The following is a 57,671-nucleotide window of genomic DNA, read 5'->3' as shown; positions in this document are numbered from 1 at the left end:
AACCGGATTTTAAGAAAAGTGATTTCACTGCATTTGAAAAAATGGTTTGCGCTATTGCGAAAAACCCAAACGTATTTTGCAAAGTTTCAGGCTTAGTCACAGAGGCGCATTGGCACAACTGGAAACCCGAAGATTTTAAAACCGCGCTGGATATTATTACCGAAAACTTCTCGATAAACCGTTTAATGTTTGGAAGCGATTGGCCCGTTTGCTTATTGTCTGCAACTTATCCTGAAGTAATTGCCTTAATGGAACACTATTTTTCGTCCTTTTCTGTTACGGATCAAGATGCTTTTTGGGGAAATAACGCCGTGAGTTTTTATAATTTAGAAGTATCGTTTTTTACTTAATATTTATTTTTTGAAGAATTAAAGACCGTCTGTAAAGGATGGTCTTTTTTTATATCGTGTCCTGTAGGGATACCTATTTTTAGAAAAACAATACATCTAAACCATTAATCAAACGTTCCTCCGGAACGTATAACCGCAATTCAAATCTCATTCTACCAATGAAACATTCCTAACGGAATGAATTATCGAAAAATCATTTAAACTAAAATATTCCGTAGGAATATCTCATCGGTAGAAAAAAAAGAATATTGTTGCGTGTTGTGTCCTGTAGGGACACTTGTTTCTACGGAAATAAACATCTGCGTCATCAATCAAACGTTCCTACGGAACGTATAAACGCAATTCAAATCTCATTCTACCGACGAGATATTCCTACGGAATATTTTTTATAAAAAAAGCCCTGATTATTCAGGGCTTTGTTCTTTTTGCATATTCAATAAATACGCCATATTGGCTATAACGTGATCATGTTTCTTCACAAAGGGATTTTCTTCGTTCCAGACATAACCGGCTAAAACCGAACATATTTTTTCTTTTACTTCCGGATTTTCCGGTTGGTGGAAGAATAACGTCTGAAGGTTTCCGGTGTACCATTCTTTCACGTAAGTGGTAAAAACAGCAATCCCTTTTTTCATGTATTCTGTAAATTCAACTTCCCAGTCTACTTCGATTCCCTGCGATTCTTTCAGGTATAATTTTGCGGCCAGCATTCCTGATTCTGTAGCGAACGCAACTCCTGATGAAAATACAGGATCCAGGAATTCAGAACTATTTCCTGTTAAGGCAAAACCATCTCCGTACATTCTTTTTACGGCTCTCGAATAATTTTCTAATTTTACCGGTTCGAATAAAAACTCCGTTCCTTTAAATCTTTTAATATAATAATCCGATTTTTGAATTGCATTGCGCAAAGCCTCGGCATTGTCTTTATTTTCAGATAATGAATTGATGAAATCCGTTGGCCCAACAACTCCTAGACTTGTATTTCCATTCGAGAAAGGAATTACCCACAGCCAAACTTCGGTTTCCAGAATATCAAATGAAATCTGAGTTCCCTCTTCTCCTTCTTCTCTATTAATATCTTTTACGTGTGTAAATATCGAAGAATGCGGATCTAATTGCGATGGCGTATCAAGATCTAAAAGTCTTGGCAGAACGCGTCCGTATCCGCTGGAATCGATAATAAAATTGGCATGAATTTCTTTTAGATTTCCATCCTTATCTTTTACGATGGTTTTAGATTTTTTTCCTTCAAAAGAAACTTCCAAAACTTCTGTTTCAAATTCCAGATCAATCCCTTTTCTAATCACTTCCTGCGCCATTGTATTGTCAAAATCAGCTCTTGGCACTTGCCAGGTCCAGTCCCAGCCTTCACCAAATTTTTTACTGAAATCAAAAACACAAATTTCTTCTCCTCTTATAAAACGGGCACCTAATTTTTTCTCAAAATTCATTGCATCGAGACTTTCAAAAAGTTCAGCCTCTGCAAAATGATCCATTACTCGCGGTATAAGGCTTTCGCCAACGACCAGTCTTGGAAACTTTGTTTTTTCAACAACTTTTATCTTAACATTGTTTTTATGAAGATAAGATGCTGACACACATCCAGAAGGTCCCGCACCAATCACCAAAACATCTACAAACTCCTTTATCATATTAAAAATATTATCAATTATTAGCCTACATTTGCCATCATCAAAATAACTACATTTATTTTGATAAATAAAATTAAATTAGCACAATCAAAACCAGTTTAATGAATACAATTAATGAATATTTAAGTTTAGCAGAATTCGAATCCATTATTTTTGGAAATAACAAAGTTTCGATAAGCGATGCTGTTTTAAACCGAGTAAACGAAAGCTTCAATTTCCTGAAAGAATTTTCAGGGAACAAAGTAATATATGGCGTAAATACTGGTTTTGGACCAATGGCCCAATACCGTATTAAAGAATCTGACCAAATTCAGTTACAATACAATTTAATCAGAAGCCACTCTTCAGGAACAGGAAAACCTTTGAGCCCTGTTTGTGCAAAAGCAGCAATTTTAGCCCGATTAAACACTTTATCATTAGGTAACTCCGGAGTTCATCCGTCAGTAATTCACTTAATGGCAGAATTGATCAACAGAGATATTACGCCGCTTATTTTTGAGCACGGTGGTGTTGGTGCGAGTGGAGATTTAGTACAATTATCACACTTGGCTTTAGTTTTAATAGGCGAAGGCGAAGTTTTTTATAAAGGAGACAGAAGACCAACTCCTGAAGTTTTCGAAATTGAAGGTTTAAAACCTATTCAGGTAGAAATTAGAGAAGGTCTTGCGTTAATCAACGGAACATCTGTAATGACCGGAATAGGAGTTGTCAATGTGCACCACGCCAATAAATTATTAGACTGGTCATTAAAAGCTTCTTGCGCCATCAACGAATTGGTTCAGGCTTATGATGATCATTTTTCTGAAGAATTAAACCAAACCAAACGTCATAAAGGACAACAGGAAGTGGCAGCAAGAATGAGACAAAATCTTTCTGACAGTACTTTGATCCGTAAAAGAGAAGACCATTTATATTCAGGCGAAAACACTGAGGAGATCTTCAAGGAAAAAGTTCAGGAATATTATTCATTACGTTGCGTACCTCAAATTCTTGGACCGGTTTTAGAAACGATAAACAATGTCGCTTCTATTCTGGAAGACGAATTTAACTCGGCAAACGACAATCCGATTATAGATGTAAAAAACAAACACGTTTATCACGGAGGAAATTTCCACGGCGATTATATTTCGCTTGAAATGGATAAACTTAAAATTGTTATTACCAAACTAACGATGTTGGCAGAACGTCAGTTGAATTATTTATTAAATTCAAAAATCAACGAAATTCTTCCTCCATTCGTAAACTTAGGAACATTAGGATTTAATTTTGGGATGCAGGGCGTTCAGTTTACTGCAACCTCAACAACTGCCGAAAGCCAAATGTTGTCTAACCCAATGTACGTACATAGTATCCCGAACAACAACGACAATCAGGATATTGTAAGTATGGGAACGAATGCTGCGGTTATTACCTCAAAAGTAATCGAAAATTCATTCGAAGTTTTAGCGATCGAATTAATCACAATCGTTCAGGCAATTGATTATTTAGTACAAAAAGATCAAATTTCATCGGTAACCAAAAAATGGTATGATGATATTCGAAATATAATTCCTACATTTAAAGAAGATCAGGTCATGTACCCTTTTGTTCAAAAAGTAAAAGATTACCTGATCAACAGTTAAAACTTTATTTTACAGTATTAATATTGAACCTTAAAAAATCATGAAAAAACCACTTATTTTTTTATTCGTATTATTTATTCAATTTGTTAATAGTCAGGAATTGGCTTTAGTTAAAAAGAACGGTAAAATTGGATACATTTCTAAAGATGGAAACTTTAAAATTGAGCCTCAATACAAATCGGCAAAAAGCTTTTCTGAAGGTTTAGCTGCTGTTGAAGATAACGGAAAATGGGGATTCATCGATACTAAAGGAACATGGGTAATTCCGGCTACTTTTAAAGATACTAAAGAATTTAACAGCGGAATTGCAGTAGTACAAAAAGATAAGGATTGGGTTTATATTAATACAAAAGGAGAAGTTCAGACCCCTCCGCCTACTGAAAAATTATTTGATTTTAATGACGGCGTTGCTTTTATAAGACAAGGCAAAAAAGTTGGATTAATCAATTCAAAAATGACCGTTGTTCTGGAACCAAAATACGACCAGATCAAATCTTTCGAAAATGGTTATGCAAGAGTAGAGAACAATAAAAAATGGGGAATTATTAATACGTCTGGTAAAGAAGTAGTAGAACCCCTTTATGATGAAGTAGGGAATTATTTTAAAAATACAACCTGGGCAAGAAAAGATAAAACTTTTGGACTTGTAAGTTCCGGAAACTTTATTGCCGTAGATGGCGCTGACAAAATCTGGGATTTTGAAATTCAGGATTTAACGTATGCACGAAAAGGCGGTAAAATTGGTTTTATAGACATAAAAGGAAACTGGACTATTTTGCCTATTTACGACAAAGCAAAAGCGTTCTCTAAAAATTTGGCTCCGGTTTGTATCGGTTCTAAATGGGGATACATCAACCCAAAAGCTGAATTCGTTATCCCGCCAACATACAGCGATGCAGAAGTTTTTAGCTCAAACGGACTGGCTCCGGTAAAAGAAAAAAACTGGGGATTTATTAATGAATCAGGAAAATTAGTAATCCCAACTCAATACGGTATTACAGCAAATGGCTTCGTTATTGCTTTGTTTGTACAACAAGACAAAGGATTTATTGATGGTATTGCAAGAGTAAAAAATGAAGGTAAATGGGGATTTCTTAGACCAGACGGAACTGTATTAAGCAACCAATGGTTTGAAAACGCTGAACTTTTTTCGAAATCAAAAGAAAGAAACAATGTAAGTGAAGTTGCTGGAGAAAAGCCTAAGGCAGAAACAAAACCAACAGCAAAGGCAGAAACGAAACCTGCTACAAAACCGGCAGCGAAACCTGCAGCCAAAAAGAAGAAATAATAGCTATTAATCTATAAAATACGAATAGGGTATCGCGGGTAAAAAAGCGATACCCTATTTTGACCAAAAAAATAAATTCTACATATGAAATGTGTATTAGTAACCGGCGGTTCAAGAGGAATTGGAAGTGCTATTTGTAAAAAATTAGCCGTTGAATCTAGTTATCATATCCTGATAAATTATCATTCGAACAAAACTGCTGCCGAAGAAACACTTCAGGAAATACAAAAATTAGGTGCAAGCGGAGAAATCTTAGGTTTTGACGTTTCTAATTATGAAGAAGTGCAAAAAACATTAACACAATGGCAGGAAGCAAATCCTGAAGCAATTGTAGAAGCAATTGTAAACAACGCCGGAATTACAAAAGATGGTCTTTTTATGTGGATGACTCCCGAAGACTGGAACGGAGTTATAAATACAAGCGTAAACGGATTTTTTAATGTAACGCAATTTTTTATTCAAAAAATGTTGCGCAATAAATATGGCCGAATTGTAAACATGGTTTCGGTTTCGGGCGTAAAAGGAACGGCCGGACAAACCAATTATTCGGCTGCAAAAGGTGCAATAGTTGCCGCTACAAAAGCGTTAGCGCAGGAAGTGGCCAAACGAAATATTACTGTAAATGCTGTAGCTCCGGGTTTTATAAGAACCGATATGACAAGCCAGTTAGACGAAAAAGAATTATTAAAGCTAATTCCGGTAAATCGTTTTGGCGAAGCCGAAGAAGTCGCAGATTTGGTAAGCTTTTTGATTTCAAAAAAATCAAGCTATATTACAGGAGAAATTATCAATATAAACGGAGGAATATATTCTTAAAAATATTTCTTCCGCGTTTGCGAGATTTTTTTAAACGTCAAAAATTGCTCGCAAAGACGCAGAGTCGCAAAGTTTTATTAAAAACTAAAAAAAAGAATAAGCTTTGCGGCTTCGTGTCTTTGCGAGATTAAAAAAATTACAAAACACTTTGAAAGACGATGAATAAGAGAGTAGTAATTACTGGAATGGGAATTTATTCTTGTATCGGAACTTCTTTAGATGAAGTAAAAGAATCTTTATACAACGGAAAATCTGGTATTCAGTTTGATGCTGAAAGAAAAGAATTTGGTTTTCAATCTGCCCTTACGGGAATGGTTCCAAAAGCTGATCTGAAAAACTTATTGACCCGAAGACAACGTATGAGTATTGGTGAAGAAACCGAGTATGCTTATATGGCCACAATCGAAGCATTGAAAAATGCCAATATTGATGATGATTTTTTTGACAATCGCGAAGTAGGTATTATGTACGGAAATGATAGCGTTTCAAAAGCTATTATTGAAGCTACAGATATTGTGAGAGAGAAAAAAGACACTGCTTTAATAGGTTCCGGAGCTATTTTTAAATCGATGAATTCTACAGTAACGATGAATTTATCTACGATTTTTAAACTCCGCGGAATCAATCTTACCATAAGTGCAGCTTGTGCAAGTGGATCACATTCTATTGGATTGGCTTATTTTTTAATAAAAAGCGGATTTCAGGATATTATTATTACCGGAGGAGCTCAGGAAATCAACAAATTTGCGATGAGCAGTTTTGATGGTTTAGGTGTTTTTTCGAACAGAGAAAATGAACCTGAAAAAGCTTCCCGCCCATTTGATGCTGATCGCGACGGATTAATTCCTAGTGGTGGCGGTGCAACTTTAATTCTCGAAAGTTACGATTCTGCAATAGCTCGTGGCGCTAATATTATCGCCGAAGTTGTGGGTTATGGTTTCTCCTCAAACGGCGGACACATCTCGACTCCCAATGTCGAAGGTCCATCTATAGCCATGCAACGAGCGCTTGACGACGCCCAACTGAAAGCAACCGACATTGATTATATAAATGCTCATGCGACCTCAACTCCGGTTGGAGACGGAAATGAAGCCAAGGCAATCTTTGAAGTTTTTGGTGAGAAAAATCCGTATGTAAGTTCTACAAAATCAATGACTGGTCACGAATGTTGGATGGCTGGAGCCAGCGAAGTAATTTATTCTATCTTAATGATGCAGAATGATTTCATCGCTCCAAACATCAATTTGGACAATCCTGACGAAGATGCATCAAAATTAAATTTAGTTAAAACTACGTTAAACAAAAAATTTGACATATTTTTGTCCAATTCCTTCGGGTTCGGAGGAACCAACTCTGCGTTGGTGGTTAAAAAGTTTAAATTAAACGATGAATAAAGAAGAGATTATAGCAAAAATAAATGGTTTTTTAGTTGAGGAGTTTGAAGTAGATAATGATGATATTGAACCAGATGCTAATTTAAAAGATACACTTGGGTTAGATAGTTTGGACTATGTTGATTTAGTCGTTTCAATCGAAGCTAACTTTGGTGTAAAACTGGTTGAAGTTGATTTTGTCGGGATTGATTCTTTCCAAAGTTTTTATGATCTTATCGAAAACAAATTAAAAGCCAAAACTGCTTAATGAGCAAATGGGATGGCAAATCAAAAGGAACTGTTTTAGGGTATCGAATATTCGTTTTTCTTATAAAAAAAGCGGGTGTTAAAGCTGCTTATGTTTTACTTTATTTTGTTGCTTCGTACTATTTTTTATTTCTAAAGAAAAGTAACAAAGCCATTTCTTATTATTTTAAAGAAAGGCTTGGGTATTCCTGGTTCAAATCTAAAAAAATGGTTTTCAAAAGTTATTACACTTTTGGGCAAACCATTATTGATAAAATCTCCATTTCGGCAGGAATGCGAAACAAATTTACCTATGAATTTGACGGAATTGAAATTCTGAAAAATCTTTTGGCAGAAAAAAAAGGAGGCGTTTTAATCAGTGCCCATATTGGAAATTTTGAAATTGCTGAACATTTTCTGGGCGATATAGACATCGATTTTCAAATTAATCTGGTTACGACAGATCTCGAACATTCTGCAATAAAGAATTATCTCGAAAGCGTTACCCAAAAACCTACCGTTAAGTTTATCATTATCAGAGAAGACCTCTCTCATATTTTTGAGATCAATGCGGCACTTTCAAAAAACGAATTGGTTTGTTTTACCGGCGATCGTTATTTTGAAGGCACCAAATCACTTTCTGAAAACATACTTGGCGAGGAAGCCAACTTTCCGGCTGGCCCATTTTTAATTGCTTCAAGATTAAAGGTGCCTGTAGTTTTTGTATACGTAATGAAAGAACCCAACCTGCATTATCACTTGTATGCACGTGAAGCTGTAGTCAAACACAGAGACGAAAAAGGATTATTGAAAGCATATATCGAAAGCGTAGAATCTATGCTCGCAAAATATCCTTTGCAATGGTTCAACTACTTTGATTTTTGGAATCAATTGAAAAACAATTAAGGGGGAATTTAACCGCAAAGTCCGCAAAGTTTTTTATATAATGTTATGTTTAGAAAATACAAAGTTCGCAAAGCTTTGTATTGATTTAGCTTTGCGAACTTTGTGTTTTTATAAAATCTGATGTGCATAAAAACTTTGCTCCCGATAGCTATCGGGATTGCGGTTAAAATCGAAGCCAATTTCAGATTTTATTAAATTAATCTGTGATTATCAGCTGAAATCTTTTTAAATCTGCGTGGAAAAATAATTCGTGAATTCGTGGCAAAAAGTAAAAATCATTTAATTAAATGTCGTTCTTTTATACTTTACAATTCTTAAAGTAAAGTATGCAGGAATTTGACACAATAATTATTGGTTCCGGAGTTGGCGGATTATCAACTGCGATATGTCTTGCAAGAGCCGGACAAAAAGTTCTGGTACTCGAACAACATTATGTTCCCGGAGGCTGGAGTCATAGTTTTACTTTAAAAGGTCAGCGTTTTAGTCCTGGCGTACATTATGTCGGCCAGCTTGAAGAAGGACAATCCACCAACGAATTATATCGAGGTTTGGGAATTGCCAACGACATGGTTTTCTTTAGAATGAACAAAAACGCTTACGAACATTGTTTGATTGGAAACGAAACTTTCGATTTGCCCGCAGGAGCCGAAAATCTCAAAAAAACACTTACTAATCATTTTCCGCACGAAGAAAAAAACATCAACGAATATCTTTCACTGGTTCAGAAAGTGAGTTACGAATTGCAACTGATTCCAACACTCAAAGGTTTTTGGCAAAATATCACCGTACCATTTCGAACCAAACATTTTGGCAAGTTTGCGCTTTTTCCTTTAAAAAAAGTAATTGGCTGGCATGTAAAAGATCCTAAACTAAAAGCAGTCCTGAATATTCAGTGTGGCGATCACGGGCTTCCGCCAAGTCGGGCTTGTTTTCCTGTGCATTGTTCTGTAATGAGTCATTATTTTGATGGCGGATTTTATCCCATGGGCGGCGGCGGCGGAATTGTAAAAGCCATGACAAACGGCGTAAAAAGACATAACGGAGAAATCCGCGTAAAACAAAACGTTCGCAAAATCATTATCGAAAATAAAAAAGCAATAGGCGTTCAGCTTGAAAATGGTGAAGAAATATTCGCCAAAAACATTGTTTCAAACGCAGATCCTTCTATAACTTATCTCAATTTAATTGATAAAGAACATCTCAGTAAATCTCTTCTTAAAAAATTAGATAAGACAAAATATTCGGTTACTTCCTTAATTTTATTCCTTACGCTTGACATTGATGTTACCTTATATAATATCGATTCGGGAAATTTCTGGATGATGAAAGACGAAAATGACGATGCTAATTTTGAAGATTTAATGAGCAGCAATATAGATTCAGGAGATTCATTTCCTTCTGTCTTTATCAGTTGTACAACGCTCAAAGATCCGGCAAGTTTTAACGGGCGTTATCATAATTTTGAAATTGTAACCTATGTTGATTACGATCACTTAAAAGATTTTAATGGTTTAGACGATTATCACAATGAAGAGTATAAAATTTTCAAAGAAAAAATCATCAATAAACTGATGAACAATCTAGAAAAAATAATCCCAAATGCGAAACAACATATTATTCAGGCCGAATTAGGAACTCCAAAAACCAATGAATTTTACATCAATTCGACAAAAGGAAATGTTTACGGAACCGAAAAAACATTAAATCAGGTGGGTCCTTTTTCGTATAAAAACAAAACCGAAATCGAAAATCTGTTTCTTTGTGGCGCTTGTACCCTATCTCATGGTGTTGCAGGTGCTACATATTCCGGTCTTGCCGCTGCGGCTGCAATTTTAGGATGTACTTCTGATGATTTATTAATTGAAGATGAAAATCAAAAAATAAGAATCTATGATGCCGAAGATTCTGCTACATGGCCAGATTGGGTTCATACCAAACGATCCGATAAAATAAGGAAATTCGTTTAAAAAAAATACTTATTTTTGCGGAACCACCAAAGCCATCCAACCAAATGAAAAATGTTCTTGTTATTTATTATTCACAATCTGGACAATTAGAAGAAATAGCACGAAACATTGCAAAGCCTTTTCTAAATTCAGAAGAAATAAATGTAACGTTTCACGAAATACAATTAGAAAAACCTTTTCCTTTTCCTTGGGATAAGGATTCTTTTTTTGATGCTTTCCCGGAATCTTTTCTTCAAATTCCAACTCAACTAAAACCAGTTTCTGAGGAAATTTTAAATACAAAATTCGATTTGGTTTTATTTCATTATCAGGTTTGGTATTTGTCGCCATCGATTCCGATCAATTCATTTTTGAAAAGTGACGATGCAAAAAAAATACTTAACAATACACCTGTTGTTACCATAAGCGGTTCCCGTAATATGTGGATTATGGCGCAGGAAAAAATCAAAACTTTACTAAAAGAAGCCAATGCAAAATTGGTAGGAAACGTAGCGTTGGTAGATCGCGTTGGAAATTTAATCAGTGTAATTACAATTGTAGAATGGATGTTCTCAGGAGTGAAGAAAAAACATTGGGGAATTTTACCTCTGCCGGGAGTTTCTGATAAGGATATTCAGGAGTCTGAGAAATTTGGAGAAATTATTGTTTCAGCATTAAACCAAAATAATTTTGAAGATTTACAACCAAAATTACTTGCAAACGGCGCTGTAAAAATCAGTCCGTATCTTGTTACTGTTGACAAAACCGCGAATAAAATTTTCGATAAATGGTCGAATCTAATTTATAAACATCAAAAAAACAGAAAACAGCTTCTTAAAGTATTTAATGTTTATTTATTCCTCGCAATATGGTTAATCTCACCAATAGTATATATCTTGCACCTTATTACCTACCCTTTTAAGTTAAAAACCATAAAAAAAGAAACTCGATATTATCAAGGAGTTTAGAAGACGAAATTAGATTATGTTTGAAGTATATATTACCAAGGCCGCAAAGTATTTGCCAAATGAAGCTGTTTCTAATGATGAAATGGAAGACTATTTAGGACTCATTAATGATGCCGCTTCTAAAGCAAGACGCATTATTTTGCGCAATAATAAAATTACAAGTCGTTATTACGCCATAGATAAAACAGGGAAAAGCACGCATAACAATGCCGAATTGACCCGAAATGCTGTTGTACAATTATTTGATGAAAATTTTACAGCTCAGGATCTTGAAGTACTTTCATGCGGAACCTCAACACCTGATGTTTTCCTGCCTTCGCATGCCGCAATGGTACACGGATTATTAAAAAATAAATCGGTAGAATTAAATTCATCAACTGGTGTTTGTTGCGCCGGAATGAATTCGTTAAAATTTGGTTTTCTTTCGATACGATCAGGAAATTCAAAAAATGCTATTTGTACAGGATCAGAAAAAGTATCATCATGGTTAAATGCCCAAATGTACAACCACGAAGCAGCAAACCTAAAAAGCCTTGAAGAACAACCTATTATCGCTTTCAAAAAAGATTTCCTACGTTGGATGCTATCTGACGGAGCCGGAGCTTTTTTATTAGAAAATAAACCAAGAGGGCCAATTTCTCTAAAAATCGAATGGATGGAAGCTTTTTCGTATGCATACGAATTAGAAACCTGCATGTATGCCGGTGGAGATAAATTAGAAAATGGCGAAATTAAATCATGGAGCGATTATCCTCCGGAACAATGGTTGAACGAATCGGTTTTTGCCATTAAACAAGATGTAAAATTATTGGATGAATTTATACTTTCTAAAGGAGCTGAAAGTATGAGCGATGCCATGTCTAAAAATAATATTGGTTCAGACCAGGTCGATTATTTTATTCCTCACGTTTCATCTAACTTTTTTGTCGAAGGTTTAAAGAAAGGATTAACGGAAAAAGGAATCGGAATGGCGGACGAAAAATGGTTCATGAATCTTTCAAGAGTTGGTAATGTAGGTTCTGCCTCTATTTATCTGGCTTTGGAAGAATTGATGAATTCAGGAAATTTAAAAACAGGAGATCGTATTCTTCTGTCTGTTCCTGAAAGTGGAAGATTCTCGTTTGCATATGCTTATTTAACCGTTTGCTAATGGAGACGACATTACTTTTAGAAAAAGAAGCTGTCGAAAATTTACTGCCGCAAAAGTTTCCTTTTGTGATGGTCGATAAAATGTATTCGTATACCGAAACCTCCTTAATTGCCGGTTTAGAAATTAAAAACGATAATATATTTTTTGACAACGATACTTTTCTTGAAGCAGGTTTAATCGAACATATGGCACAATCTGTGGCTTTGCATACAGGTTATCAATTTTTCTTGAAAAACGAAACAGCGCCAACAGGATATATTGGTTCTATTAAGGAAATTGAGATTAAAAAGTTGCCAAAAATTAATGATACGATTCAATCTACCATCACTATTTTGCAGGAATTTGCAGGAATTACTTTGGTAGATGTTGTAACGTATTTGAATAATGAAGAAATTGCTAACGGACAAATGAAAACTGTTTTAGCGAAATGATAGCAGCAATGAAAACCGGAGTTGATATACAAAATTACTTACCGCACCGAGCGCCAATGCTTATGGTGGATTTAATTTTGGATATAGATGCCAACTTTGTAGAAACCACATTCCTGATAAAAGAGGATAATGTTTTTATCGATAATAACGTTTTTATCGAAGCGGGCTTAATCGAAAACACCGCACAAACCTGTTCGTCTATTGTAGGCAAAAAGTATTTTTTTGACGAAGACGGCACGGAAAATGAAAACGTAAATGTATTGGGTTTTATCAGTGCGATAAAAAACCTTAAAATACATTTGCTCCCAAAAGTGGGCGATACGATTATTACCAAAGCAACTTTGGTTTCAAAATTCGAAGGCGACGATTATACATTATGTACAATGCGCTGCGCCAGTATATGGGGACATAAATTACTTTTAGAATGCGAAATTAATTTATTCATTCAGAAGATAGTTTCAGTGTAAATGAATACTAAGAAGATCATTCTACACCTATTAATCCGGATTGGGATTTTAGTTCTTATGGTTGGATCGGTTTTTTTACTTTGGTATCTTACCGTTGATCGTCATTCACATTGTCATGGAGATGACCACAAACATTTTGATACTGGTTTAGGATTCTTTATTATGGAATTTATGGCAGTCCTGTTTTTTTATTTTGGACTTGTAATAGAAATGATATATTTATTTGTGAAGAAAAAACAAAATTTAGCCTTTGCAAATCTGGGGTTTTTAATAATTAGTTTATGTATCGCATTAGCTTTATATATCTAATAAATTAATAATGAAATGGAAAAAGAAAAAGTACCACAAGATAAAAGCAACTTAACAAAAAACAACGTTAAAGAGCTTTTGTACGCAACCGATGAAAACGGAAATTACACGACAACTCTAAGTACCGGCTGGGAACCCAAAACCATCGCACTTTCAAATTCAATAGACGAAATAAACGAGCGAATTGCAGAAGCAAAAATGCAAGTCGAAATTGGCGAAGCAAGTCCAATCGTTTATTATATGGAAATTAATAAAATGGATCTTACTATTTTATCCAGTTATGTTGGAATGTGGAAATGGCGCGTAAAAAGACATTTTAAACCTACCGTTTTTGCCAAATTAAACGAATCGATCCTAAAAAAATATGCCGATGCTTTTGAGATTTCGGTAGCAGAATTAAAAAATATTAAAACAGACTAATGCAAATCAATTTTACACATCATCAATCTGCTCATTGTGAGAACGGAGTAGCTTCGAATTTGTTAAAAAACAACGGACTGAACATCAGCGAACCGATGGTTTTTGGTATTGGCTCTGGACTTTTTTTCGTGTATTTGCCTTTTATAAAAGTAAATCACGCGCCCGCAATTAGCTATAGAACTTTGCCCGGACAAATTTTTAATAAACTGGCCAATCGTTTAAATTTAAAAATAAAAAGACAAAAATTTTCTTCTCCCGCAAATGCAAATAAAGCCTTGGATGAAAATTTAAAAAATAACATTCCAACCGGATTACAAGTTGGCGTGTATCATTTGAGTTATTTTCCTGATGAATACCGCTTTCATTTCAACGCACACAATTTAGTCGTTTACGGAAAAACCGAAACCGATTATTTGGTCAGCGATCCTGTGATGGAAACCGTTACGACTTTAACGCATGACGAATTAGACAAAGTACGTTTTGCCAAAGGTGCTTTTGCTCCAAGAGGACAAATGTATTACCCGATTCAGATCCCGAAAGAAGTTGATTTAAAAAGTGCAATCATCAAAGGAATCAAAAATACCTGTCGCGATATGTTGGCACCAATGCCTATTATTGGTGTGCGCGGAATAAAATTCGTATCAAAGCAAATCCGTAAATGGCCTGTAAAACACGGCACCAAAAAAGCCAATCATTACCTGGCACAAATGGTTCGTATGCAGGAAGAAATAGGAACCGGCGGCGGAGGTTTTAGATTTATTTACGCTGCTTTTTTACAAGAAGCTTCGGTTATTTTAGCGAATGAAGAATTGAAAGTACTTTCGAAAGAAATGACCTTGATTGGAGATTCATGGCGTGATTTTGCTGTTGAAGCTTCCAGAATTTACAAAAACCGAAGTGCCAAAGAAGATGCTTACAACGCCATTGCCGATGAACTTTTGAGCATCGCCAACAGAGAAGAAATCTTTTTCAAAAAACTAAAAAAAGCCATTAGCTAATATATTTTGCAACCAATTATAAAAATAGAATCCCTTTCGAAAAAGTACAAAGATGCAGACCAGTATTCTTTGAACAACGTTTCGCTGGATATCAACGAAGGACAGATTTTTGGATTATTGGGCCCGAATGGCGCCGGAAAAACCACTTTAATCTCCATGCTTTGCGGATTGATCAAACCAACCTCAGGACATTTCACGATTGATGGGCTGAATTACACAAATCATTCTTCAAAAATCAAAAAAATTATTGGAGTTGTTCCGCAAGAATATGCTTTATACCCCACTTTGACCGCGAGAGAAAATCTACATTATTTTGGAAGTATGTACGGTTTAAAAGGCGCTTACTTAAAAGACAAAGTAGTTGAAACTTTGGATCTTTTGGGTTTACTAAAATTCGCCGACAAACGTATCGAAACTTTTTCGGGCGGAATGAAAAGAAGAGTCAATTTGATTGCCGGCATTCTGCACAATCCTAAAGTGTTGTTTCTGGACGAACCAACCGTTGGTGTTGATGTTCAGTCTAAAAATGCGATTATAGATTATTTGAAGGTTTTAAACCAAAACGGGACTACGATTATATATACGTCGCATCATTTGGCTGAAGCCGAAGATTTTTGTACCAATATTGCCATTCTGGACCGAGGCAGAATTTATGCGCAGGGAACGCCGTCAAGTTTAATTGATGCTACAACTGAAGCGCGAAATCTCGAAGAAGTTTTTATTTCATTAACCGGTAAAGATTTTAGAGATGGTCAATAAAATTTGGATGTCGGTCGTAAAAGAATTTTTGCTGCTTAAACGCGATTTAGGCGGATTGATTATTTTGTTTATCATGCCGTTGGTTTTGGTAATCACGGTAACTTTAATACAAGACAGTACTTTTAAAACCATTAGCGATAATAAAATTCCGATTTTATTGGTCGATAAAGACAATGGTTCTGTGTCTAAAACTGTTTTTGACAATCTTGAAAAAAGCAATTTGTTTAGCGTTGTCACGCAAATCGACAACAAACCCATTACTGAAGAAGTTGCTAAAGAAGCTGTTTACAAAGGAAAATTTCAGTTGGCAATCGTGATTCCGAAAGATTTAAGCGTTGATTTACAAGCCAAAATCGATCAGAATGTTCAGAACATCATCAGTAAAATGGGCTTAACAGAAACCGATAGTACCGCACAGACTGAAAAACCTAAAGTAATCAAGGAAAAAGAAGTGAAATTGTATTTTGATCCTGCGGTTCAGATGAGTTTCAAAAATGCCGTAATGAGTTCGATTGACAAGATGATTTCTCAAATCGAAAGCAAATCAATTTATACCACTTTCGAAAACCAATTAGGAGAAGGAACTACCGAATTTGAGCAAAAAAGTTTCATTACTTTCAAAGAAATAATTCCAAAAATAAACAACAAAGAAGTCCGTCCCAACTCGGTACAACACAATGTTCCGGCCTGGACACTTTTTGCGATATTTTTTATCGTGATTCCGTTGTCTATTAATATTGTAAAAGAAAAATCGCAAGGAACATTCGTTCGGTTATTGACCAATCCGGTTTCTAATTTAGTCGTGATTATTGGTAAAACCATTACTTATTCAGCCATTTGTATGATTCAGTTTTATATGATGGTTGCCGTGGCAGTGTTTTTATTTCCGCATATTGGTTTGCCTTCCTTAAACATCGAAGGGCATTTATTTTTAATGAGTGTCGTGGCTTTATTTTCCGGTTTTGCCGCCATAGGTTTCGGTATTTTATTAGGAACCGTAGCCAACACACAAGAACAATCGGCTCCTTTTGGCGCAACAAGTGTACTTATTCTCGCTGCAGTTGGTGGTGTTTGGGTGCCTGTTTTTGCCATGCCAACGATCATGCAATATATCGCAAAATCGTCACCCATGAACTGGGGATTAGAAGCTTTCTATGATGTATTATTGCGCAACGTTTCTTTCCTCGAAATCATCCCAAAAATAAGTTTGTTATTTTTGTTCTTTATTATCACAACATCCATTGCCTTATTTTATGACAAAAAGAAAAGAACAGTATAACGAAGCCACTGAACTAACCGTTGCTCACGAAATCAGAATTCGTTTTAACGAAACTGATCCGCTTGGAATCGTTTGGCACGGAAACTATATCACCTATTTTGAAGATGGACGAGAAGCGTTTGGCCGCCAACACGGGCTTACTTATTTAGACATTGGTAACACAGGTTATACAACCCCAATCGTAAAATCGAAATGCGAACACAAATTGTCGCTGCGTTATGGCGATGTCGTAACCATAGAAACAACGGTTGTTGATACACCAGCCGCCAAAATGATTTACCGTTTTAGAATAATCGATGCAAAAGGCGAAGTTGCCTGTACCGGAGAAACCGTTCAGGTTTTTCTAGATGGCGACGGAAATTTAATGTTGACGAATCCTCCTTTCTACGAAGAATGGAAACGAAAAGTGGGGTTATTAAAATAAAAGACAAACACGAATTACACTAATTTTCACGAATTAAAAAATTAATAAAATCCGCGTTAATCCGTTTAATCCGTACAATCTGTGGCTCATTTAGCAGCCAGAAAATAAGATAAAATGATAAGAGAAGTATATATCAACGAAACGAATTGTATCACGCCTTTAGGTTTTGATGTTGCATCAAACATCGAAGCGATTGTTCGCGGCGATTCCGGTATTCAATTGCATCAGGATATTGCTTTAATGCCAATTCCGTTTTATGCTTCGATTATTAGTAATGAAAAAATAAATAGTGCTTTTGAAAAAATCAGCACTGAAAATAAATATTCCCGATTAGAGAAAATGATGATTTTGGCTTTAGAACCAATTATCAAAAAATCAGGAATTGAATTAAATTCGAAAACTGCCTTTATACTTTCTACTACAAAAGGAAATGTTACAGCTTTAAAAAATGATTCGGAGGAAAGTTTCAATAGTGCACATTTAGATGTTTTAGCAAAAAAAGTTGCTGATTTCTTCGGATTCAAAACTCAGCCAATTGTCGTTTCTAATGCTTGCGTTTCCGGAATTTTAGCAGTTTCAGTTGCTAAAAGAATGATTCAGTCTAAGTTGTACGATAATGTTTTTGTTGTAGCCGGAGATGAAGTTTCAGAATTTGTTTTGTCCGGTTTTAATTCTTTTCAGGCGATGAGCGAATTACCTTGTAAACCGTATTCTAAAAACAGAACCGGCGTAAGTTTAGGCGAAGCAACGGCTGCTGTTTTAATTTCGGCGAATCCGGCAACCGCAAAAATAAAAGTGATTGGAGACAGTTCAATAAATGACGCCAACCATATTTCGGGTCCGTCAAGAACAGGTGAAGGTTTGTTCAGAAGTATTCAGAATGCTTTGAAAGAAGCCCAAATTGAAGTTGACAAAATCGACTATATTTCAGCTCACGGAACAGCAACTCCATTCAACGACGAAATGGAAGCCATTGCACTAAATCGTTTGGGTTTGCAAAACGTTCCTATAAATAGTTTAAAAGGATTTTACGGTCATACTTTAGGCGCTTCGGGATTATTAGAAACCGTAATTGGTATAGAATCAGTAAATCAAAATATGCTTTTTGAATCGAAAGGTTTTGATGAAATTGGGGTTAGTGAATCTATAAATGTTGTTGAGAAACATAAAGAAGCTACTATTGAGTATTTTTTGAAGACGGCTTCTGGATTTGGAGGTTGTAATACGGCTGTGATTTTAAAAAGATGAAATGAAATGGAAAATCAAACTAATTGGACACCGTTCCCAGACGATAATTTACTTGGCTTAACAGATAAAGATCAAATCAATGAGTTTGAAGCGTCCGGAATTGCAAAAGCCGAGCTTTACACTTTTGAATTAGAAACTGATGTTGAGATTTCAACATCTCTTGTATTGGAAATTCATAAAATTGCATTTGAACAACTTTACGATTGGGCTGGAAAATGGAGAATCACAGAAGTTTCTGTTGGACAACTAATCCCTCCAAAACCTGTAATGATTCTACAAGCAATGTACCAATTTTTGGATAATCTAAATTTTAAGATTTCAATTTCTAAAAGTATCGATGATCACATTGAGTGCTTAGTTTATGCTCATTATGAATTTATAAAAATTCATCCTTTTAATAATGGTAATGGTAGAACGGGAAGGATTTTAATGAATCTTATTGCTTTAAAATTTGGATATCAACCTTTAGAATTATACTATAGAGAAGGAGAAAGTAGGAAATTTTATATCAATGCAATGAAGGCCGCTGACAATGGAGATTATAAATTAATAACCCAATTAATTAGTGAAGAACTGGTTTCCTTTTAATTCTTTTTCTTTTAAAATGGCATCGACAATTTTAACAACTTTACTCTTCGAAACCTGTTGGTCTTCTAAAGACATTGTAGAAAATACAGTATCCGTAAGTACTTTTGACAAAAAGCTTTTCTGTTTTAACTGTGGATATTTTTCGTAGAATTTCATAACTTGACAAAGTTACAAAAAATAATGACTCAAAAAACTCACATACAATCCTACATCACCATCCAAAACAACGAAATTGTTTTGAACGGAACTTCTGTATTCAAAATTGAACCAACAGATTTTGGTGATTTTTCTAAACAAGCATACCGCAATTTTGACATTCAATATCCGAAGTTTTTTAAAATGGATGCTTTGAGCAAACTGGCTTTTTTAGGATCTGAATTGCTTTTGAGTCCGATCACTTCTACTGAACAAGAAAACAATATCGCTTTGGTTTTGGCCAATAAATCATCAAGTTTAGATACAGATGTTAAGTATCAGGAATCTATTTCGGATAAAGAAAACTACTTTCCGAGTCCGGCGGTTTTTGTTTATACGCTGCCCAATATTTGTTTAGGCGAAATAAGTATCCGTCATCAGCTTAAAAGTGAGAATTCTTTCTTTATATTTGATGCTTTCAATACTGAATTTCTGTTTAACTATTCAGGGATTCTGTTAAACACAAGTAAAGCTGATACAGTTCTGTGTGGCTGGGTAGAATTTTTTAATGACAGTTATAAAGCGTTTCTTTGCACGATTAGCAAAGAAGAAAACGAAAAATATAAAAACGAAAATATCAATACATTATATAATAAATAATCATGGAAGCATTAAAAGAAGAATTAAAAAATAAAATCATTACTACTCTTAACCTTGAGGATATCGCAATCGAAGATATTGCTGATAATGATCCTTTGTTTGGAGACGGTTTAGGTTTGGACTCGATTGATGCGCTTGAATTGATCGTGATTTTAGATAAAGATTACGGAATTAAATTAGTAGACCCAAAAGAAGGAAAAACCATTTTTCAGTCGATCGAAACTATGGCAGCTTATATTAGCGCGAACAGAACAAAATAATTTTAGATTTTAGACTTCAGATTTTAGATTCCAATAGGAAACCTAAAATCTAACATGTTTTAAAATCCGTCAACTTTGTCAAAGTTCTAAGAATCTAAAATCATAAATCTAAAATTAGATGAAAGGTGTTGCAATAACCGGAATGGGAATTATCTCTTCGATTGGAAATTCAGTCGGGGAAAATTATATTTCACTGATCGAAAATAAAATTGGCATTTCTGGTATCACAAATATTTCGACAGTTCATGCGGATGTTATTAAAGTGGGCGAAATCAAAAAAACCAATGAAGAGTTGATTGCTGAATTGGGATTAGACAGCGATAATAACTTTTCAAGAACGGCAATGATTGGTACTTTGGCAGCAAAACAAGCTGTTGAAAATGCCGGAATTACTTCGATAAACGAATTTAGAACCGGACTTATTTCGGCTACAAGTGTGGGCGGAATGGACATGACTGAAAGACATTATTACGATTATTTCAAACATCCTGAACTAGTTAAATACATTGCTTGTCATGATGGCGGCGATGTTGCAGAGAAAATTGCCGAAGAACTAGGTTTAAAAGGCATCGTTACCACTATTAGTACCGCCTGTTCGTCTGCTGCAAACGCAATTATGTTAGGCGCAAGATTGATAAAAACCGGAAAATTAGATCGCGTAATTGTAGGCGGAGCCGATGGTTTGGCAAAATTTACTATTAACGGATTTAAGACTTTGATGATTTTATCAGACGATTTCAACAAACCTTTCGACAACGAACGAAAAGGATTAAACCTTGGTGAAGCAGCTGCTTATTTGGTTTTAGAATCAGATGAAGTTGTAGCGAAACAAAACAAAAAAGTTCTGGCAAGAGTTTCAGGCTACGGAAATGCAAACGACGCTTTTCATCAAACTGCTTCTTCAGAAAATGGAGATGGTGCTTATTTGGCGATGAAAAAAGCTTTTGAAGTTTCAGGTTTAAAACCTTCTGAAATTGATTATATCAACGTACACGGAACAGCAACTCCCAACAACGATTTGTCTGAAGGAAGAGCTATAAAGAGAATTTATCAGGACGAAAAAGTTCCGGATTTTAGTTCTACAAAACCTTTTACCGGACATACTTTGGCGGCAGCCGCTGCGATTGAAGCGGTTTACAGTGTTTTGGCGATTCAGAATAATGTGGTGTATCCAAATTTGAATTTCGAAAATCAGATGGAAGAATTTGATTTAACGCCACAGACTACTTTAAAAAATAAAACTATCGAACACGTTTTATCCAACTCTTTTGGGTTTGGAGGAAATTGTTCCACTCTTATATTTTCAAAAAGCTAATGAAAAAAACATATATAAATGGAGTAGGCTGTATTTCGACTCAAAAAACATTTGATACTGTTTTTTTAGAAGAAGCTATTGTCAATCATGACGAAAATGTACTGGCAATCGTTCCGCCGGCGTACAAAGAATACATTTCGCCTGCCGCCAGCAGACGAATGGCAAAAGGTGTGAAAAACGGAATCGTAGCTTCGGCCCTGGCGATGAAAGATGCCAATGTCGAAAAAGTTGATGCCATCATTACCGGAACCGGTTTAGGATGCATCGAAGATTCTGAGAAATTCCTGAAAAGTATTCTGGATAATAACGAAGAATTTTTAACACCAACTTCTTTTATTCAATCGACTCATAATACTGTTGGTGCGCAAATCGCTTTGTTGCAGCAATGTAAAGGTTATAATTTTACATATGTAAATGGCGCTGTTTCTTTTGAGTCGGCACTTTTAGATGCTAAAATGCAAATTGAAGAAGAGGAAGCACAATCTATTTTAGTGGGCGGAGTCGATGAAAATGGCGAATATACAACCGCACTTTTTAAGTTATCAGGACGTATAAAACCAGACAATCAACAACCTTATAATCTTTTAGATTCTGATACCAGCGGAGCAGTTTATGGCGAAGGTGCCAGTTTTTTTGTTTTAGAAAATGAAAGAAAAGAAACTACCTATGCTGAAGTTCTGGATATTGCAATTGTAAATACGCTGGAAGAAAACGAAATTGAAGCCGAAATTAAATCTTTCCTGAAATCAAATAATTTAGAGATTTCAGACATTGATGCTTTAGTTTTAGGTTTTGACGGAAATGTAGATTTCGAAAATTATTATAGAAATCTTACCGAAAATGCTTTCGCAGAAACGCCTGTTTTATATTACAAACATTTGTGCGGTGAATACGACACAGCTTCGGCTTTTGCTTTTTGGATGGCAGCAAAAATTATTAAAACGCAGGAAATTCCTGAAATCATAAAAGTAAATTCGGTTGAAAAACCAGTTTACAATACCATTTTATTGTACAATCAATTAAACGGAAAAAACCACAGTTTTACGTTAATCACAAAATGATAACGCACAAAAACATATCACTATTTTTTGTCTTTTTATTGCTTTTATTATTTCTTCTGAATTTTTATACGGCAATAAATATATGGTGGTTTGTTGTGGTTATTTTAATTTGGCTGGGAATAAATGCTATTGGTTCTGCCCGAATTTCATCTAATTATCACGTAAAAGCGTTCTGCAATAATCCTTTAGAAACAGAGAAAAAAATCGCCATTACGTTTGATGACGGACCAGGTATTTTTACTTTACAAGTCTTAGAACTTTTGAAAAAATACGATGCAAAAGCGACTTTCTTTTGCATCGGAAAAAATATCGAAGCACATCCTGAAATTCTCAAACAAATTATTGCTGACGGACATTTGGTTGGGAATCATTCCTACTCTCATTCTAAATTTTTTGATTTTTATAATGCCGCAACAATAACAGAAGAAATCCAAAAAACAGATCAACTTCTGGAACAATTTACTTCCAAAAAAATAAACTTCTTTCGTCCGCCTTACGGAGTTACAACGCCTTCGATTAGAAGGGCTTTGCAACAAACCGGACATAAAGTAATTGGCTGGAACATTCGTTCGCTTGACGGCGGAACAAAAAATAAGGAATTGATTTTCAATCGCATTATAAAACGTGTTTCTCCCGGCGGAATTGTACTTTTGCACGACACGGCATCACACTCGGTTTTAGTATTGGAACAGTTTTTGCAATTTTTAAAGCAAAACAATTATAAAGTGATTTCGACTGAAGAACTTTTGAATCTTAAAGCTTATAATATGGAACGCGGATAAGGCAGATTCGCTAAAGCGAAAACGCTGATGAAAACGGATTTTATTCAATTTAATAATAATCAGTGTTAATCATTTATCCCGATAGCTATCGGGAGTGGCAAAAAATTTTAAGCACAATTTTTACAAAATATGAAAACTAAAATAGCACTACTAATTCTATTTATTTCAGGCAATTTGTTTGCTCAGGAACAAAAAATGAGCGACGCTGAAATCGCCACTTTTAAGCAGGATGTAAATGTAGTTTCGAAAAAAATAAAAACGTTAAGTACTGATTTCGTGCAATACAAACATTTGGATTTTTTATCGAAAGACATTGAAACTTCGGGTAAAATGATTTTTAAAGAACCTAGTCTTTTGCAATGGCAATACAAAAAGCCGTACAATTACAGTATTGTTTTTAAAAACGGAAAAATCCTAATCAACGACGAAGGAAAGAAAAGTGCAGTTGATATTGGCAACAGCAAAATCTTTGGCCGCATCAATAAATTAATCGTGGGCAGCGTAAGCGGAAATATGTTTGACGATAAAGAATTTATGATTTCGTACTTTAAATTAAAAGGTCAGAATCTGGCGAAATTTGTTCCGAAAGATGCTACGCTGAAAAAATACATCAAACAAATCGAACTGACTTTTGATAAAGAAGAAGCAACCGTAGTTCAGGTAAAATTATTAGAATCATCTGAAGATTATACCCGAATTGTACTTAAAAATAAAGTGATAAATGCAAAAATCGACGATTCAGTTTTTACTAATTAATTGCTTTCTGGCCATTGTTTTAGTTTCGTGTGGCTCGGTCACCAAAAATTATACGCCTAAAAAATTAGACAAAACGTCTTACGAAGTTCCCTATTTTTCAGATTCAAAAACCGATTATGTTTATAAAACAAATATCACGGTTTACGGAAATGAGATCAGCGGAATTTTCATCGCCAAGAAAATAAATGACACGGTTCATCGTATCGTTTTCACAACCGAATTTGGTAACAAATTATTAGATTTCGAAATCTCTGATAACAGTTTCAAAGTCAACTCGATTGTTTCAGAATTAGATCGAAAAATTCTCATTAATACTTTAAAAGAAGATTTTAGATTATTGCTAAAAAAAGAATATCTGATTCAGGAACAATTTGAAAATGAATCGGATGATATTTATAAATCGAAAGATGGAAAACGCGACAATTATCTTTTTATATCAAAAAAAAATCATCGATTAGAGAAAGTCGTTCATTCGTCTCAAACAAAAGAAAAATTTACGCTGACATTTACTTCAGAAAACAATATTTTTGCCGAAAAGATTCAGATTATTCATCAGAATATTAAATTGAAAATTGAACTGAATTATTTTAAATCAGAATAAAAATTTAAACTATTCATAAACTTTAAATCAAATCAAAATGAAAAAATTAGCCGTAATTGCTTTTATTTTATTTATCGGAATTCAATCTCCTCAAGCACAAGTAAAAGTTAGTCCGGGACTTAGAGGCGGTTTAAATTTATCAACATTAACTAATATTGATGATAATAGCTCTAAAGCAGACTTTTATGTTGGTGGGTTACTGAACATTAAATTTAATAAATATTTTTCGTTACAGCCTGAGATAACGTATTCAAGACAAGGCGATGAAGGAAGAGAATATTTTGGAAACGGTTATAATTATCGTTCTGTAAATTACGAATTAAACTACTTAACACTTGGTGCGGTTGCAAAATTTAACATTGGCGGTAAAGGTTTTCACATTTTAGGAGGTCCGTCTTTAGATTTAAAAATTTCTGATAATTATATCAACAGCAATCCCGAAGGTTTTGACTTTGCCATTGTTGGAGGTGTTGGATATACATTGCCAAACGGATTAACATTTGAAGCAAGATTAAAACAAGGTTTAGTTGATATTTATGGCTACGACGGAGTTGAGTATGACGATAATGGTTATCGCTATAATGATCTTATCCTGAATCAGGTTTTTCAGATTGGTATTAGTTATACTTTTAAAGTAAAATAAATGTACACAAAGAAATTAGCGCTTGTCGTATTCTTTTTTTGGGCAGTCATAAACACACAAGCTCAGGTAACTTTTAAGCCTGGTTTAAGAGCTGGATTGTCTCTTTCTACCATATCAGAAATGCATGCTAACTACAGACCTGATTTTTATGTTGGCGGTTTTGGAGAAATAAATTTCACGAAACGTTATGCATTACAGCCGGAAATAAATTACATCAGACAAGGTTCTAATAATGTTGCCCGTAATTTTATTGATCAGGATACGCAAACAGAAAGAACTGTTTATCAGGATTTACAAATGAGTTATTTGTCGATTGGCCTGCTTAACAAATTAAAATTTAATCAGTTTGAGATACAATTTGGACCTGCCTTAGATGTTCTTTTAAGCGACAATTTAGCTTTTAGAAAAACATATAATGATCTTTCGTTTGTTACAGGTGTAGCTTATAAGATGCCATCTGGTCTTGGTTTTGAATTTCGATTTAAAAAAGGTCTTTTGGATGTTTTAGACAGCGATTACTATCATAACAATTCTAATAGCCATTATTTATTTGGTGATTATAATACTAATGTCAATTTTCAAATAGGGATTTCTTACTCTTTTGAAACGAAATAAAAAAATACAAATATGGTTTTAAAAGACTTTTATAAAGTGCTTTCGGAGGAAAAAACAGGAGATGCTAAATTTAATATTCGTATATTAGTTAATGCCAATCATGAGGTTTTTAAAGGTCATTTTCCAGGAAACCCAATTATGCCGGGCGTTTGCATGATTCAGATAATTAAAGAACTTACAGAATCGATTACCAAAAGTACTTTGATGATTCAGACGCTTACGAATGTAAAATTTATGGCATTGATCAATCCGGAAACGAATCCGGAATTGCGTTTAGAACTTGATATAACTACCACAGAGGATGATTTGGTAAAGGTGAAAAACACCACATATTTTAATGATACAGTTGCTTTAAAATTAAGCAATGCGTATAAAAAACTATAATTATGAAATTACTATTGTCAATACTCTTATGGATAAATTTTGCAGGAAATCCAGATTTAGCATCGATTCGAAAGGTATATCCTGATGTTGCAAAATCAGAAGCAAACGCTAAGGAATTTACAGAAAAACTTTCCGGAATTTCGAACAGCGATGAGAAAATTTTAGTGGCTTACAAAGCGGCTTCAATTTTGGTAGATTCTAAATTTGAAAACTTAATAGGAAGCAAAATTTCCCGTTTTAAAGAAGGTGCAAAACTTCTTGAAGCTACTTTAAAAAGTGATCCCAACAACATCGAAATCAGAATGATTCGATTGAGTATTCAGGAAGATGTTCCTGGAATTACAGGTTATAAAAAGAACATCAAAGAAGATAAAAAGTTCATTACTGATCATTATGCAGAGCAAACAGGCGCTTTGAAAGAATACCTAAAAAACTTTGTTTTGCAATCGAAAAGTTTCTCTGAAAAAGAGAAGCAATTTGTAAAGTAGGTCAAGAAAAAAATCCCAAATGCAACCAACTTTTTCTCAGCAGGAATTACTTAATTCGACCAATTTTTGTGTTATTGTGCCCACGTACAATAATCATAAAACGTTGAAAAAAGTGCTGGATTCTATTTTAGATTTTACTTCGAATATTATCATCGTCAATGACGGTTCTACAGATACAACAAACGAAATTTTAAAACAATATTCGGAGCTTACTCAAATTCATCATCCTCGAAATATAGGAAAAGGAAGAGCGCTCCGAAATGGTTTTAGAAAAGCAATCGAAATGCATTTCGAATATGCCATCACGATCGATTCTGATGGACAGCATTTTGCATCAGATATTCCCAATTTTATTGCAGCCATTCAAAAAGAACCCAATGCTCTTTTGATTGGAAGCCGCAATATGACACAGGAAAATGTGCCAAAGAAAAGTAGTTTTGGTAATAAATTTTCGAATTTCTGGTTCAAGTTCGAAACCGGAATTGCTCTTGAAGACACACAATCCGGATTTAGATTATATCCCTTAAAGCTCATTCCGAAACAATTTTATACCAATAAATTTGAGTTCGAAATTGAAGTCATTGTTCGATCTGCCTGGAAAGGAATCGTGGTAAAAAACATCCCGATTCAGATTTTATATGATCCTGCAGAACGTGTTTCGCATTTTCGACCTTTCAAAGATTTTACCCGAATTAGTATCCTGAATACCGTTTTGGTTCTCAACGCGTTGTTGTACATCAAACCGAGAGATTTTTTTAGAAGAGCAAAAAAAAAAGGTTTTAAAAAATTCTTTCTCGAAGATATCTTAGAAAGTTCTGATTCTAATTTCAAAAAATCAGCGGCAATTGCTTTGGGTATTTTTATTGGAATTTCTCCTTTTTGGGGATTTCAAACCGTTTTGCTTTTTACTTTCGCGGCTTTGTTCAGGCTCAATAAAGTCATAGCTTATCTGGCCTCGAATGTAAGTTTTCCGCCGTTTATTCCTTTTGTTATTTACGGTTCTCTAAAAATGGGAAGTTACTTTGTTTCTAATGATGCGCCTCTAATTTTAGACAGTTCGGTTACGCTCGATGATATTCAAAAAAATGCTACCCAATATATCGTGGGAAGTCTTATTTTAGCATCCGTTTTGGCACTGACTTTTGGCTTAATAAGTTATTTACTTTTAACCGCTTTTAGTTCTAACAATAATAAAAAAATTACGTAAAAGTTTGCCACAGATTAAAAGATTAAACTGATTTTAAATCCCGAGTCAGTTCGCCACGAATTTCACAAATTTTCACGAATTAATTTGTGCTAATTTGTGAAATTTGTGGCTAAAAAAAAATCATTTTAATCCTTTATCCCGATAGCTATCGGGAGTGGCAACAAAAATTAAAAAATAACCATGCATCAATACTTCTACGCCATTCACTTATTTGTAAACCGACGAAAAAAATTATCGGTGGTATTGGCTATTTTGATGCTTTTGGCATTTGGATTTTTTGCTTCCCGAATTAAATTTGAAGAAGACATTACCAAACTGATCCCAACAAACGATAAGGCAGATGTTACGGCAAAAGTGTTGAAACAACTCAACTTTGCTGACAAAATAACCGTTATTTTCAAATTGGATAAAAACGGAACGGAAGAAGATTTAAAAGAAATGGCTACTATTTTTTCAGACAGTGTTGCCAAATCCTGTAAACCTTACGTTACCGGAATTCAGGGAAAAATTGACGAAGAAAACATTCAGGAAACTATAGATTTTGTCCACAATAATCTGCCGCTTTTTCTGGAGAATAAAGATTATGTGGCGATTCAGAACAAACTTCAAAAAGACAGCATTGCGGCGACTGTTCAGGGAAATTACAAATCGATAATTTCTCCATCCGGATTTGTGACCAAAGATTTTATTCTGCAAGATCCGTTGGGCATTTCGTTTATCGCACTAAAAAAATTACAGCAATTAAATATTGGTGACGATTTTACACTCAACAATGGTTTTGTGATGACCAAAGACAAAAAGAAATTGTTGCTTTTTATTACCTCAAATCTTCCGTCGAGCGAAACGGAAAAGAATACGATTTTTGCGAATAAACTAAAATCGATTCAGGATAATTTAAATACAAAATTCAAAGGCAAAACCTCGATAAGTTATTTTGGTTCGGCTTTGATTGCGGTTGCCAATGCCAATCAAATCAAAAGCGATATCATCTTAACAACAACAATCGCGATGATTACGCTGATGTTGATCTTGATTTTGTTTTATCGAAAAGTGTTGATTCCATTGATCATTTTTCTTCCAACCGTTTTTGGTGCTTTGTTTGCCGTTGCCTTTTTATATTTTGTGAAAGAGCAAATCTCCGCCATTTCTCTCGGAATTGGATCTATTTTATTAGGAATCACAATCGATTATTCGATACATATTCTAACGCATTACAAACATAACAGCGATGTAAAAACGTTATACAAAGACATTACAATGCCCGTAATTATGAGCAGCTCTACAACTGCTGTTGCATTTTTATGTTTGCTTTTTGTAAAGTCAGATGCGCTGAATGACCTCGGAATTTTCGCCGCCGTAATTGTTATGGTAACGGGTATTTTCTCTCTTTTGATTGTTCCGCATTTATATAAACCGAAAGAAAACAATTTCGAACATAAGAAAAATGTCATCGATAAACTCGCACATTTCTCTTTTCATAACAATAAATATCTGATTGGATTTTGTGTTCTAATTACCATTATTTGCTGTTTTACTTATAATAATGTGGGCTTCAATAACGATTTATCACAATTGAATTTTGTTCCGAAGGAAATCAAAGCAGCCGAAAAAGATCTGGAAGAAAGCACGAGCTTAACCTCCAAAACCATTTATGTGGCTTCGTACGGAAAAAGTATGGAGGAAGTTTTACAAAACAACTCTCAGCTTTTTGCTGATCTATCAAAAGAAAAGCAAACCAACAAAATATTAAATTTCAGTTCCGTTGGCGGCATTATGCTTTCGCAAAAGGAGCAGCAACAGAAAATCGAAAAATGGAATTCGTTTTGGGATACCAACAAAAAACAACTTTTAGAATCTGAATTGATTGCCGAAGGTTCAAAACTAGGTTTTAAACCAACCACTTATTCTGCTTTTTTTGATCATTTAGATTTTAATTTCAAACCTATTTCAGCTTCAGAATATCTGAAAATTCAGGCTTTGCAATTGAAAGAATTTGTAACCGAAAAAAATGGATTTTTCACGATTTCTACTTTGGTAAAAGTAACGCCGGAACAACGAGATGCTTTTGTAAAATCGGCTTCCGCCAAAAATAATCTGATTGCAATTGATCGTCAGCAAATGAACGAAACGTTTTTCAGTACCTTAAAAACCGACTTTAATTCGTTGGTTAATTATTCGTTTGTTGCTGTAATACTGATTTTGTTTTTCTTTTTCCGCAGAGTCGAATTGGTAATCGTAAGCTGTATTCCAATTGCTTTAACAGGAATTGTAACGGCCGGAATTATGGGCATCTTTGGCATCCAAATGAACATCTTTAGTATGATTGTTTGTACGCTGATTTTTGGGCACGGTGTCGATTTTAGTATTTTCATGACAAGCGCACTTCAAAAAGAATATACCAACGGAAAAAATGAAATTGCGATTTACAGAACTTCAATAATCCTGGCGGTTATCACGACTATTTTAGGAATTGGCGCCATGATTTTTGCACGTCATCCGGCGTTGCGCTCTATCTCATCGGTTTCTTTAATTGGGGTTTTTGCCGCACTGATTATTACGTTCATCTTCTACCCGATTCTTTTTAAACTCTTTATATCCAATCGTGCGAAAAAAGGAAATCCTCCTTTTGTATTACGCACTTTTATACACGGTATTATTTCGTTTACCTACTACGGACTTGGCGGTATTTTGATGTCTCTTTTCAGCATCACCATTATGCCAATTCTTCCGATTAAGGAAAAAACGAAGATGAAAGCATTTCGTTATTGCATTTCAAGATTCATGAATTCTGTTTTGTATTCAAATCCGTTTTTGCATAAAAAAGTCATTAATAAGTTTAATGAAAACTTCGAAAAACCAGCAATAATTATTGCCAATCACTCGTCGTTTATCGATATTCTGGCAATGGGAATGTTGAGTCCAAAAATTATATTTCTGGTAAACGACTGGGTTTACAATTCTCCTATTTTTGGCGGAACAGTTAGAAAAGCAGGTTTTTATCCGGTTTCTGAAGGTCTTGAAGGCGGCGTTGAACATTTGCGCCAAAAAGTAAACGAAGGATATTCGCTTATGATTTTCCCGGAAGGAACACGTTCTATAAGCAATCAGATCAACCGTTTTCATAAAGGTGCTTTTTATTTGGCAGAAGAATTTAATCTGGACATTATTCCGGTTTTAATTCATGGTGCTTCAGAAGCGATTCCAAAAGGCGATTTTGTCATTCATCATAGTCATGTTACGCTATCCATTTTAGAAAGAATTTCGCCTGATAATCTCTCTTTTGGGAAAAATTATGCCGAAAGAACGAAACTATTAAGTGCTTATTTTAAAGAACAATTTCATAAAGTGCGCCAGGAATTAGAAGGTCCTGATTATTTCAAAAAAATGGTCATTCACAGTTATGATTACAAAGAAATTGAAATCACCAACAGTGTCAAAAGCGATTTAAAACATAATTTAGAAACCTATTATCGTCTCAACAAGCACCTTTCGGCGAAAGCCAAAATATTGCACTTAGCCAATGATTACGGACAATTAGACGTTTTATTGACCTTGCAGGAACCACAGCGAAAGGTAATTTCTTTTATTGCTGATGAAGAAAAATTAGCGGTTGCCAAAACAAATTATTTCCTTAAAAAGAGAAAAATCTCTTATTTGGATCATCTCGAATTGTCTTTAGAAAATGAATTTGAAGCCGTTTTAATTTCTGATGAAAATTATAAAGAGGATCTGGAGAAAATCATTTCTACCACTTCTTGTGTTATTTTAATCAATAGTTCCCGTTTAAAAAACACTTTAATTAACTTTGGTTTTGAATCTGTTGCAGAAGAAAATTCTATAATCGTATTAAAGAAAAATTAGCATGAAAGAGCAATACGATGTAGTAATTGTAGGCAGCGGTTTAGGCGGATTGGTCTCGGCAATTATTTTGGCAAAAGAAGGATACAGCGTTTGTGTGCTTGAAAAAAACAATCAATACGGCGGAAATCTGCAAACTTTTGTGCGCGATAAAACTATTTTTGATACCGGAATTCATTACATAGGAGGTCTTGAAGAAGGACAAAATCTATACAAATATTTTAAGTATTTGGGAATCATGGATCATCTTAATCTGAAAAAATTAGATGAAAATGGTTTTGATATTATCTCTTTTGAAGACGATGAAAACGAATATCCGCATGCGCAGGGTTATGATAATTTTGCCAATCAGTTAGTGAAATTTTTCCCTGATGAAAAAACCAATATCGAAGAATATTGCAAAAAAATAAAAGCTATTTGTGAATGTTTTCCGCTCTATAATTTAGAATGGGAAGGCAAATACGACAACGAAATTTTAGGGCTTAACGCCAAAGAAACAATTGAGGGATGTACACAAAATGAAAAGCTAAAAGCCGTTTTATCGGGTTCTAATTTTTTGTATGCGGGTATTGCTGACAAATCTCCTTTTTACGTTCATGCGCTTTCTGTAAACTCCTATATTCAAAGTTCATGGCGATGTATCAATGGCGGAAGTCAAATCACGAAGCAACTTTTGAAACAACTTAAAAAATACGGTGGCGAATTTTATAAATACAAAGAAGTTACGAAATTTAATGTTGAAAACAACAAAGTTATTTTCGTAGAAATGAAAGACGGAACTCAGGTTTCAGGCTCTTATTTTATTTCGAACATTGAACCCAAAACTACTTTGAAACTAGCTGGCGAAGAAAACTTTAGAAAATCATTTTACAGCAGGGTTCAAAGTCTTGAAGGCGTTATTTCGGCTTTCAGTTTATACATTGTTTTTAAACCGGAAACCTTTAAATACATCAATCACAATCATTATCATTTTAAGAAAAGCAGTGAAGTCTGGACGGCTCATGATTATGATGAAAACTCCTGGCCAAAAGCTTTTATGGCTTCTATGAATGCCTCAAAAAAACAGGAAGAATGGGCCGAAGGAATGACGTTTATCACCTACATGAAATACGATGATGTCGCGCCCTGGATCGAAACTTTTAATACAACGGTTGATGAAAATGATCGCGGAGAAAGTTATGAAGAATTTAAATCCAGAAAAGCAGCTAAATTTTTGGAGGAAATCGAGATAAAATTCCCCGGTATCAGAGATTGTATTCGATCTGTTCACACTTCTACTCCACTTTCGTATCGGGATTATATAGGTGGTGACAACGGAAATATGTACGGATATGTTAAAGATTCGAATAATCCGATGAAAACCCTGATTCCGTCAAAAACCAAGCTGGATAATTTATATCTTACGGGTCAAAGTATTAATATGCATGGAGTTCTTGGCGTGACAATTGGCGCGGTTGTAACCTGCTCAGAAATTCTTGGAAAAGAATATTTAGTAACTAAAATTAATGAAGCATCTGAATAAAATGTAGGGATATGAAAGGCCGGATTAATTTATTTTTTTTCGTTGTTTTTTTGTTGATGTTGGCGTCTTGCGGAACATCAAAATCTATGCATCATCTTCCTGAAACTTCTCAATACAATGCTGCAAAACCAGTTGTAACCAAACAATCTGACAGTGTTTTTACATCAGGGAAAAATTCACTTTTAAAAAATAAACAAGGTCTTTGGGAATTATACGTTGAAGGCGATCCTCTCGAAATTGGTCTTAATACCGGAGCTTTATCTGATTCTCTTTTAAAAAATCAGGAACATATTTTTTTCTCTAAAATAAAGGATATTGTTCCTTCAAAATTTCAGCAGCGACTTCTTCGAAATTTTCTAAAATGGTACAACAGGAAATTATATACGAACGTTCCTGAAGAATATCAAACGGAGATTTTTGGCGTTTCGCAATATACCTCGCATGATTTTGACAACATTGCACCACAATATCAGCGCAGTTTGTATTTGCATGCCGCGCACGATATTGGTCACGCTTTGCAGGATTTAGCTTTGGTGGGCTGCTCCTCTTTTGCTGCCTGGGGCGAAAAATCTGAGGACGGAAATTTAATCCTTGGGCGTAATTTTGATTTTTATGTGAATGACGCTTTCGCGGAAAATAAAATCGTCGCGTTTATAAATCCGAAGGAAGGCAACAAATTTATGATGGTTACCTGGCCCGGAATGGTTGGTGCCGTTTCCGGAATGAATATCGAAGGTTTGACGGTTACAATAAATGCTTCGAAATCTAAAATTCCGTTGATTGCCAAAACGCCGATTTCGATCCTGACACGTGAAATTTTACAACACGCCAAAAACATTGACGAAGCGATTGCGATTGCCAAAAAAAGGGAAGTATTTGTTTCAGAATCTATTATGGTGGGAAGCTCAAATGACAACAAAGCGATTTTGATTGAAGTTTCACCCAAAAAAATGGACGTTTACGAAGTTCCAAATAGTGATCAGTTATTTTGCGCGAATCATTTTCAGGGAGAAGATTTAAAAAACGAAAAGCGAAATCAGTTGCAAATTGCCAACAGTCATTCTGAATATCGTTTTGAAAGAATTCAGGAACTTTTTGCGGAAAACCCAAAAATCAATCCTAAAATTGCTGCTGAAATTCTACGAAATAAAGATGGCTTAAAAAATATTCCTTTGGGTTATGGCAACGAAAAAGCGCTGAATCAACTGATGGCGCATCATGGTGTTATTTTCAAACCGAAAGAAAAACTGGTTTGGGTGTCGGCTAATCCGTATCAATTGGGAGAATTTGTTTGTTATAATCTGGATTCTGTTTTTAAAGAAAAAAAAATGAATTTGATCGTTTCTTCTTTTCAACAAAAAAACTTAGACATTCCAAAAGATCCATTTCTGGAAACCATTCAATATAAAAACTATCAGAAATTTAGAATTGAAGACGATAAAATAGATTTATATCTCAAAAATAAAGAAGTTATTAGTCCTGAATTTATTCAACAATATCAATCCCTAAACCCTGATTATTGGGTTGTGTATTACAAAGCAGGGTTGTACTTTTATCAAAAAAAAGAATACAAGCTTTCTCAGGCTCATTTTGAAAAAGCATTAACCAAAGAAATTACTACAGTTCCTGATAAAACAGCAATTGAAAAATATTTAAAAAAAATCAAAAGAAAATTACAATGATTCCATTAATAGAAAAAGATTCTTTAGAAGAAATTAAAAATTTTCAAGAGCAGAAATTAGCCGAGCTTTTACAATATATCAGTCAAAATTCTCCTTTTTACAAACGTCTTTTTGCAGGACAAAACATTGATATTTCGAAAATTAAAACACTGGAAGATTTACAATATTTGCCTGTTACAACAAAAGAAAATTTACAGGAATACAACGATGATTTTTTATGTGTTCCTCAAAATAAAATCATTGATTATGCATCGACTTCAGGGACTTTAGGAGATCCGGTAACTTTTGGTTTAACCGATTCTGATCTGGACCGATTGGCTTATAATGAAGCTATTTCGTTTGCCTGCGCCGGAATTGCAGAGGGCGATGTGGTACAATTAATGACTACAATCGACAGAAAATTCATGGCCGGACTGGCTTATTTTCTGGGATTAAGAAAACTAAAAGTAGGCGTTATTCGTGTTGGCGCGGGAATTCCGGAATTGCAATGGGATTCTATTTTAAAATATAAACCTTCTTATTTAATTACCGTTCCTTCGTTTTTATTAAAGTTAATTGAATATGCCGAAGCGCACGGAATTGACTATAATAATTCGAGCATAAAAGGGGCAATTTGCATTGGAGAATCGCTAAGAAATCAGGATTTTTCGATGAACATTTTATCCAATAAAATCACCGAAAAGTGGAATATTAAGTTATTCTCAACTTATGCTTCGACAGAAATGAGCACTGCTTTTACAGAATGTGAACATGGCGTTGGCGGTCATCATCATCCGGAATTGATTATCGTTGAAGTTCTCGACGAAAATAATATTCCTGTAAAAGACGGAGAAATTGGCGAATTGACTTTTACCACTTTAGGGATTGAAGCTATGCCTTTATTGCGTTTTAAAACCGGAGATATTGTGCAGTTACACAACAGTCCTTGCGCTTGTGGCAGAAATACGTTGCGTGTTGGACCTGTGGTTGGTCGTAAAAAACAAATGATCAAATACAAAGGCACAACGCTTTATCCGCCAGCGATGAACGATGTTTTGAGTGGTTTTGATAATATCGAAAATCATATTATCGAGATCTCGACCAACGATTTAGGAACAGATGAAATCCTGATAAAAATCGCTGCAAAAAATCAATCTGCTGAATTTTTACAGGAAATAAAAGATCACTTCAGAGCCAAACTGAGAGTAACCCCAAAAATAGAATTTGCCTCAAAAGAAACTTTAAATCCTTTGGTTTTTAACCCAATGAGTCGAAAACCAATTCGATTTTTTGATTACAGGAAAACTACCATATAATTTTTTTTCACCATATAAGTTATATAAGTACATATTAAAATTTGTGGTAATTATACGTTTTATTAAATGAACATATAAGTTCATATTGTGGCTATGTATTATATGATTTTATTAAACAAACTTATATGACTTATTTTTCATCATCATAAAGCTTTTATTAATCTCATTTTATTTAAATGAACTTATATAACTTATATGGTTTAATTTCAACCCTTTGAACCTCACTATGAATGTTTTGCTGTGAATTAAACTAAATGTTGTAATTTTGCACAAAATATTGAAGATGGTCAAGATTGGCAACATAGAATTACCCGAATTTCCTTTATTACTCGCACCGATGGAAGATGTTAGTGATCCGCCGTTTCGCAGATTATGCAAAACGCATGGCGCGGACATGATGTATTCTGAATTTATTTCGTCTGAAGGATTGATTCGTGATGCTATCAAAAGCAGAATGAAGCTGGATATTTTTGATTACGAACGTCCGGTTGGAATTCAGATTTTTGGTGGTGATGAAGAAGCAATGGCACTTTCGTCTAAAATTGTTTCTACGGTAAAACCTGATTTAGTGGATATTAATTTTGGATGTCCGGTAAAAAAAGTAGTTTGTAAAGGTGCAGGAGCCGGAGTTCTAAAAGATGTAGATTTGATGGTTCGTTTGACAAAAGCGGTTATCAGAAGTACTGATTTACCTGTAACGGTAAAAACACGTTTGGGCTGGGATGATAACTCGATCAACATTGATGAAGTTGCTGAAAGACTTCAGGATATTGGTGTTCAGGCTTTGACGATTCACGCCAGAACCCGCGCACAAATGTATAAAGGCCACGCCGATTGGTCACATATTGCACGTGTAAAAAATAACCCTAGAATTACAATGCCTATTTTTGGAAATGGCGATATCGACAGTCCTGAAAAAGCATTAAAATATAAAAACGAATACGGCATTGACGGGATCATGATTGGTCGTGCGGCAATTGGTTATCCGTGGATTTTTAACGAAATCAAGCATTACTTTAAAACGGGTGAGCACTTGCCTGCTCCAACTGTTGCGGATCGTGTAGAAGCCGCCAGAAACCATCTTATGTGGTCAATGGAATGGAAAGGTGAACGTTTAGGAATTGTTGAAATGCGTCGTCATTATACCAATTATTTTAAAGGAATTCATTCGTTTAAAGAATACAAACAAAAACTGGTTACAACTGATGAACCTGAAAATCTTTTTGCAATTATGAAAGAAATTGAACAGGTTTATGCGGGATATGAATTTGTTTAAAAACATATATAATATTTGTCAAATTTTAAAACTTTGGCAAAGATCTAAAATGCAAAAGACCTTCAAAAATTTGAAGGTCTTTTGCATTTATTTATCATCATAATGAAATCGACATTGCAGGATGATACATTTTTGATCAATGCCTTTTGTTCCTGAAACTTTATAAACTAATCGATGTTCGCCGTTAATTCGTCTTGACCAAAAACTTTTTAAATCATGACGTAAAGGTTCTGGCTTTCCAATACCTTTAAATGGATTTTCCCGTATTGACTTTATTAATTCTTTTATTTTTATCGCTGTGTCAGTGTCGTTTTCAATCCAATATTCAAATTCTTCCCAACCATTTTTAGTAAAACAAATATCCATACTACCAGTTACAATTCGTCTATATTATATGATATAAGTTTTCCTTTTTCTAATTGTTCAATAGATTCACTAAGCCTATTTCTATTTGCTTTAGTTGATAATAAATGTTGTGTTTCTAATATTGAATTGTATTCTTTCATAGAAATTATTACAACTGCATCTTCCTCTGTATTTCTTGGAACAACAATTATTTCTGATGATTCAGATACTTCATCAAAATAATTTTTTATATTTTTTCTTAATGTAGATATTGTTATTGCTTTCATTCTATTGGATTTATAGCGTACTTTATTTTGTACATTCAAAGGTACAAAAAATATTCTACAAAAAAGACCTTCAAAAATTTGAAGGTCTTTCGTTTTTATATAAGTTTTTTTTACTTTACAGCTTCTAAGATTTTTGAAGCAATTTCATTTTGCCCCTTTGCGCTAGTTATATAATCTCTGTTTTTTTCGTTTGTTAAATATCCTAATTCAAGTAATACAGATGGGCACTCTGAATTTTTCATGATATAAAAAGGAGCTTCTTTAACTTTCCCTTTTGTCAAACTTTCATTTGAAATATTACTTAATAATTTTTCTGCAGATTCTATTGACTCTTGTTTAAATTTTTCATTTTTACTCGAAACATAAGCATCCATTTGATCCCTTTTCCCATCATTTAAAGTAGAACTAACATGCAAAGAAATAACTAAATTCGGTTTTAGATTATTAATGATAGAAACTCTTTCGCTCAATTCCATAAAATGGTCACCTTCACGAAGCAAAACAATTTCTATATTCTCATTTTTATTTGACTCTTTAATTTTTTTGCTAATCGCTTCTACAATTGTCTTTTCGTCAAAATCATATATTTTTGCTCCTAAATCATGCCCTCCGTGGCCAGCATCAATTACGACAGTCTTCTTCGCTTCTACTGGTTTAAATGCAAAACATCCTATTAAAAAAACTGCGGCTCCTAAAAGCATCAAAACTTTAAACTTGGTTTTCATATTAAATTTGTTTTTGGGTTACAGATTTAAAACGAATAAATTTAAGAAATATTGCACAAAATCCTAAACCTCAATACGTTTCCACTTCCCTCTTTTGTAAAAGAAAATACTCGCTAATGTTATAGCAGTTTCTGCAACCGGAATCGCGATGAAAACACCTGTTGGCCCCATATTAAAATGTTTTGCCAATACATATGCTAACGGAATCTGGAACAACCAAAACCCAAAGAAATTAATCCCGGTTGGTGTCCAGGTATCTCCTGCTCCATTAAAAGTATTAATCAAAACCATTCCTATTCCGTAAAAGATAAATCCGATGCTCATGATTTGTAAGGCTTCGACGGCTATTGTTTTTACCAATTCGTCATTGGTGAAAAACGAAATAATATACTTTCCGAAACATAATGTAATCACCATGATTGTTGCCATAAAAATAACATTGTATCTGGCCGTTGTATAAACTGATTTTTCGGCACGATCGATTTGTTTGGCGCCTAAATTTTGTCCCACCAAAGTTGCAGCGGCATTACTTAATCCCCAAGCCGGAAGAATAAAAAACATCATAATTCTAAGTGCTGTCTGATATCCTGCTGATCCGTGATCGCCTCCGGTTGTGGCTACCAATTGCGCCAGAAAAATCCAGCTGCAAGAAGCGATAACAAACTGCAAAACTCCGGGAGCAGCAATTTTTACCAATGCTTTTATCTGATCAAAATCTGGAATGAAGTATGAAATTTTAATTTTCAAAGCACCATTTCCAAAAAACAAATGATAGCCCTGATATAGTACTCCAATGCTTCTTCCTAAAGTAGTCGCGATTGCGGCACCCGTTAATCCAAAAGCGGGAACCGGACCAAAACCGTTAATTAATATTGGACATAAAATAATATTGCAAATATTAGCCAGCCAAAGACTTTTCATAGCAATTGCTGCATTTCCGGCTCCACGAAATATTCCGTTAATCAGGAATAAAAGCATGATACATAAGCTTCCGCCAATCATAATTTGCGTAAAAATGTATCCATGTTCTGCTGCATCTTCTGATGCCCCCATGAGGATCAAAATTTCTTTGGCATAAATAACGCCCAGAATACTAATTATGGTGTTAATTACAAATGCCACTATAATCGCCTGCATTCCTGCCTTTGCTGCAGCAATAGGATCCTTTTCGCCAATACGTCGTGCTACAACTGCTGTTGCAGCCATACTCATTCCTATTGCGACTGAATATATAATAGCAAGTACCGATTCTGTTAAACCAACGGTTTGAATCGCAAAACTGCTATGCTCTAAGTGTCCTACGAAATAGAGATCGACCAAGGCAAAAACAGATTCCATCATCATTTCTAAAACCATCGGGATGGCCAATAGAATAACGGCTTTTTTGATGCTGCCTACGGTATAATCAAAAGATTCATCTCCTTTGATTGCTTGTTTTAATGTGGTGAAAACTTTAGAAAATAAACTTTTCTGTATTGTTGTTTCTGTCATGATATGTTAGGATAAATGATAATATTAGTCCGGATGCAATGATCTGAACTGAAGAAAAATAAACGTAAGTATCCTAATTATTCAAGAAAATAAAATAGGATTAGGCAGAAACAATCATAAACGGTAGTTTTTTAAGAGGATAAATATAAGTAATATTTTTTAGTAGGAAATACTAATCCAATAACTTTTTGCTTACACGGCTGCTGGCAATTAAAGAAGCCACAAAACCAAGTGATACAATTGTTGCCATCACTATAAGTACGTTTTCAAGATTGAAAACTACGGGATATGCGAGGGTTGGCGTGATCATAATGAGTTCGTATCGTTGTTGCAACAGTACTAAAATGATACCGAGAACGAGACCAATTATACCTCCAAAAACACTTAGCAAGGTTCCCTGAAGCAGGAATATTTTTCGTAAACTATTGATTTCTGTTCCCAGATTAAAAAGGGTTTTAAGGTTTCCTTTCTTTTCTAAAATCATCATAATCAATGCTCCAACTAAATTAAAAAGTGCCACAATAATTACCAGAGTAAAAATCAGGTAAACTACTATATTTTCTGTATTTAGCATTTTATACAAAGACTCATTAAGTTGTGCTCTGTTTTTTATGGTAATTTTATTATTGAAAATGGTATTCAGTTTAGTACTAATAACACTTTCATTTGCACCTTCTTTCAGATTAAATTCGATTCCTGAAATTTGATTCGGCTTGTACATTAATAATTCCTGTGCCAAACCCAAATCTGCAAAAACATATTTTGAATCTAAATCTTCACTAATCGAATAAATCCCAACTGGTAAAACATCTGTTTTATTAAAAGCTTCTTCGGGATTTTCGATTGCTCCTTTTCCGGGTTTTGGAGCAAATATTTGCAGAGGATTTTCGAAATCAAGAATTCCCATCGAAAAATCCTGAGCAATTCCGTAACCAATAACAACCTGATAAGTTTCCGGTTTTAACCAATCTCCGTTAAAGAGTTTTTTTTTGATATCGTTAACAACAGGATAGTTTCGATCGACACCTTTTAAGTAAGTAACCTGCTGTTTGTCTTTAAACAAAAATAAAACACGTTCTTCGATAATTTTGGTATACAAAACAACTCCGTCAATCTTTTTAATTTGGCTTTCCTTTTCCGGCGTAATCAAAAACGATTTTCCGTAAGTACTCGTAATTTTAAGATCGGGATCTATCTCGTTTGTAAACGAAAGGCTAAAAACCTTTAAACCGCTAAAAACAGATAAAACCACAAACAAAGCCATTGTGCCAACAATAATTCCCATGCTGGCAATGCGATTAATAATATTGATAGCATTGTTTTTACTTCTGCTAAAAATATAACGTTTGGCTATGTAAAGGGGGAAATTCAATTTATGATTTTCTTCTTTTTTCTAAAAGATCACGATTTTCAATTGGGTTTTCTCTGTTTGATAAAGCATTATCGATTTTTTCGATATAATCAAGAGAGTCATCGATAAAGAATACCAAGTTTGGTACACGACGCAATTGCAAACGAACACGTTGTGATAAATCGTGCTTAATTAGAGTTGAATTTGATTTTATACCTTCTAAAGTTTCTTTGGCTTTGTCCTGAGGAAAAATGCTTAAATACACTGTTGCCACAGATAAATCTGAAGTAACACTAACTTTGGATACCGAAATTACCAAATTACTAATTCCGTTTTTTCTCACTTCACCTTGCAAAATATCAACCAAATCTTTCTGGATGACACCGCCTATTTTTTTCTGTCTATTTGTTTCCATAGTGCAAAAATACTATTTTAAATTTCAATCGATACAATTTCAAATGAACAATAGAATGATTTTTATCTTCTAATGTGTTTTATCCTTTATAAAATTACAATTTCGATTGTCATTTTCAATAAAAACATAAAAAATGCGGTCTTTAAAATTCAACTTAACTATATCTCAAAGGTGACAAAAATCATATTATTTATGAGAAAAATGAGACATATTTGATATAACCTTAAAACATATCAATTATGAAAAAAAGAGAACCAATCAGTCATATAATGACTAAGAGTGTCGTTACCGTAAATGAAAATGACGACCTTAAAAAAGTAGTTGAAAAGTTAAAAAAACACGCCATTCGTCATATTCCAATTGTTCGTGGCAAGGAAGTAGTAGGTATTATTAGTAGAACTGATATTAACCGATTGACTTTTGGAGCTTTGTTTGAAGGACAAGAAGGTGCCGATGAAGCAATCCTGGATATGCTGACTATTGCCCAGGTAATGACATCGAAACCAAAAACAATATCATCTAACACAATCATTAGAGATTCGGCAGAAATTTTTGTGAAAGAAGAATTTCACGCTCTTCCGGTAGTTGATAATGGGGAACTTAAAGGTATCGTTACTACAACTGATATTTTAAAGTATTTTTTAGAACAGTATGATTAACCAAAAAAAACGACCCAAGAAAAAGGGAGCTAATTTAGCTCCCTTTTTTATTATCTGTTTTGCAGCCATCCCTCAGGATTGTTGTTTGATGTATTTTGAATAATCAAAAACTTAATAATTGTTTTTCCTGTGTCTCCACTTGTTCTTACTTTTCCAAGAACTTGTTTCACTTTTACTTTATCACCTTGCTCAACAGATACCGAACTTAGGTTTTGATATACTGTAAAATAATCTCCATGCTGAATAAAAACAGCTCTGTTTACAGGCGACAAGGCGATAACTTTTGATACTACTCCTTCAAATACAGCACGGGCGCTTGCTCCTTGTTCTGTGGTAATCTCTACTCCTGAATTATGAACTGTAAGTGTTGGATATAACGGATGTGGCTGATCTCCGTAACCAAGAGATATAAATCCTTTTTCTACCGGCCAAGGCAGTTTTCCTCTGTTTGCTTTAAAATCTGCAGCTAAAATTTTACCCTCTGGCGTTAAAGTAATTCTATCTGATGAATAAGTTTTAGGTGATGATGCTTCTGCTTTCTCTGCTTCGCTGGCTTTACCTTCTGCAATTCTTTTACGTCTTTCTTCTTCGGCTCTTTTATTGGCTAATCTAATTTGTTCACGAATAAGGTCCTTAATTTTAGCATCGATTCTTCTCGATTCCTGTTGTTTCGATTTTGTATCGGCAATAATTTTACTTTTATCTTTTTTGATTGAGTTAACTAGTTTTTGCTGTTCTTGTTTCTCAACTTCCAGGCTTTGTTTTTCTTTCTGATTTTCGGCAATAATTTTCTTCTTAACCTGTCTTTGTCCATCCAACTTAGCATTGTAATCAACTAATTGTGCTGTTTTTGATTGAATTTCTAAACCTTGATTTTTTCTAAAATTGGTATATTGTTTTAAATATTGGGCTCTTTTGTAAGCTTGCAAAAAACTTTCTGAAGATAAGATAAACATGGCTCGGCTTTGCTCAGATCTGCTTTTGTATGATTTCAGAATCATTTTTGCATAATCTGCTTTTAATACCTCCAGTTCTTTTTTTAATTTATTAACCTTAACCTGGTTAATATACATATCATTACTTAAAAGTTTTTCTTGTTTTGCCGTAGTATTTATCAGTTTCTCTTTAAGTTTAATCTTATTCGCCTGAATCAAAAAAACATTTACTGCTGATTTTTCTTTTTTCTTTACAGACTGCAACATTTTTTCGTTGTCTCTAATTTCCTGTTGAATCTGAGCTTTACGCTGTTCAAGTTTTTCTTGTTGCGAATCATCTTGCGCCCACATAAAAGTAGTGGCACATATAAAAATTAGGCTTAGGAGAAATTTTGGCATGTTTATGTTTTCTTTTTGCAAATTTACTTAATTATAACTTTTTTATAACCACTTGGTACGCTATAAGGGAAAGAAAGTTCTTCATTAAATGAAATATTATTGTAATTCAAATTAATATTGGTTTTCCCTTTCGGCTGAATTGCATTAATTTCAATACTCGTTGGAAGTGTCCCCTGATTAAAAACTTTGCTGTCACCATACGAAATTTGTAACATTCTGTTTTCTGCAGGCTGCGAAATCTCTTCTTTTTGAACCAAATATTTCTCTGCATCCAGATAGAAAGCTTTCTTTATATTTGTTTCTTTTAGATCTTCTAACTTAAAAAGATTGTCTACAATTGTTTGGGTATACTTTCCTTTTCTTAAATCGTCAAGTGCTTCTCCTACTAATAAATTTTGAACTTTGCTATAATCTAATTCAGTTCCCAACCATTTGCTTAAACTGGTAAAATCACCTTCGTAATAGCTGCTGTTTATTTTTTCGTAATAACTTACCGTTGTTGGCGTTATCAAAGCTTTTGCCATTGTAATTCCTAAAAAACGAACACTTACCAGGATCTGTTTGTCTTTTTCGATTCTAATATCGGCTGTAACATTTTGACTTTGCTTTTCGTCAGCATATCTCGCGCTGGCTTTTATGTATAAAGTCGAAAAATCTAACTTATTATCGTAATGTTTCTCAACTGCTTTTTTGTCTTCTTTTGTAATAACTTCAGCATTGCCGTTATTATTTTGTACTGCAACTGCCTTTGATTTACAAGAAACCATAAAAGCGGTCAACAATACTAGTGCTATATATTTTTTCATCTGAATTTAGTCTTTTACTTTTTTTTCTTTAATAATTCATTTGCCTTCAAAAAGTATTCCTCTTTTTTCTTAGCATCTCCCAGACCATTATATGCTTCTCCCAATTGAATATTAAAATTTGCTTCGAGCGTTTTATCATCAACCACATAATCGAGTCCCATTTCTAAAACGGTTTTTGCATTTTTAAATTGTTTTAACTGATTGTTTCCTAAACCTGCATAATAATAAAATTGAGGCTGACTAGGATAAACATCAATCATATTCATCGCTCTTTTTGTCATGGGTTCAAATTGCTTTGCCTGTGCATAAGCTTCAAGCAATAACAAATTGGTTTCACGATCTGTATCTGAATTTGATTTTAAATCTTTTTCATAATACTTAATCGCATTCTCAAACTGACCTTTGCTGTGATAAAATTTCCCTACCTCTTTTGCAACATCAATTTCTTTATCGTTATCAAAATAAGCAATTGCTTTTTCTAACTCCGGAGCATATTGCGGATTTTTGTTTACATAAATCAAAAACTCATTTAAAGTACGATGTTTAATTTTTGAATCAATTTTTGAACTTGATAAAATGACATTCATCGATTTAATGGCTTTCTCAGACTGATTGTCGTCTAAATATACTTTAAACATACTTACCTGAGCCCATTCAGAATCCGGAACTGCCTTTGCTAATTGTTTTGCAACATCAAGCGCTTTGTCTGTTTCTTCTGCTTTAGAATATAGAAAAATCAGATTTACATAATTCGATTCTTCTTTCGGATTCTTTTTTATCTGATCAATCAAATTGGAAATTTCAGCATTTTGATATTTTCCCTGAGATAAAATCTGCAATTTGTATCTGTCTCGATCTTCTGATTTTCCGAATTTATCATTCATTTCATTGATCGTTACAAGAGCCTTATCAAATTGATTGGTAATCATGTATAACGAAATCAAATCATCTTTATATTCTTCGTCAAAAGAAATTATTTTATGAATGGTTTCAATCGCCAAAGGATAGTTCTTGGTTTCGTAGCTTACATCATAAATTCCTAACCAATACCATTTGTTTTTTGGATCTAATTGAGTCGCTTTTTCAAACGAATCCTGTGCGTTTCGATAATCTTTTAATGATAGATAATTTTTGCCTAATTCAAAATAAGCTACAGCATCATTGGGTTTTAGCTTTACACATTTATCTAGTGATGCTATTGCTTTATCATAATTTTCAATTCCTTTTTGTTTTAATGATTCATAAAAAGCATCCTGATATTCATCAGTTGCCATAGCAATATCCTCCGGTTCTGTTTGTGCCATAACCGAAACTGGATTGCCAAGCAAAACGAAAAATAAAATGACTATAACTCCTTTTTGTATCATCTCTATAATTTAATCTTTAAACAAAAACGAATCTTTTTGAGCCTAATGAATACAAATACTATAAATTAAGCTTCAACACGAATTTCACTAATTTGCACAAATTTTAATGGCTTAATTTAGTTTGTGAAATTAATTTCACAAACTAAATTAGTGTCAATTAGTGAAATTCGTGTTGATTTTGTAATTGTATCAAATCGTACCTCTTTAAACTTATATTTATTCTAAAACCGAATAATCACCAATACTAATACTGGTAAACTTACCATCATAAACAACGTGATTTCCTATCATAGCATTGTCTAAGTTAGCGTTTTTTATTTGAGAATAAGTTTGAACCAGACTATTTTTGATCGAACTATCGATAACGTGACATCCTTTTCCTATTGAAACATTTGGTCCAACGGTTGCGTTTTTCAACACTACATTTTCGCCAATATAACAAGGAGGAATAATGGTTGAGTTTTCTAACTGTACATCATAATCTACAAGATGTTCTCCGTCATTGTGCAAAAATCCTAACATTCTTGAATTGGTTTCAACCGTAACATCTTTGTTTCCGCAATCCATCCATTCGTCAACGCTTCCGGTTTTAAAAACTTTACCATTAGCCATCATTGCCTTAATCCCATCGTTGATTTGGTATTCTCCACCATTCTGGATATTGTTATCCAAAACTCCCTGAAGTTCTTTTTTTAAATCTCCAACTTCTTTAAAATAATAGATTCCGATAACGGCTAAATCACTTACGAATTCTTTTGGTTTTTCGACCAATTCTATAATTTCATTATTCTGATTCAGTTTTACAACACCAAATGCTTCCGGCTGATCTACTTGTTTTACCCAAATTACAGCATCTGCAGCAGGATCTAGTTCGAAATCTGCTCTGATTAAGGTATCCGCGTAAGCGATAACTGCAGGCCCGGACAAAGATTCTTTTGCACACATAATAGCATGACCGGTTCCTAATGGTAAATCCTGACGATAGATAGAAGCTTTTGCTCCTAAACTCCCGGCCAATTCTTCTAAACTTGCAACAAGATCATCTCCAAAAAAAGCAGGATCTCCTAAAATAAAAGCCACTTCTTCGATAGGTTCTTTTAATATTTTAGCAATGTCTTCAACTAAACGATGAACAATAGATTTACCCGCAACAGGAATTAATGGTTTTGGAACAGTTAAAGTATGTGGCCTAAGTCTTGATCCTCGACCTGCCATTGGAACGATTATTTTCATTTTGTCTTTTTATTTTATTCGAAGATTTAAAAAAATCCTCTTAGTTTGGTTCTTAATTTTAACCGCAAAGGTTATTTATTTTGTTTTTGTTTAAAGTACAGAAACTGATATTACTACAACTCCAACTGAAAACTATTTAACCGCAAAGTTCGCAATCCCGATAGCTATCGGGATTCGCAAAGATCGCAAGATGATTCATTTCATTTTAAGGTCGCAAAGTACAGAAACTGATTACTATGACTGTGACTGAAAACTGCAACTTAAAACTACTTCACTCCCGTACTTCCAAAACCGCCTTCGCCTCTTGATGTTTCAGAAAGTTCTGCAACTTCTATCCATTCGGCTCTTTCGTGTTTGGCAATGATTAATTGTGCGATTCGTTCTCCATTTTCGATTACGAATGCTTCATTAGATAAATTTACTAAAATTACACCTATTTCACCTCTATAATCTGCATCGACTGTTCCAGGAGAATTTAAAACCGTAACTCCTTTTTTGGCTGCTAATCCGCTTCTTGGTCGAACCTGTGCTTCGTAACCTATTGGTAGTTCAATAAAAAGACCTGTTTTTACAATGGTTCTTTCTAATGGTTTTAATGTGATTGACTCTGTTAAATTGGCACGTAAATCCATTCCTGCCGAAGCAATTGTTTCGTAGTTTGGTAAAGCGTGCTGTGATTTATTGATAATTTGTATTTTCATTTTTTATTTTAAAAATATTAAAAAACGAATTGAATGTATTAAAACTCAATTCTACTTTCTATTCATTATTCCTTTGATGGTGTCTTTTTCGTTATGATAAACAAAATACATGAATGCTAATAATAACGGAACTCCAATAAAATAATTTTCTCTAAAACCGTAAAAAGAAATAGCCGAAAATACAATTGAAATTCCCAGATACGCTCCAATTTTGTTCATATCATAAGGTATAGGATAATATTTGTTTCCTAATACATAAGAAATCAACATCATACTTCCGTAAGCCGAAATCGTGGCAATTGCAGAACCGTAGTAACTATATTTTGGAATTAAAAAATAATTTAAAACCAATGTTACAATCGCTCCAACAATCGAGATGTATGCTCCAATTTTTGTTTTATCAGTCAGTTTATACCAAACCGATAAGTTGTTGTAAATTCCTAAGAAGAAGTTCGCCAGGATAATTAAAGGAACGACTTTCATTGCTTCCCAATAGGACTTATTGTCTAGTAAAAGATATTTTAAAACATCGGCAAAAACAATTACTCCTAATAAAATTAACGAACCCAGAATAACAAAATATTTTGTGATTACGGCATAAGTTTGAGGTGCATTGGCATTTTTAGCGTGACTAAAAAAGAAAGGTTCTATCCCTAATCTAAAAGCGGTTGCAAACAAGACCATAAATAAACCTAATTTGTAACAAGCTGAATAGGCTCCAACTTCTGATTTCGCTAAATTTTCAGGTAATAAATATCCTAAAAGAATTTTATCGAAATGTTCGTTAACAGCAAATGCAAGTCCGGCAACCAAAATTGGCAAACCGTATTTCATCATTTTTTTCCAAAGTACCGGATCGAATTTTCTTCCCAATGAAAGATAATTTGGTGACAATACAATGAATGTGGCTAAACTTGCCAGTAGATTTGCAATGAAAATATAGGCAATCTGGAAATTCTCAACATATAAATTGTCCCAAACTGAGTTAGGATTTGCTGCAGCAAGTTTAGGCAAGTATATTAAAAAGAAGATATTCAGTAATAAATTGATGACTACGTTTCCTATTTTAATCGCAGCATAAACCATTGGTCTCTGATTGGCTCTAAGTTTAGAAAACGGTATTAAAACCAAAGCATCCAGAACTAAAATCCAAACGGTATAGGTAATATATTGTACATCGACTTCGGCAAGACTTGCTAATGTATTTCTAAAAATTAAAGCCGCAAATAAGAAAAGAATCGAGGACCAAAATATTGATATTGTAGAAGTTGCGATTACATTTTTCTTATCATCCTCGGCACTATAGAATCTAAAAAATGCAGTTTCCATTCCGTAAGAAAGAACCACATTAAAGAAAACCATCCATGACAAAACGATCGAAACCTCGCCATATTCTGCAGTTGGTAAAATACCAGTGTACAATCTTACCAATAAAAAACTTAGCATTCTTGGTAATACAGTCGCTAGTCCGTAAATAGCAGTTTGTTTGAACAGATTTTTATATAATCCCAAAATAATTTTATAATAAAGTTTGTAAAACAAAAATAACCAATTCTTTGGTTTATTATTGCTTTTGTAGGTTCAATAAAAAAAATGGTGTGTAATTTTATTGTGTTAGTTTTTTTTCGTCTAATATTTTAACAAAATGAAAACCTTTTGGTCCGTAACCCTGATTGTAGTAAAAGCGATGAGCGGCGAAATTTCCGGTAAAAGCATCTAAAACTATAGAACTACAATCCAGCTCTAAAGCCTTTTTTTCGATATAATCTGTTAATAATTTTCCTATTCCTTTAGAACGATGATCCGGATTTACAACAAAATTATCTATTTCGAGATATTTACCTGTCCATAATTTAGTAGCAGACCAGCAACCTGTAATTCCAACACAAATATCTTTTTCAAAAACACCAATCTGAATATAATTATGAGGTACCATTTCAGATAGGTAATCCTGATATTTTTCAATCGATAAATTAGGATAAAGAAATCGCATGGTTTCTATTTGGTCAACCATTGCCTGTATGGTAGTAAGCTCTTTTACTTGTAATTTCATTGTAATAAAAATAGACATCAAAAATACTCAATTTTATATTGCCTGTTATAAGACTTTATAACTGTATGTGTGAAATTTATAATAAAGTTAAAAAATTGTATAAATAATTCGAAGTACTTCTATATTAACTTTGTATGAAAGGAATGAGCAAAGCTAAAATACAACCTTTCAAAAAAAAGCAAAGCATTGGGACTAATAAAGCTAGTTTGTTCCCACAAAAGACAAAGCAAAGGGATTGATTCTGCTGAAATGTAACCCTCAAAAAAACAGAGCATTGGGACTGATAAAGCTAGTTTGTTCCCATAAAAGACAAAGCAAAGGGATTGATTCTGCTGAAATGTAACCCTCAAAAAAACAGAGCATTGGGACTAATAAAGCTAGTTTGTTCCCATAAAAGACAAAGCAAAAAGGGAGTGATTCTGCTGATATGTAACCCTCAAAAAAACAGAGCATTGGGACTGATAAAGCTAGTTTGTTCCCATGAAAGACAAAGCACTACAGAGGTGATAAATCTGTCAATAATTTTATAAAATGGTAACTGATTCTCGGTTTTGATTGAATTGAGAATCACCATTTTATAAGTTTAAAAATTAGAAAAACTAAAACTACTATATATATAAAAAGAGCCGACAATTACTTGTCGGCTCTTTTTTATATGTCTTGAATAAATTATCCGTTCAAAGCTTCTGCTCCACCAACGATCTCAAGGATTTCGTTTGTAATAGATGCCTGACGTGCTTTATTGTAAGTCAATTTCAATTGGTTTCTTAATTCAGTTGCGTTGTCAGTTGCTTTGTGCATTGCTGTCATACGCGCTCCGTGTTCTGAAGCAAATGAATCACGAATACCTTTGTATAATTGTGTTTTTAATGATTTAGGAATCAATGTTAACACAATTTCTTCTTTTGAAGGTTCAAAAATATAATCTCCTGTAGAAACCGGTACATCAGATTTAATTGGTGCCAACGGTAAAAATTGTTCTGTTTGAACGATTTGTGTCGCAGCATTTTTAAACTGATTGTAAATCAATTCGATTCTGTCGTATTCTCCAGATAAAAATTTCTGAGTTAAGTTATCAGCAATTCCGGCAACATTTTCAAAAGTTAAATGATCGAAAATTGCATTATGGTGACCGTGAACTTTATGAGATTTACTTAATACATCATTTCCTTTTTTACCAATAGGAAAAACATCAACTTGTTTTCCGGCATAAAAAGCAGAACGATTTTTAACCTCTTTAATAATATTTGAATTGAATGCACCACATAAACCTCTGTTTGAAGTTATAGCTACAAGCAATACTTTTTTTACTTCACGTTGTGTTGTATAATCTCCTCCAACTTCACCATCAAGTGTAGCAGAAAGGTTTTGCAACAACTCCGTTAATTTCTCGGCATAAGGGCGCATTGCAGTGATTGCATCTTGTGCTTTCTTAAGCTTTGCAGCAGAAACCATTTTCATTGCCGATGTAATTTGCATCGTCGATGAAACGGAAGTAATTCTATTACGGATTTCCTTTAAATTTGCCATCTATTAATTAGAAAATGTGACAATTTGAAAATTAGATAATTAGAAGAATGTTGAAACACTTTCTAATTATCTAACTGACCAATTATCTTATTAGTTATATTTTGCTGAAATTTCTTTTGCTGCTTTTTCGATAACATCAGTAATGTTGTCATCTAATTTACCAGCTTTCAAAGCGTTAAGCGTATCTTTATGTTTACTGTTTAAGTAAGCTAAGAAATCAGCTTCAAACTCTTTTACTTTATTTACAGGAACGTTTCTTAATAAGTTTTTAGAACCTGCATAAATAATAGCTACTTGATTTTCTACAGTATAAGGATCATTTAAACCTTGTTTCAAGATCTCAACGTTTCTTTTACCTTTTTCAATTACGTTTAAAGTAACTGAATCCAAGTCAGAACCAAATTTAGCGAAAGCTTCTAATTCACGGAATTGAGCCTGGTCTAATTTTAAAGTTCCTGAAACTTTTTTCATTGATTTAATCTGAGCATTACCTCCAACACGAGATACTGAAATACCTACGTTAATAGCAGGACGAACTCCAGAGTTGAACAAATCTCCATCAAGGAAAATCTGACCATCTGTAATCGAAATTACGTTTGTTGGGATATATGCAGAAACGTCACCAGCCTGAGTTTCGATAATTGGTAAAGCAGTTAATGAACCACCACCTTTTACGATAGACTTGATAGAATCTGGTAAATCGTTCATGTTTTTAGCAATTCCGTCATCAGCGATTACTTTACAAGCACGCTCTAATAAACGAGAGTGTAAGTAGAAAACGTCTCCAGGATAAGCCTCACGTCCCGGTGGTCTTCTTAATAAAAGAGAAACCTCACGGTAAGCAACAGCTTGTTTAGATAAATCATCATACACAATAAGTGCTGGACGACCTGAATCTCTAAAGTACTCTCCAATTGCAGCACCTGCGAAAGGAGCATAAACTTGCATTGGAGCTGGGTCAGAAGCATTAGCTGCAACAATAACTGTGTAAGCCATTGCACCTTTTTCTTCTAACATTTTAGCGATTCCTGCTACAGTTGAAGCTTTTTGTCCAATTGCAACATATATACAGAATACAGGTTTTCCTGCATCGTAAAATTCTTTTTGATTTAAGATCGTATCGATACAAACAGTTGATTTACCTGTTTGACGGTCACCAATAACAAGCTCACGTTGTCCACGACCAACCGGGATCATAGCATCTACTGCTTTTACTCCTGTTTGTAATGGCTCAGTAACTGGCTGACGGAAGATAACTCCAGGAGCTTTTCTTTCTAGAGGCATTTCGTATAAGTCTCCACCAATTGGTCCTTTTCCATCAATTGGAAAACCAAGAGTGTTTACTACACGTCCTACCATTTGCTCACCTACTTTAAGAGAAGCGATACGTTGTGTTCTTTTTGCTGTTGATCCTTCTTTGATTCCAGTTGATGGTCCTAAAAGTACCACACCAACATTGTCTTCTTCAAGGTTCAATACAATAGCTTCAAGTCCGTTGTCAAATTCAACTAACTCACCATATTGTACATTCGATAGCCCGTAAATACGAGCAATACCGTCTCCAACTTGAAGTACTGTTCCTACTTCTTCTAGCGTAGCACCAGATTCAAAACCTTCTACTTGCTTTCTTAATATTGCTGAAATTTCAGCAGGTTTGATTTCCGCCATCTTAATTTATAATTTAGACACTTTTATGTGTAATAAAACTAATTACTTAACTCTCTTTTTAATACCTGCAATCTGTTTGCAACAGAAGCATTGTATTGTTGATCACCTATTCTTAAAATAAATCCTCCAATGATTGATGGATCTACTGTATTTTCTATTGTTATTTTCTTATCTGATAATGTAGCAACTTTTTCCAGAACTTTAGCTTCTAAAGCTGCATCCATAGGAATCGCTGTTGTAACTTTTGCTACTTCAACTCCATTACCTTCATCAAATAATTTTTTATATTCTAAAGCAATTGCTTCCAAAATTTCAAATCTTTTGTTTTCAAACAATAAATGAAACAAACCTTTGGTTACTCCATTTACATCTGCAAAAACTTCTAAAAGAGCACTTTCTTTAACTTCAACTTTTGTAGTTGGGTTTTGGATAAATGTACTCAATTCCAGATTTGTATCAATTGCTGTTGCAATCGACTTCATATCGTTATTGACAGCTTCGGCAACACCTTTAGAGTTTGCTAAGTCTAGAATTGCTTTTGCATAACGAATTGCTGCTCTTGTACTTGCCATAATCTTAGTTTAACTTTACGTCACCTAACATTTTCTCAACTAATTTAGTTTGAGATTCTTTGTTAGATAGTTCTTCTTTCAATATTTTTTCAGCAATGCTTAATGATAAAGTAGAAACTTGTAATTTCAATTCAGCCATAGCAGCATTTTTTTCACTTTCGATAGCCGCTTTCGCCTGAGCGATCATTTTTTGACCTGCTTCTTGTGCTTCGTTTTTAGAATCAGCAATCATTTTCTCTTTCATCTCACGAGCTTCTTTTAGCATCGCGTCACGTTCTGCACGAGCTTCATTCAAAATTCTTTGATTGTCAGCTTGCAAATTTTCCATTTCTCTCTTTGCATTTTCAGCAGAAAGTAATGCATTTTTAATACCTTCTTCTCTTGCGGTAATAGATTCCATAATTGGTTTCCAGGCAAATTTTACTAAAAGTAAAATTAAAACCAACAAGATTAAAGCTTGCCAAAAGAATAAACCGAATGAAAAATCGTTAATTAACTTATCCATTTTATAACTATATTAAATATTTAATTTCTTTTTTTAAAAGTAACAACACCTTTAACCAACCGTTAAAGATGTTGTTATTTCTTTCTTTATTATTTTCCTAAGATTAAAGCAGCAAATGCTAAACCTTCTAATAAAGCCGCGATAATAATCATCGCAGTTTGAATTTTACCAGCAGCTTCTGGCTGACGAGCAATAGCGTCCATAGCAGATCCACCGATTTTACCTAAACCTAAACCTGCTCCGATTACTACTAATCCAGCACCTACTAAAGTTGGAATTGTTCCCATAACTATTTATATATATAAAATTAAACTTCTAAATTAAATGATTGCAGTTTCATCTTCGTGATGATGTGCATGATCATGATCCTGAACAGCCATACCAATAAACAATGATGATAACATGGTGAAAATGAATGCCTGTAAAAATGCAACTAAAATTTCGATAACAGAAATAAATAATGTTAATCCCATAGAGATTGGCAAATCTGCAGCTAAATTTTTACCTACAAAGATCATTGCGATCAAACTCATAATTACTACGTGACCTGCAGTAATATTTGCATACAAACGAATTAATAATGCAAATGGTTTTGTTAATGTTCCTAAGATTTCAATTGGAGCTAAAATAATTTTCATTGGTACAGGAACTCCCGGCATCCAGAAAATGTGTCCCCAATAATCTTTGTTTGCACTAAATTGAGTAATAATGAAAGTAAATGCAGCCAAACAAACTGTGATGGCAATATTTCCGGTAACGTTAATTCCTAGTGGAGTCATACCTAATAAGTTTAACACCCACACAAAGAAAAATACGGTTAAAAGGTAACCCATATATTTTCTGTATTTTTTCTCTCCGATATTAGGAATCGCAATTTCGTCTCTAATGAAAATGATAAGCGGTTCTAATACTCTGCCAAATCCAGTTGGGATTGGTCCTTTTTTATATGATTTTGCTAAACCAGTAAACATTATAAATAATAGTACTGCAACAAAAAGCATTGAAACTACATTTTTTGTAATAGAAAAATCTAATGGCTTTTCGTTTTCAGGATGTCCGTGCTCATTAAAAGTAATGGTACCGGCAGCATCTGTTTTGTAGATTTTACCGTGAACTAGTTTATAGAAGTTTCCATCAACTTCTGCAACTTCTTCACCGTGGTGTAATTTTGAAGAAGAGAAAATTTTCAATCCTCCGTCAATAAGAATAACTGGTAATGAGAAACCATAATGTTTATTTTCTTTTTCATCTGAAAAGAAAACAAAATCATGAGAATCTTGTAAGTGATGATCAATAAAAGCGTCTACTTTAGCTTTTGGATCCAGAGCTTCATGCTCACCTTCTACAGGAGCGTTATGCGAAATTACTTTCTCTTCATGAGCAGTTTCAGTCTGTACATGCGTTGAGTCATTCTCTGAATTTGCAAAACTCATTACTGGAGAACAAGCTACTAAAGCTGCAAGAATAAATTTGAGCGGTTTGTTTGAAATCACCATATCTGTTAAAAATCTTATTTTTTACGTTTCTAAAATTTGGTGCAAAGGTACATTTTTTATTAATATTCAAAAGGATATGAAAAATTATTTTTGAACCCTTTTTTACAGAATCCCCATTTTAACGCTTTTCATTTAATAATCGGGCAGTTAAAAGCGTCTCAAATAACAAAAACAAAATAAATGTTATAAAAAAACTGATTTTTTCAACCATAACCTCTGCACTATGGTTTTCTAAAATTGGTCTTAAAATTAAATATCCTATTAACATTTGAGTAAAAGTTCCGAATAGGAAAGCCATCCCGACAATCTCAAAATTCTTCTTTTTTACTATTAATAATATAAGGTATAATAATGCTGATAATCCGAAAAAAATCAAATACAAAAATTCTATACTATAATAAAAGGTTTGCGTATTTAAATCTAATATTAAAAAAGCTGCTCTATGCAAAACATAAGCCGCCAAAGCAAAAAAGAATAAATGTAAAATAGATTTGTAATTTTTTGAAAGCATTTGAAAAATAATTTTATGCAAAGATGCACTTTTTTATCAAATGCTTTCAATGACAAAAATCACTTTGTCTTATTAATGTCGTTAACCTGGCGAATCACATTATATAAGGCTAGCCCAACACCCAGCATTACAAAGATTGTATTGTAATACACTTTTGGACTTGGATGATTTTCATCTAACCATGTTCCGAAGTAAGAGAACACGAAAATAATAAGTCCCATTTGAACGGGAATATTAATAAGCGGCATCCATTTATTCCTTCTGTTTTTGTTCGGTTCCTTTTCCATCTTTTAGCGTTACTTCTTTTGGATTATTTGTTAGCATCGTACAAGTAGCCGTAAAATCTGCTCCTGGTTCGATAGACAGTTTTCCTACAGCAACTTCGCCATGAATTTGTGCAGATGCTTTTATATTAAGGATTTCTAAAACTTTAATTTTTCCCTGAAATTCACCTTCGATATCAGCGTTATTGCAAACAATTTCTCCTCTTACAACGCCTGAAGCGCCTATAACTAATTTTCCTTGCGAAGTAAAGTTTCCTATCAATTCGCCGTCTAATCTAAAATCGGCTTTAGAAACAATATCACCTATTATAGAGGTGCCTTCTACAATTCTATTTGTTTTACCTAAGAGTTCTGTTCCGTTTTTTTTAACTTTATCAAACATGATTATGGGGATTATGGGGTTTTGGGGGCTAAGTAGGCTTCGAGATTTTTTTTAATTTGAATCAGCTTATAATTATCACTCGAGATAATAATGGGCTGATTTGATATCAGATATTTTTTATCATCCCTAAAAACTCCCGAAACATCTTTGGCATAAGCCTCAGATTTTAAACC

At 34.0% G+C, this 57,671-nt stretch carries 61 protein-coding genes (2 of these 61 running past the window's edge); 37 read left to right on the top strand and 24 right to left on the bottom strand.

Features of this window, described 5'->3' with window-relative positions:
* On the top strand, positions 1-350 hold the final stretch of the coding sequence (locus LNP81_RS06045; protein ID WP_230034217.1) for an amidohydrolase family protein. Its footprint begins 496 nt before the window's first position; 350 of the gene's 846 nt are visible here — the last part of the coding sequence; its start codon lies off the left edge, out of view; its stop codon occupies positions 348-350.
* A gap of 404 nt (positions 351-754) precedes the next feature.
* Here LNP81_RS06045 and LNP81_RS06040 read toward each other — a convergent pair whose 3' ends face one another.
* Entirely contained in the window at positions 755-2,005 is a 1,251-nt protein-coding gene (locus tag LNP81_RS06040) for an NAD(P)/FAD-dependent oxidoreductase (protein ID WP_230034215.1), read from the bottom strand.
* Between the two features lie 101 nt (positions 2,006-2,106).
* On the opposite strand from LNP81_RS06040, the gene flxA reads away from it, so the two are divergent.
* The 35 genes from flxA to dusB all read left to right on the top strand — a co-directional run bounded on the left by flxA (position 2,107) and on the right by dusB (position 37,783).
* Positions 2,107-3,627, top strand: coding sequence for a flexirubin biosynthesis tyrosine ammonia-lyase FlxA (flxA, locus tag LNP81_RS06035; RefSeq protein ID WP_065451712.1), 1,521 nt, complete (start codon positions 2,107-2,109; stop codon positions 3,625-3,627).
* A 40-nt stretch (positions 3,628-3,667) separates the two neighbouring features.
* On the top strand, positions 3,668-4,915 hold the full coding sequence (locus LNP81_RS06030) for a WG repeat-containing protein (protein ID WP_230034213.1): 1,248 nt from the start codon (positions 3,668-3,670) through the stop codon (positions 4,913-4,915).
* Between the two features lie 84 nt (positions 4,916-4,999).
* Complete coding sequence (gene flxB / locus LNP81_RS06025) at positions 5,000-5,731, top strand: flexirubin biosynthesis SDR family reductase FlxB (RefSeq protein WP_230034211.1); 732 nt, start codon at positions 5,000-5,002, stop codon at positions 5,729-5,731.
* A 158-nt stretch (positions 5,732-5,889) separates the two neighbouring features.
* The gene (locus LNP81_RS06020) at positions 5,890-7,125 is read left to right on the top strand and encodes a beta-ketoacyl-[acyl-carrier-protein] synthase family protein (RefSeq protein ID WP_230034209.1); all 1,236 of its coding nucleotides are present in this window, start codon (positions 5,890-5,892) and stop codon (positions 7,123-7,125) included.
* Positions 7,118-7,372: an acyl carrier protein gene (locus tag LNP81_RS06015; RefSeq protein WP_065451716.1), complete on the top strand. Its 255-nt coding sequence runs from the start codon at positions 7,118-7,120 to the stop codon at positions 7,370-7,372. Before LNP81_RS06020 ends, LNP81_RS06015 begins: the two co-directional genes overlap by 8 nt.
* The gene (locus LNP81_RS06010; RefSeq protein ID WP_230034207.1) at positions 7,372-8,256 is read left to right on the top strand and encodes a lysophospholipid acyltransferase family protein; all 885 of its coding nucleotides are present in this window, start codon (positions 7,372-7,374) and stop codon (positions 8,254-8,256) included. Before LNP81_RS06015 ends, LNP81_RS06010 begins: the two co-directional genes overlap by 1 nt.
* Before the next feature lie 326 nt (positions 8,257-8,582).
* Positions 8,583-10,223 (top strand): phytoene desaturase family protein, encoded by a 1,641-nt coding sequence (locus tag LNP81_RS06005; protein ID WP_230034205.1) that lies wholly within the window; start codon positions 8,583-8,585, stop codon positions 10,221-10,223.
* A gap of 44 nt (positions 10,224-10,267) precedes the next feature.
* Positions 10,268-11,170, top strand: a complete 903-nt coding sequence (locus tag LNP81_RS06000) for an NADPH-dependent FMN reductase family protein (protein ID WP_230034203.1) — start codon at positions 10,268-10,270, stop codon at positions 11,168-11,170.
* A gap of 16 nt (positions 11,171-11,186) precedes the next feature.
* Positions 11,187-12,320, top strand: a complete 1,134-nt coding sequence (darB, locus tag LNP81_RS05995; protein ID WP_230034201.1) for a dialkylresorcinol biosynthesis protein DarB — start codon at positions 11,187-11,189, stop codon at positions 12,318-12,320.
* Positions 12,320-12,751 (top strand): hotdog family protein, encoded by a 432-nt coding sequence (locus LNP81_RS05990; protein ID WP_230034200.1) that lies wholly within the window; start codon positions 12,320-12,322, stop codon positions 12,749-12,751. Before darB ends, LNP81_RS05990 begins: the two co-directional genes overlap by 1 nt.
* Before the next feature lie 8 nt (positions 12,752-12,759).
* Positions 12,760-13,218: a hotdog family protein gene (locus tag LNP81_RS05985; protein ID WP_065452011.1), complete on the top strand. Its 459-nt coding sequence runs from the start codon at positions 12,760-12,762 to the stop codon at positions 13,216-13,218.
* Positions 13,219-13,542: 324 nt separating this feature from the next.
* Positions 13,543-13,947, top strand: coding sequence for a flexirubin biosynthesis protein DarG (DarG, locus tag LNP81_RS05980; RefSeq protein ID WP_230034198.1), 405 nt, complete (start codon positions 13,543-13,545; stop codon positions 13,945-13,947).
* Complete coding sequence (gene darH / locus LNP81_RS05975) at positions 13,947-14,945, top strand: BtrH-related acyltransferase DarH (protein ID WP_230034196.1); 999 nt, start codon at positions 13,947-13,949, stop codon at positions 14,943-14,945. Before DarG ends, darH begins: the two co-directional genes overlap by 1 nt.
* A gap of 6 nt (positions 14,946-14,951) precedes the next feature.
* A complete protein-coding gene (locus LNP81_RS05970; protein WP_230034194.1) occupies positions 14,952-15,704 on the top strand; it encodes an ABC transporter ATP-binding protein in 753 nt (250 codons plus the stop codon).
* A complete protein-coding gene (locus LNP81_RS05965; RefSeq protein ID WP_230034192.1) occupies positions 15,694-16,983 on the top strand; it encodes an ABC transporter permease in 1,290 nt (429 codons plus the stop codon). The genes LNP81_RS05970 and LNP81_RS05965 overlap by 11 nt, the downstream gene beginning before the upstream one ends.
* Positions 16,958-17,407 carry an acyl-CoA thioesterase gene (locus tag LNP81_RS05960; protein ID WP_230034190.1) on the top strand — a complete coding sequence of 150 codons (450 nt, stop codon included), beginning with the start codon at positions 16,958-16,960 and terminating at the stop codon, positions 17,405-17,407. Before LNP81_RS05965 ends, LNP81_RS05960 begins: the two co-directional genes overlap by 26 nt.
* 114 nt (positions 17,408-17,521) lie before the next feature.
* A complete protein-coding gene (locus tag LNP81_RS05955; RefSeq protein ID WP_230034188.1) occupies positions 17,522-18,655 on the top strand; it encodes a beta-ketoacyl synthase N-terminal-like domain-containing protein in 1,134 nt (377 codons plus the stop codon).
* A gap of 6 nt (positions 18,656-18,661) precedes the next feature.
* A complete protein-coding gene (locus LNP81_RS05950; protein ID WP_230034186.1) occupies positions 18,662-19,243 on the top strand; it encodes a Fic/DOC family protein in 582 nt (193 codons plus the stop codon).
* A gap of 180 nt (positions 19,244-19,423) precedes the next feature.
* Complete coding sequence (locus tag LNP81_RS05945; RefSeq protein WP_230034184.1) at positions 19,424-20,038, top strand: 3-oxoacyl-ACP synthase; 615 nt, start codon at positions 19,424-19,426, stop codon at positions 20,036-20,038.
* Positions 20,039-20,040: 2 nt separating this feature from the next.
* Entirely contained in the window at positions 20,041-20,298 is a 258-nt protein-coding gene (locus LNP81_RS05940) for a phosphopantetheine-binding protein (protein ID WP_017496902.1), read from the top strand.
* 118 nt (positions 20,299-20,416) lie between these two features.
* Positions 20,417-21,613, top strand: a complete 1,197-nt coding sequence (locus LNP81_RS05935) for a beta-ketoacyl-[acyl-carrier-protein] synthase family protein (protein WP_230034182.1) — start codon at positions 20,417-20,419, stop codon at positions 21,611-21,613.
* Positions 21,613-22,674: a beta-ketoacyl synthase N-terminal-like domain-containing protein gene (locus LNP81_RS05930; protein WP_230034180.1), complete on the top strand. Its 1,062-nt coding sequence runs from the start codon at positions 21,613-21,615 to the stop codon at positions 22,672-22,674. Before LNP81_RS05935 ends, LNP81_RS05930 begins: the two co-directional genes overlap by 1 nt.
* Complete coding sequence (locus tag LNP81_RS05925; protein WP_230034178.1) at positions 22,671-23,456, top strand: polysaccharide deacetylase family protein; 786 nt, start codon at positions 22,671-22,673, stop codon at positions 23,454-23,456. The genes LNP81_RS05930 and LNP81_RS05925 overlap by 4 nt, the downstream gene beginning before the upstream one ends.
* 129 nt (positions 23,457-23,585) lie before the next feature.
* Positions 23,586-24,212: a flexirubin biosynthesis/transport protein LolA2 gene (gene lolA2 / locus LNP81_RS05920; protein WP_230034176.1), complete on the top strand. Its 627-nt coding sequence runs from the start codon at positions 23,586-23,588 to the stop codon at positions 24,210-24,212.
* Positions 24,178-24,813, top strand: a complete 636-nt coding sequence (gene lolB2, locus LNP81_RS05915; protein WP_230034174.1) for a flexirubin biosynthesis protein LolB2 — start codon at positions 24,178-24,180, stop codon at positions 24,811-24,813. The genes lolA2 and lolB2 overlap by 35 nt, the downstream gene beginning before the upstream one ends.
* 37 nt (positions 24,814-24,850) lie before the next feature.
* On the top strand, positions 24,851-25,456 hold the full coding sequence (locus tag LNP81_RS05910; protein ID WP_230034172.1) for a porin family protein: 606 nt from the start codon (positions 24,851-24,853) through the stop codon (positions 25,454-25,456).
* Positions 25,457-26,071, top strand: a complete 615-nt coding sequence (locus LNP81_RS05905; protein ID WP_230034170.1) for an outer membrane beta-barrel protein — start codon at positions 25,457-25,459, stop codon at positions 26,069-26,071. It begins immediately after the preceding gene.
* Positions 26,072-26,083: 12 nt separating this feature from the next.
* Complete coding sequence (locus LNP81_RS05900) at positions 26,084-26,455, top strand: ApeI family dehydratase (protein ID WP_194615057.1); 372 nt, start codon at positions 26,084-26,086, stop codon at positions 26,453-26,455.
* 2 nt (positions 26,456-26,457) lie between these two features.
* Positions 26,458-26,943 (top strand): hypothetical protein, encoded by a 486-nt coding sequence (locus LNP81_RS05895; protein WP_230034168.1) that lies wholly within the window; start codon positions 26,458-26,460, stop codon positions 26,941-26,943.
* Between the two features lie 19 nt (positions 26,944-26,962).
* Positions 26,963-28,150 carry a DUF2062 domain-containing protein gene (locus tag LNP81_RS05890; protein ID WP_230034166.1) on the top strand — a complete coding sequence of 396 codons (1,188 nt, stop codon included), beginning with the start codon at positions 26,963-26,965 and terminating at the stop codon, positions 28,148-28,150.
* A 180-nt stretch (positions 28,151-28,330) separates the two neighbouring features.
* Complete coding sequence (locus LNP81_RS05885; protein ID WP_230034164.1) at positions 28,331-32,011, top strand: MMPL family transporter; 3,681 nt, start codon at positions 28,331-28,333, stop codon at positions 32,009-32,011.
* Position 32,012: 1 nt separating this feature from the next.
* On the top strand, positions 32,013-33,530 hold the full coding sequence (locus LNP81_RS05880; RefSeq protein WP_230034162.1) for a phytoene desaturase family protein: 1,518 nt from the start codon (positions 32,013-32,015) through the stop codon (positions 33,528-33,530).
* 11 nt (positions 33,531-33,541) lie between these two features.
* The gene (locus LNP81_RS05875; protein ID WP_230034161.1) at positions 33,542-35,212 is read left to right on the top strand and encodes a C45 family autoproteolytic acyltransferase/hydrolase; all 1,671 of its coding nucleotides are present in this window, start codon (positions 33,542-33,544) and stop codon (positions 35,210-35,212) included.
* Complete coding sequence (flxY, locus tag LNP81_RS05870; RefSeq protein ID WP_230034160.1) at positions 35,209-36,507, top strand: flexirubin biosynthesis putative acyl-CoA ligase FlxY; 1,299 nt, start codon at positions 35,209-35,211, stop codon at positions 36,505-36,507. Before LNP81_RS05875 ends, flxY begins: the two co-directional genes overlap by 4 nt.
* A gap of 283 nt (positions 36,508-36,790) precedes the next feature.
* On the top strand, positions 36,791-37,783 hold the full coding sequence (gene dusB, locus LNP81_RS05865; protein WP_078006580.1) for a tRNA dihydrouridine synthase DusB: 993 nt from the start codon (positions 36,791-36,793) through the stop codon (positions 37,781-37,783).
* A gap of 87 nt (positions 37,784-37,870) precedes the next feature.
* Here dusB and LNP81_RS05860 read toward each other — a convergent pair whose 3' ends face one another.
* The 6 genes from LNP81_RS05860 to rbfA all read right to left on the bottom strand — a co-directional run bounded on the left by LNP81_RS05860 (position 37,871) and on the right by rbfA (position 42,397).
* Positions 37,871-38,149 (bottom strand): Txe/YoeB family addiction module toxin, encoded by a 279-nt coding sequence (locus tag LNP81_RS05860; RefSeq protein ID WP_230034159.1) that lies wholly within the window; start codon positions 38,147-38,149, stop codon positions 37,871-37,873.
* Between the two features lie 8 nt (positions 38,150-38,157).
* Positions 38,158-38,415: a type II toxin-antitoxin system Phd/YefM family antitoxin gene (locus tag LNP81_RS05855; RefSeq protein WP_230034158.1), complete on the bottom strand. Its 258-nt coding sequence runs from the start codon at positions 38,413-38,415 to the stop codon at positions 38,158-38,160.
* Positions 38,416-38,525: 110 nt separating this feature from the next.
* Positions 38,526-39,140: an N-acetylmuramoyl-L-alanine amidase family protein gene (locus LNP81_RS05850; protein ID WP_230034157.1), complete on the bottom strand. Its 615-nt coding sequence runs from the start codon at positions 39,138-39,140 to the stop codon at positions 38,526-38,528.
* 63 nt (positions 39,141-39,203) lie between these two features.
* A complete protein-coding gene (locus tag LNP81_RS05845) occupies positions 39,204-40,631 on the bottom strand; it encodes an MATE family efflux transporter (protein ID WP_230034156.1) in 1,428 nt (475 codons plus the stop codon).
* A 172-nt stretch (positions 40,632-40,803) separates the two neighbouring features.
* Positions 40,804-42,003, bottom strand: a complete 1,200-nt coding sequence (locus LNP81_RS05840; protein WP_230034154.1) for an ABC transporter permease — start codon at positions 42,001-42,003, stop codon at positions 40,804-40,806.
* 1 nt (position 42,004) lies between these two features.
* Positions 42,005-42,397 (bottom strand): 30S ribosome-binding factor RbfA, encoded by a 393-nt coding sequence (gene rbfA, locus LNP81_RS05835; protein ID WP_055097718.1) that lies wholly within the window; start codon positions 42,395-42,397, stop codon positions 42,005-42,007.
* A gap of 239 nt (positions 42,398-42,636) precedes the next feature.
* Between rbfA and LNP81_RS05830 the strand changes: the two genes are divergently transcribed.
* Positions 42,637-43,056, top strand: a complete 420-nt coding sequence (locus LNP81_RS05830; protein ID WP_230034152.1) for a CBS domain-containing protein — start codon at positions 42,637-42,639, stop codon at positions 43,054-43,056.
* A gap of 50 nt (positions 43,057-43,106) precedes the next feature.
* On the opposite strand, the gene LNP81_RS05825 is transcribed toward LNP81_RS05830, so the two are convergent.
* The 17 genes from LNP81_RS05825 to porW form a co-directional block, all read right to left on the bottom strand.
* Positions 43,107-44,390: a murein hydrolase activator EnvC family protein gene (locus tag LNP81_RS05825; protein WP_305070233.1), complete on the bottom strand. Its 1,284-nt coding sequence runs from the start codon at positions 44,388-44,390 to the stop codon at positions 43,107-43,109.
* Positions 44,391-44,413: 23 nt separating this feature from the next.
* Entirely contained in the window at positions 44,414-45,196 is a 783-nt protein-coding gene (gene lolB1 / locus LNP81_RS05820; RefSeq protein ID WP_230034143.1) for a lipoprotein insertase outer membrane protein LolB1, read from the bottom strand.
* A 14-nt stretch (positions 45,197-45,210) separates the two neighbouring features.
* Positions 45,211-46,563, bottom strand: coding sequence for a tetratricopeptide repeat protein (locus LNP81_RS05815; protein WP_230034141.1), 1,353 nt, complete (start codon positions 46,561-46,563; stop codon positions 45,211-45,213).
* 216 nt (positions 46,564-46,779) lie between these two features.
* Complete coding sequence (locus LNP81_RS05810; RefSeq protein WP_230034138.1) at positions 46,780-47,796, bottom strand: sugar phosphate nucleotidyltransferase; 1,017 nt, start codon at positions 47,794-47,796, stop codon at positions 46,780-46,782.
* A gap of 266 nt (positions 47,797-48,062) precedes the next feature.
* On the bottom strand, positions 48,063-48,497 hold the full coding sequence (gene dut, locus LNP81_RS05805; RefSeq protein WP_230034136.1) for a dUTP diphosphatase: 435 nt from the start codon (positions 48,495-48,497) through the stop codon (positions 48,063-48,065).
* A gap of 51 nt (positions 48,498-48,548) precedes the next feature.
* Positions 48,549-50,009, bottom strand: coding sequence for a lipopolysaccharide biosynthesis protein (locus tag LNP81_RS05800; protein WP_230034134.1), 1,461 nt, complete (start codon positions 50,007-50,009; stop codon positions 48,549-48,551).
* Positions 50,010-50,103: 94 nt separating this feature from the next.
* Positions 50,104-50,550 (bottom strand): GNAT family N-acetyltransferase, encoded by a 447-nt coding sequence (locus LNP81_RS05795; protein ID WP_230034132.1) that lies wholly within the window; start codon positions 50,548-50,550, stop codon positions 50,104-50,106.
* A gap of 669 nt (positions 50,551-51,219) precedes the next feature.
* On the bottom strand, positions 51,220-52,080 hold the full coding sequence (gene atpG, locus LNP81_RS05790; RefSeq protein ID WP_078006589.1) for an ATP synthase F1 subunit gamma: 861 nt from the start codon (positions 52,078-52,080) through the stop codon (positions 51,220-51,222).
* Positions 52,081-52,170: 90 nt separating this feature from the next.
* Positions 52,171-53,748, bottom strand: coding sequence for a F0F1 ATP synthase subunit alpha (gene atpA, locus LNP81_RS05785; RefSeq protein WP_053472983.1), 1,578 nt, complete (start codon positions 53,746-53,748; stop codon positions 52,171-52,173).
* Between the two features lie 38 nt (positions 53,749-53,786).
* Complete coding sequence (atpH, locus tag LNP81_RS05780; RefSeq protein ID WP_230034130.1) at positions 53,787-54,320, bottom strand: ATP synthase F1 subunit delta; 534 nt, start codon at positions 54,318-54,320, stop codon at positions 53,787-53,789.
* 4 nt (positions 54,321-54,324) lie between these two features.
* Positions 54,325-54,825 carry a F0F1 ATP synthase subunit B gene (locus LNP81_RS05775; protein WP_230034128.1) on the bottom strand — a complete coding sequence of 167 codons (501 nt, stop codon included), beginning with the start codon at positions 54,823-54,825 and terminating at the stop codon, positions 54,325-54,327.
* Positions 54,826-54,914: 89 nt separating this feature from the next.
* Complete coding sequence (atpE, locus tag LNP81_RS05770; protein WP_008465835.1) at positions 54,915-55,112, bottom strand: ATP synthase F0 subunit C; 198 nt, start codon at positions 55,110-55,112, stop codon at positions 54,915-54,917.
* A gap of 33 nt (positions 55,113-55,145) precedes the next feature.
* Positions 55,146-56,321, bottom strand: coding sequence for a F0F1 ATP synthase subunit A (gene atpB, locus LNP81_RS05765; RefSeq protein ID WP_230034126.1), 1,176 nt, complete (start codon positions 56,319-56,321; stop codon positions 55,146-55,148).
* 118 nt (positions 56,322-56,439) lie between these two features.
* Entirely contained in the window at positions 56,440-56,832 is a 393-nt protein-coding gene (locus LNP81_RS05760; protein WP_230034124.1) for a hypothetical protein, read from the bottom strand.
* Between the two features lie 59 nt (positions 56,833-56,891).
* Positions 56,892-57,119 (bottom strand): AtpZ/AtpI family protein, encoded by a 228-nt coding sequence (locus LNP81_RS05755; RefSeq protein WP_230034122.1) that lies wholly within the window; start codon positions 57,117-57,119, stop codon positions 56,892-56,894.
* Positions 57,085-57,498 carry a bactofilin family protein gene (locus tag LNP81_RS05750; protein WP_230034121.1) on the bottom strand — a complete coding sequence of 138 codons (414 nt, stop codon included), beginning with the start codon at positions 57,496-57,498 and terminating at the stop codon, positions 57,085-57,087. The genes LNP81_RS05755 and LNP81_RS05750 overlap by 35 nt, the downstream gene beginning before the upstream one ends.
* A gap of 11 nt (positions 57,499-57,509) precedes the next feature.
* Positions 57,510-57,671, bottom strand: partial view of a type IX secretion system periplasmic lipoprotein PorW/SprE gene (gene porW / locus LNP81_RS05745; protein WP_230034120.1) — the 3' portion only. 2,451 nt of this gene lie beyond the right edge of the window; 162 of the gene's 2,613 nt are visible here — the last part of the coding sequence; the start codon falls outside the window, past its right edge; it ends in the stop codon at positions 57,510-57,512.

Source organism: Flavobacterium piscisymbiosum, assembly GCF_020905295.1.
Classification (GTDB): domain Bacteria; phylum Bacteroidota; class Bacteroidia; order Flavobacteriales; family Flavobacteriaceae; genus Flavobacterium; species Flavobacterium piscisymbiosum.
The sequence above is the reverse complement of the archived record's forward strand: the minus strand, read 5'-3'. Positions and strand labels throughout refer to the sequence as shown.

What these genes read in the sequence shown, in the direction of transcription:
- LNP81_RS05875 (WP_230034161.1), top strand. Translation starts at nt 33,542, where the DNA reads ATGAAAGGCCGGATTAATTTATTTTTTTTCGTTGTTTTTTTGTTGATG.
- flxA (WP_065451712.1), top strand. Translation starts at nt 2,107, where the DNA reads ATGAATACAATTAATGAATATTTAAGTTTAGCAGAATTCGAATCCATT.
- LNP81_RS06005 (WP_230034205.1), top strand. Translation starts at nt 8,583, where the DNA reads ATGCAGGAATTTGACACAATAATTATTGGTTCCGGAGTTGGCGGATTA.
- LNP81_RS05900 (WP_194615057.1), top strand. Translation starts at nt 26,084, where the DNA reads ATGGTTTTAAAAGACTTTTATAAAGTGCTTTCGGAGGAAAAAACAGGA.
- LNP81_RS06015 (WP_065451716.1), top strand. Translation starts at nt 7,118, where the DNA reads ATGAATAAAGAAGAGATTATAGCAAAAATAAATGGTTTTTTAGTTGAG.
- LNP81_RS05815 (WP_230034141.1), bottom strand. Translation starts at nt 46,563, where the DNA reads ATGATACAAAAAGGAGTTATAGTCATTTTATTTTTCGTTTTGCTTGGC.
- LNP81_RS05830 (WP_230034152.1), top strand. Translation starts at nt 42,637, where the DNA reads ATGAAAAAAAGAGAACCAATCAGTCATATAATGACTAAGAGTGTCGTT.
- darH (WP_230034196.1), top strand. Translation starts at nt 13,947, where the DNA reads ATGCAAATCAATTTTACACATCATCAATCTGCTCATTGTGAGAACGGA.
- LNP81_RS05885 (WP_230034164.1), top strand. Translation starts at nt 28,331, where the DNA reads ATGCATCAATACTTCTACGCCATTCACTTATTTGTAAACCGACGAAAA.
- LNP81_RS05935 (WP_230034182.1), top strand. Translation starts at nt 20,417, where the DNA reads ATGAAAGGTGTTGCAATAACCGGAATGGGAATTATCTCTTCGATTGGA.
- atpE (WP_008465835.1), bottom strand. Translation starts at nt 55,112, where the DNA reads ATGGGAACAATTCCAACTTTAGTAGGTGCTGGATTAGTAGTAATCGGA.
- atpB (WP_230034126.1), bottom strand. Translation starts at nt 56,321, where the DNA reads ATGGTGATTTCAAACAAACCGCTCAAATTTATTCTTGCAGCTTTAGTA.
- LNP81_RS06020 (WP_230034209.1), top strand. Translation starts at nt 5,890, where the DNA reads ATGAATAAGAGAGTAGTAATTACTGGAATGGGAATTTATTCTTGTATC.
- LNP81_RS05960 (WP_230034190.1), top strand. Translation starts at nt 16,958, where the DNA reads ATGACAAAAAGAAAAGAACAGTATAACGAAGCCACTGAACTAACCGTT.
- LNP81_RS05925 (WP_230034178.1), top strand. Translation starts at nt 22,671, where the DNA reads ATGATAACGCACAAAAACATATCACTATTTTTTGTCTTTTTATTGCTT.
- DarG (WP_230034198.1), top strand. Translation starts at nt 13,543, where the DNA reads ATGGAAAAAGAAAAAGTACCACAAGATAAAAGCAACTTAACAAAAAAC.
- atpG (WP_078006589.1), bottom strand. Translation starts at nt 52,080, where the DNA reads ATGGCAAATTTAAAGGAAATCCGTAATAGAATTACTTCCGTTTCATCG.
- LNP81_RS05985 (WP_065452011.1), top strand. Translation starts at nt 12,760, where the DNA reads ATGAAAACCGGAGTTGATATACAAAATTACTTACCGCACCGAGCGCCA.
- LNP81_RS05910 (WP_230034172.1), top strand. Translation starts at nt 24,851, where the DNA reads ATGAAAAAATTAGCCGTAATTGCTTTTATTTTATTTATCGGAATTCAA.
- LNP81_RS06030 (WP_230034213.1), top strand. Translation starts at nt 3,668, where the DNA reads ATGAAAAAACCACTTATTTTTTTATTCGTATTATTTATTCAATTTGTT.
- LNP81_RS05810 (WP_230034138.1), bottom strand. Translation starts at nt 47,796, where the DNA reads ATGAAAATAATCGTTCCAATGGCAGGTCGAGGATCAAGACTTAGGCCA.
- LNP81_RS05965 (WP_230034192.1), top strand. Translation starts at nt 15,694, where the DNA reads ATGGTCAATAAAATTTGGATGTCGGTCGTAAAAGAATTTTTGCTGCTT.
- atpH (WP_230034130.1), bottom strand. Translation starts at nt 54,320, where the DNA reads ATGGCAAGTACAAGAGCAGCAATTCGTTATGCAAAAGCAATTCTAGAC.
- LNP81_RS05850 (WP_230034157.1), bottom strand. Translation starts at nt 39,140, where the DNA reads ATGAAAACCAAGTTTAAAGTTTTGATGCTTTTAGGAGCCGCAGTTTTT.
- LNP81_RS05950 (WP_230034186.1), top strand. Translation starts at nt 18,662, where the DNA reads ATGGAAAATCAAACTAATTGGACACCGTTCCCAGACGATAATTTACTT.
- LNP81_RS05945 (WP_230034184.1), top strand. Translation starts at nt 19,424, where the DNA reads ATGACTCAAAAAACTCACATACAATCCTACATCACCATCCAAAACAAC.
- LNP81_RS05955 (WP_230034188.1), top strand. Translation starts at nt 17,522, where the DNA reads ATGATAAGAGAAGTATATATCAACGAAACGAATTGTATCACGCCTTTA.
- LNP81_RS06040 (WP_230034215.1), bottom strand. Translation starts at nt 2,005, where the DNA reads ATGATAAAGGAGTTTGTAGATGTTTTGGTGATTGGTGCGGGACCTTCT.
- atpA (WP_053472983.1), bottom strand. Translation starts at nt 53,748, where the DNA reads ATGGCGGAAATCAAACCTGCTGAAATTTCAGCAATATTAAGAAAGCAA.
- LNP81_RS05895 (WP_230034168.1), top strand. Translation starts at nt 26,458, where the DNA reads ATGAAATTACTATTGTCAATACTCTTATGGATAAATTTTGCAGGAAAT.
- LNP81_RS05990 (WP_230034200.1), top strand. Translation starts at nt 12,320, where the DNA reads ATGGAGACGACATTACTTTTAGAAAAAGAAGCTGTCGAAAATTTACTG.
- flxB (WP_230034211.1), top strand. Translation starts at nt 5,000, where the DNA reads ATGAAATGTGTATTAGTAACCGGCGGTTCAAGAGGAATTGGAAGTGCT.
- LNP81_RS05940 (WP_017496902.1), top strand. Translation starts at nt 20,041, where the DNA reads ATGGAAGCATTAAAAGAAGAATTAAAAAATAAAATCATTACTACTCTT.
- LNP81_RS05930 (WP_230034180.1), top strand. Translation starts at nt 21,613, where the DNA reads ATGAAAAAAACATATATAAATGGAGTAGGCTGTATTTCGACTCAAAAA.
- LNP81_RS05775 (WP_230034128.1), bottom strand. Translation starts at nt 54,825, where the DNA reads ATGGATAAGTTAATTAACGATTTTTCATTCGGTTTATTCTTTTGGCAA.
- LNP81_RS05890 (WP_230034166.1), top strand. Translation starts at nt 26,963, where the DNA reads ATGCAACCAACTTTTTCTCAGCAGGAATTACTTAATTCGACCAATTTT.
- LNP81_RS05825 (WP_305070233.1), bottom strand. Translation starts at nt 44,390, where the DNA reads ATGCCAAAATTTCTCCTAAGCCTAATTTTTATATGTGCCACTACTTTT.
- LNP81_RS05855 (WP_230034158.1), bottom strand. Translation starts at nt 38,415, where the DNA reads ATGAAAGCAATAACAATATCTACATTAAGAAAAAATATAAAAAATTAT.
- dut (WP_230034136.1), bottom strand. Translation starts at nt 48,497, where the DNA reads ATGAAAATACAAATTATCAATAAATCACAGCACGCTTTACCAAACTAC.
- LNP81_RS05795 (WP_230034132.1), bottom strand. Translation starts at nt 50,550, where the DNA reads ATGAAATTACAAGTAAAAGAGCTTACTACCATACAGGCAATGGTTGAC.
- LNP81_RS05880 (WP_230034162.1), top strand. Translation starts at nt 32,013, where the DNA reads ATGAAAGAGCAATACGATGTAGTAATTGTAGGCAGCGGTTTAGGCGGA.
- lolA2 (WP_230034176.1), top strand. Translation starts at nt 23,586, where the DNA reads ATGAAAACTAAAATAGCACTACTAATTCTATTTATTTCAGGCAATTTG.
- rbfA (WP_055097718.1), bottom strand. Translation starts at nt 42,397, where the DNA reads ATGGAAACAAATAGACAGAAAAAAATAGGCGGTGTCATCCAGAAAGAT.
- flxY (WP_230034160.1), top strand. Translation starts at nt 35,209, where the DNA reads ATGATTCCATTAATAGAAAAAGATTCTTTAGAAGAAATTAAAAATTTT.
- LNP81_RS05755 (WP_230034122.1), bottom strand. Translation starts at nt 57,119, where the DNA reads ATGGAAAAGGAACCGAACAAAAACAGAAGGAATAAATGGATGCCGCTT.
- LNP81_RS05905 (WP_230034170.1), top strand. Translation starts at nt 25,457, where the DNA reads ATGTACACAAAGAAATTAGCGCTTGTCGTATTCTTTTTTTGGGCAGTC.
- LNP81_RS05845 (WP_230034156.1), bottom strand. Translation starts at nt 40,631, where the DNA reads ATGACAGAAACAACAATACAGAAAAGTTTATTTTCTAAAGTTTTCACC.
- LNP81_RS05860 (WP_230034159.1), bottom strand. Translation starts at nt 38,149, where the DNA reads ATGGATATTTGTTTTACTAAAAATGGTTGGGAAGAATTTGAATATTGG.
- dusB (WP_078006580.1), top strand. Translation starts at nt 36,791, where the DNA reads ATGGTCAAGATTGGCAACATAGAATTACCCGAATTTCCTTTATTACTC.
- LNP81_RS06000 (WP_230034203.1), top strand. Translation starts at nt 10,268, where the DNA reads ATGAAAAATGTTCTTGTTATTTATTATTCACAATCTGGACAATTAGAA.
- LNP81_RS05750 (WP_230034121.1), bottom strand. Translation starts at nt 57,498, where the DNA reads ATGTTTGATAAAGTTAAAAAAAACGGAACAGAACTCTTAGGTAAAACA.
- lolB2 (WP_230034174.1), top strand. Translation starts at nt 24,178, where the DNA reads ATGCAAAAATCGACGATTCAGTTTTTACTAATTAATTGCTTTCTGGCC.
- LNP81_RS06010 (WP_230034207.1), top strand. Translation starts at nt 7,372, where the DNA reads ATGAGCAAATGGGATGGCAAATCAAAAGGAACTGTTTTAGGGTATCGA.
- LNP81_RS05760 (WP_230034124.1), bottom strand. Translation starts at nt 56,832, where the DNA reads ATGCTTTCAAAAAATTACAAATCTATTTTACATTTATTCTTTTTTGCT.
- darB (WP_230034201.1), top strand. Translation starts at nt 11,187, where the DNA reads ATGTTTGAAGTATATATTACCAAGGCCGCAAAGTATTTGCCAAATGAA.
- lolB1 (WP_230034143.1), bottom strand. Translation starts at nt 45,196, where the DNA reads ATGAAAAAATATATAGCACTAGTATTGTTGACCGCTTTTATGGTTTCT.